Source organism: Kitasatospora sp. NPDC085895 (assembly GCF_040702125.1).
GTDB lineage: Bacteria > Actinomycetota > Actinomycetes > Streptomycetales > Streptomycetaceae > Kitasatospora > Kitasatospora arboriphila.
Genome location: NZ_JBFBJY010000046.1, coordinates 1 through 57,671, shown reverse-complemented (window position 1 = coordinate 57,671; position 57,671 = coordinate 1). Strand labels below are relative to the sequence as shown.

At 72.6% G+C, this 57,671-nt stretch carries 47 protein-coding genes, 2 tRNA genes, 1 pseudogene and 1 riboswitch (1 of these 51 running past the window's edge); of the genes and pseudogenes, 38 read left to right on the top strand and 12 right to left on the bottom strand.

The genetic code is table 11. The annotated features are described in order from the left end of the window. From AB0442_RS25785 to AB0442_RS25755, 7 genes and pseudogenes are all read left to right on the top strand, one after another. Positions 1-856: the 3' portion of a class I SAM-dependent RNA methyltransferase gene (locus AB0442_RS25785; RefSeq protein WP_366165657.1), read on the top strand. 476 nt of this gene lie to the left of the window's left edge; 856 of the gene's 1,332 nt are visible here — the last part of the coding sequence; its start codon lies off the left edge, out of view; the stop codon is at positions 854-856. A 345-nt stretch (positions 857-1,201) separates the two neighbouring features. Further along, a complete protein-coding gene (locus AB0442_RS25780) occupies positions 1,202-1,435 on the top strand; it encodes a toxin-antitoxin system HicB family antitoxin (protein WP_030270443.1) in 234 nt (77 codons plus the stop codon). Beyond that, positions 1,432-1,857, top strand: a complete 426-nt coding sequence (locus AB0442_RS25775; RefSeq protein ID WP_263105354.1) for a fic family toxin-antitoxin system, toxin component — start codon at positions 1,432-1,434, stop codon at positions 1,855-1,857. Before AB0442_RS25780 ends, AB0442_RS25775 begins: the two co-directional genes overlap by 4 nt. 69 nt (positions 1,858-1,926) lie before the next feature. Next, a complete protein-coding gene (locus tag AB0442_RS25770; RefSeq protein ID WP_366165643.1) occupies positions 1,927-2,763 on the top strand; it encodes a putative RNA methyltransferase in 837 nt (278 codons plus the stop codon). A gap of 283 nt (positions 2,764-3,046) precedes the next feature. Then, positions 3,047-4,342 carry an ATP-binding protein gene (locus tag AB0442_RS25765; protein ID WP_366165641.1) on the top strand — a complete coding sequence of 432 codons (1,296 nt, stop codon included), beginning with the start codon at positions 3,047-3,049 and terminating at the stop codon, positions 4,340-4,342. Positions 4,343-4,443: 101 nt separating this feature from the next. Continuing rightward, positions 4,444-4,752 (top strand): annotated as a pseudogene (locus tag AB0442_RS25760) (nucleotide pyrophosphohydrolase); the annotation flags it as partial. A gap of 370 nt (positions 4,753-5,122) precedes the next feature. Continuing rightward, positions 5,123-5,860, top strand: a complete 738-nt coding sequence (locus AB0442_RS25755; protein WP_366165639.1) for a DUF6099 family protein — start codon at positions 5,123-5,125, stop codon at positions 5,858-5,860. On the opposite strand, the gene AB0442_RS25750 is transcribed toward AB0442_RS25755, so the two are convergent. Next, positions 5,851-6,129, bottom strand: coding sequence for a hypothetical protein (locus AB0442_RS25750; RefSeq protein WP_366165637.1), 279 nt, complete (start codon positions 6,127-6,129; stop codon positions 5,851-5,853). The genes AB0442_RS25755 and AB0442_RS25750 overlap by 10 nt on opposite strands. A gap of 283 nt (positions 6,130-6,412) precedes the next feature. Beyond that, complete coding sequence (gene dapD / locus AB0442_RS25745; protein ID WP_344626009.1) at positions 6,413-7,411, bottom strand: 2,3,4,5-tetrahydropyridine-2,6-dicarboxylate N-succinyltransferase; 999 nt, start codon at positions 7,409-7,411, stop codon at positions 6,413-6,415. A 222-nt stretch (positions 7,412-7,633) separates the two neighbouring features. On the opposite strand from dapD, the gene AB0442_RS25740 reads away from it, so the two are divergent. The 3 genes from AB0442_RS25740 to argF all read left to right on the top strand — a co-directional run bounded on the left by AB0442_RS25740 (position 7,634) and on the right by argF (position 13,068). Next, positions 7,634-9,211 (top strand): 3' terminal RNA ribose 2'-O-methyltransferase Hen1, encoded by a 1,578-nt coding sequence (locus AB0442_RS25740; RefSeq protein ID WP_366165635.1) that lies wholly within the window; start codon positions 7,634-7,636, stop codon positions 9,209-9,211. Further along, positions 9,208-11,901 (top strand): polynucleotide kinase-phosphatase, encoded by a 2,694-nt coding sequence (locus AB0442_RS25735; RefSeq protein ID WP_366165633.1) that lies wholly within the window; start codon positions 9,208-9,210, stop codon positions 11,899-11,901. The genes AB0442_RS25740 and AB0442_RS25735 overlap by 4 nt, the downstream gene beginning before the upstream one ends. A gap of 165 nt (positions 11,902-12,066) precedes the next feature. Then, a complete protein-coding gene (argF, locus tag AB0442_RS25730; protein WP_344626006.1) occupies positions 12,067-13,068 on the top strand; it encodes an ornithine carbamoyltransferase in 1,002 nt (333 codons plus the stop codon). Positions 13,069-13,134: 66 nt separating this feature from the next. Here the strand turns inward: argF and AB0442_RS25725 are convergent, their stop codons facing one another. From AB0442_RS25725 to AB0442_RS25715, 3 genes are all read right to left on the bottom strand, one after another. Continuing rightward, a complete protein-coding gene (locus tag AB0442_RS25725) occupies positions 13,135-13,665 on the bottom strand; it encodes a superoxide dismutase family protein (RefSeq protein WP_366165632.1) in 531 nt (176 codons plus the stop codon). 101 nt (positions 13,666-13,766) lie between these two features. Beyond that, the gene (locus tag AB0442_RS25720) at positions 13,767-14,234 is read right to left on the bottom strand and encodes a type II toxin-antitoxin system VapC family toxin (protein WP_366165630.1); all 468 of its coding nucleotides are present in this window, start codon (positions 14,232-14,234) and stop codon (positions 13,767-13,769) included. A gap of 143 nt (positions 14,235-14,377) precedes the next feature. Beyond that, positions 14,378-14,770, bottom strand: coding sequence for a hypothetical protein (locus AB0442_RS25715; protein WP_366165629.1), 393 nt, complete (start codon positions 14,768-14,770; stop codon positions 14,378-14,380). Positions 14,771-14,813: 43 nt separating this feature from the next. Here AB0442_RS25715 and AB0442_RS25710 point away from each other — a divergent pair, with 43 nt between their 5' ends. The 7 genes from AB0442_RS25710 (at position 14,814) to AB0442_RS25680 (ending at position 24,373) form a co-directional block, all read left to right on the top strand. After that, positions 14,814-15,794, top strand: a complete 981-nt coding sequence (locus tag AB0442_RS25710) for a hypothetical protein (protein WP_366165627.1) — start codon at positions 14,814-14,816, stop codon at positions 15,792-15,794. Beyond that, positions 15,791-15,937 (top strand): hypothetical protein, encoded by a 147-nt coding sequence (locus AB0442_RS25705; protein WP_344626001.1) that lies wholly within the window; start codon positions 15,791-15,793, stop codon positions 15,935-15,937. Before AB0442_RS25710 ends, AB0442_RS25705 begins: the two co-directional genes overlap by 4 nt. 203 nt (positions 15,938-16,140) lie before the next feature. Beyond that, positions 16,141-18,786, top strand: coding sequence for an aconitate hydratase AcnA (gene acnA, locus AB0442_RS25700; RefSeq protein ID WP_366165625.1), 2,646 nt, complete (start codon positions 16,141-16,143; stop codon positions 18,784-18,786). A 467-nt stretch (positions 18,787-19,253) separates the two neighbouring features. Continuing rightward, positions 19,254-20,564, top strand: a complete 1,311-nt coding sequence (locus AB0442_RS25695; RefSeq protein WP_366165623.1) for a glycoside hydrolase family 18 protein — start codon at positions 19,254-19,256, stop codon at positions 20,562-20,564. 435 nt (positions 20,565-20,999) lie between these two features. After that, positions 21,000-22,409 (top strand): N-acetylglucosamine/diacetylchitobiose ABC transporter substrate-binding protein, encoded by a 1,410-nt coding sequence (ngcE, locus tag AB0442_RS25690; protein WP_366165621.1) that lies wholly within the window; start codon positions 21,000-21,002, stop codon positions 22,407-22,409. A 78-nt stretch (positions 22,410-22,487) separates the two neighbouring features. Further along, positions 22,488-23,420, top strand: coding sequence for a sugar ABC transporter permease (locus tag AB0442_RS25685; RefSeq protein WP_344627924.1), 933 nt, complete (start codon positions 22,488-22,490; stop codon positions 23,418-23,420). A 14-nt stretch (positions 23,421-23,434) separates the two neighbouring features. Beyond that, complete coding sequence (locus tag AB0442_RS25680) at positions 23,435-24,373, top strand: carbohydrate ABC transporter permease (RefSeq protein ID WP_366165619.1); 939 nt, start codon at positions 23,435-23,437, stop codon at positions 24,371-24,373. Positions 24,374-24,493: 120 nt separating this feature from the next. On the opposite strand, the gene pepN is transcribed toward AB0442_RS25680, so the two are convergent. Beyond that, the gene (gene pepN, locus AB0442_RS25675) at positions 24,494-27,058 is read right to left on the bottom strand and encodes an aminopeptidase N (protein WP_366165618.1); all 2,565 of its coding nucleotides are present in this window, start codon (positions 27,056-27,058) and stop codon (positions 24,494-24,496) included. A 205-nt stretch (positions 27,059-27,263) separates the two neighbouring features. On the opposite strand from pepN, the gene AB0442_RS25670 reads away from it, so the two are divergent. Then, positions 27,264-27,899 carry a DsbA family protein gene (locus tag AB0442_RS25670; RefSeq protein WP_030270486.1) on the top strand — a complete coding sequence of 212 codons (636 nt, stop codon included), beginning with the start codon at positions 27,264-27,266 and terminating at the stop codon, positions 27,897-27,899. A gap of 66 nt (positions 27,900-27,965) precedes the next feature. Here AB0442_RS25670 and AB0442_RS25665 read toward each other — a convergent pair whose 3' ends face one another. Beyond that, positions 27,966-29,273 (bottom strand): amino acid permease, encoded by a 1,308-nt coding sequence (locus AB0442_RS25665; RefSeq protein ID WP_363540214.1) that lies wholly within the window; start codon positions 29,271-29,273, stop codon positions 27,966-27,968. A gap of 379 nt (positions 29,274-29,652) precedes the next feature. On the opposite strand from AB0442_RS25665, the gene AB0442_RS25660 reads away from it, so the two are divergent. Further along, the gene (locus AB0442_RS25660; protein ID WP_366165617.1) at positions 29,653-30,252 is read left to right on the top strand and encodes a biotin transporter BioY; all 600 of its coding nucleotides are present in this window, start codon (positions 29,653-29,655) and stop codon (positions 30,250-30,252) included. 68 nt (positions 30,253-30,320) lie between these two features. Further along, positions 30,321-30,806 carry a ribose-5-phosphate isomerase gene (locus AB0442_RS25655; protein WP_030270489.1) on the top strand — a complete coding sequence of 162 codons (486 nt, stop codon included), beginning with the start codon at positions 30,321-30,323 and terminating at the stop codon, positions 30,804-30,806. Positions 30,807-30,841: 35 nt separating this feature from the next. Here the strand turns inward: AB0442_RS25655 and AB0442_RS25650 are convergent, their stop codons facing one another. Continuing rightward, complete coding sequence (locus AB0442_RS25650) at positions 30,842-32,101, bottom strand: GNAT family N-acetyltransferase (RefSeq protein WP_366165615.1); 1,260 nt, start codon at positions 32,099-32,101, stop codon at positions 30,842-30,844. A gap of 301 nt (positions 32,102-32,402) precedes the next feature. Between AB0442_RS25650 and AB0442_RS25645 the strand changes: the two genes are divergently transcribed. Together AB0442_RS25645 and AB0442_RS25640 are read left to right on the top strand one after the other, a co-directional pair. Beyond that, positions 32,403-33,533, top strand: a complete 1,131-nt coding sequence (locus AB0442_RS25645; RefSeq protein WP_366165655.1) for a PP2C family protein-serine/threonine phosphatase — start codon at positions 32,403-32,405, stop codon at positions 33,531-33,533. A 436-nt stretch (positions 33,534-33,969) separates the two neighbouring features. Further along, positions 33,970-34,164: a hypothetical protein gene (locus tag AB0442_RS25640; RefSeq protein ID WP_030270493.1), complete on the top strand. Its 195-nt coding sequence runs from the start codon at positions 33,970-33,972 to the stop codon at positions 34,162-34,164. Positions 34,165-34,382: 218 nt separating this feature from the next. Here the strand turns inward: AB0442_RS25640 and AB0442_RS25635 are convergent, their stop codons facing one another. Continuing rightward, positions 34,383-35,216 (bottom strand): DUF6348 family protein, encoded by an 834-nt coding sequence (locus AB0442_RS25635; protein WP_366165614.1) that lies wholly within the window; start codon positions 35,214-35,216, stop codon positions 34,383-34,385. 349 nt (positions 35,217-35,565) lie between these two features. Beyond that, a riboswitch (cyclic di-AMP (ydaO/yuaA leader) is annotated at positions 35,566-35,728 on the top strand. 5 nt (positions 35,729-35,733) lie between these two features. Here AB0442_RS25635 and AB0442_RS25630 point away from each other — a divergent pair. Beyond that, positions 35,734-36,765 (top strand): peptidoglycan DD-metalloendopeptidase family protein, encoded by a 1,032-nt coding sequence (locus AB0442_RS25630; protein WP_366165612.1) that lies wholly within the window; start codon positions 35,734-35,736, stop codon positions 36,763-36,765. Between the two features lie 738 nt (positions 36,766-37,503). On the opposite strand, the gene AB0442_RS25625 is transcribed toward AB0442_RS25630, so the two are convergent. Continuing rightward, positions 37,504-37,577: transfer RNA gene (locus AB0442_RS25625), tRNA-Gly, on the bottom strand. A 164-nt stretch (positions 37,578-37,741) separates the two neighbouring features. On the opposite strand from AB0442_RS25625, the gene AB0442_RS25620 reads away from it, so the two are divergent. The 5 genes from AB0442_RS25620 (at position 37,742) to clpX (ending at position 42,725) form a co-directional block, all read left to right on the top strand. Beyond that, a tRNA-Pro gene (locus AB0442_RS25620) sits at positions 37,742-37,815 on the top strand. Positions 37,816-38,074: 259 nt separating this feature from the next. Continuing rightward, positions 38,075-39,466: a trigger factor gene (gene tig / locus AB0442_RS25615; protein ID WP_366165610.1), complete on the top strand. Its 1,392-nt coding sequence runs from the start codon at positions 38,075-38,077 to the stop codon at positions 39,464-39,466. 285 nt (positions 39,467-39,751) lie between these two features. After that, complete coding sequence (locus tag AB0442_RS25610) at positions 39,752-40,381, top strand: ATP-dependent Clp protease proteolytic subunit (protein WP_052390707.1); 630 nt, start codon at positions 39,752-39,754, stop codon at positions 40,379-40,381. Positions 40,382-40,431: 50 nt separating this feature from the next. Next, a complete protein-coding gene (locus AB0442_RS25605; RefSeq protein ID WP_030270507.1) occupies positions 40,432-41,088 on the top strand; it encodes an ATP-dependent Clp protease proteolytic subunit in 657 nt (218 codons plus the stop codon). 350 nt (positions 41,089-41,438) lie between these two features. Next, positions 41,439-42,725, top strand: coding sequence for an ATP-dependent Clp protease ATP-binding subunit ClpX (gene clpX, locus AB0442_RS25600; RefSeq protein ID WP_263105397.1), 1,287 nt, complete (start codon positions 41,439-41,441; stop codon positions 42,723-42,725). A gap of 121 nt (positions 42,726-42,846) precedes the next feature. Here clpX and AB0442_RS25595 read toward each other — a convergent pair whose 3' ends face one another. Then, complete coding sequence (locus AB0442_RS25595) at positions 42,847-43,653, bottom strand: hypothetical protein (RefSeq protein WP_366165608.1); 807 nt, start codon at positions 43,651-43,653, stop codon at positions 42,847-42,849. A gap of 119 nt (positions 43,654-43,772) precedes the next feature. Then, complete coding sequence (locus AB0442_RS25590) at positions 43,773-44,696, bottom strand: hypothetical protein (protein ID WP_366165606.1); 924 nt, start codon at positions 44,694-44,696, stop codon at positions 43,773-43,775. 482 nt (positions 44,697-45,178) lie between these two features. Between AB0442_RS25590 and AB0442_RS25585 the strand changes: the two genes are divergently transcribed. The 10 genes from AB0442_RS25585 (at position 45,179) to AB0442_RS25540 (ending at position 57,516) form a co-directional block, all read left to right on the top strand. Next, positions 45,179-45,703: a hypothetical protein gene (locus AB0442_RS25585; protein ID WP_366165604.1), complete on the top strand. Its 525-nt coding sequence runs from the start codon at positions 45,179-45,181 to the stop codon at positions 45,701-45,703. Between the two features lie 149 nt (positions 45,704-45,852). Continuing rightward, positions 45,853-48,654 carry a penicillin acylase family protein gene (locus AB0442_RS25580; protein ID WP_366165602.1) on the top strand — a complete coding sequence of 934 codons (2,802 nt, stop codon included), beginning with the start codon at positions 45,853-45,855 and terminating at the stop codon, positions 48,652-48,654. 87 nt (positions 48,655-48,741) lie between these two features. After that, positions 48,742-50,139 (top strand): folylpolyglutamate synthase/dihydrofolate synthase family protein, encoded by a 1,398-nt coding sequence (locus AB0442_RS25575; RefSeq protein WP_366165600.1) that lies wholly within the window; start codon positions 48,742-48,744, stop codon positions 50,137-50,139. Positions 50,140-50,145: 6 nt separating this feature from the next. Continuing rightward, positions 50,146-50,490 (top strand): DUF4233 domain-containing protein, encoded by a 345-nt coding sequence (locus tag AB0442_RS25570; RefSeq protein ID WP_344627364.1) that lies wholly within the window; start codon positions 50,146-50,148, stop codon positions 50,488-50,490. A gap of 103 nt (positions 50,491-50,593) precedes the next feature. Beyond that, positions 50,594-51,007: a nucleoside-diphosphate kinase gene (ndk, locus tag AB0442_RS25565; RefSeq protein ID WP_366165598.1), complete on the top strand. Its 414-nt coding sequence runs from the start codon at positions 50,594-50,596 to the stop codon at positions 51,005-51,007. Positions 51,008-51,361: 354 nt separating this feature from the next. Then, entirely contained in the window at positions 51,362-52,387 is a 1,026-nt protein-coding gene (locus AB0442_RS25560; RefSeq protein WP_030270516.1) for a rod shape-determining protein, read from the top strand. Positions 52,388-52,475: 88 nt separating this feature from the next. Continuing rightward, positions 52,476-53,414, top strand: coding sequence for a rod shape-determining protein MreC (gene mreC, locus AB0442_RS25555; RefSeq protein ID WP_366165597.1), 939 nt, complete (start codon positions 52,476-52,478; stop codon positions 53,412-53,414). Positions 53,415-53,416: 2 nt separating this feature from the next. Continuing rightward, positions 53,417-54,058, top strand: coding sequence for a rod shape-determining protein MreD (gene mreD, locus AB0442_RS25550; protein ID WP_366165595.1), 642 nt, complete (start codon positions 53,417-53,419; stop codon positions 54,056-54,058). A gap of 33 nt (positions 54,059-54,091) precedes the next feature. Then, the gene (mrdA, locus tag AB0442_RS25545; RefSeq protein ID WP_366165593.1) at positions 54,092-56,320 is read left to right on the top strand and encodes a penicillin-binding protein 2; all 2,229 of its coding nucleotides are present in this window, start codon (positions 54,092-54,094) and stop codon (positions 56,318-56,320) included. Next, a complete protein-coding gene (locus tag AB0442_RS25540; RefSeq protein ID WP_363540120.1) occupies positions 56,317-57,516 on the top strand; it encodes an FtsW/RodA/SpoVE family cell cycle protein in 1,200 nt (399 codons plus the stop codon). Before mrdA ends, AB0442_RS25540 begins: the two co-directional genes overlap by 4 nt. Positions 57,517-57,671 lie beyond the last annotated feature (155 nt).

Below are 57,671 nucleotides of genomic sequence, written 5' to 3'. Positions count from 1 at the left end.
CGGTCTGCGCCGGCACCGTTCGCACGACGTGCAGCCGATCGACCGCTGCCTGATCGCCGCCGAGGGCGTCACCGAGCTCGGCGTCGAGGCACGGGACTGGGACGGCGTGGCCACCGTGGAGGCGGTCGCCGCGACCGGCTCCTCGGACCGCCAGGTCATCCTGCGGCCGCGCCCCGGCGAGCAGCTGCCGCTGGTCGAGCTCGACCGGCCGGTGTCCATCTCCCGCGTCGACGAGCAGGGCCTCTTCCACCGGGTGCACGGCCGGACCTTCGTCCGCGAGCGGGCGGCCGGCCGCACCTGGCGGGTCTCCGAGGGCGGCTTCTGGCAGATCCACCCGCAGGCGCCGGACACCCTGGTCGACGCGGTGCTGGAGGGCCTGGACCCGCAGTGGGGCGAGATGGCCCTCGACCTGTACTGCGGCGTCGGCCTGTTCGCCGGCGCGCTGGCCGACCGGGTCGGCGAGGACGGCGCGGTGCTCGGCATCGAGTCGTCCAAGCAGGCCGTGGCCGACGCCCGGCACAACCTGGCTGCCCTGGAGAACGTCCGGATCGAGTGCGACCGGGTCGAGACCCTGCTGCCGCGCACCGGCATCACCGCCACCGACCTGATCGTGCTCGACCCGCCGCGCTCCGGCGCAGGCCGCGAGACCGTCGCGCACCTGGTCGGCCTGGAGGCCCGCCGGATCGCGTACGTCGCCTGCGACCCGGCGGCGCTCGCCCGGGACCTGGCGTTCTTCCGCGAGGGCGGCTACCGGCCGGTCTCGCTGCGGGCCTTCGACCTGTTCCCGATGACCCATCACTTCGAGTGCGTGGCGATCCTGGAACCGGTCGGCGAGGGCCCCGGCGGGAACGGGTAGCCGCTGCCGCGGACGGAACCGCTTCGATCGGCGGGCACGGGAGGAGACTCCGGTGCCCGCCGATCGGCGTTCCGGGGCCGGAGGGTCCCGTTCCGCCGGGACGTGGCGGGAATTCGCCGTACACGCGTGTGCCGCCCGCCCGCCGACCGTGGGACGGCCGGGCGTCGGCCCCCGTTCACCGGCGGCGGTCGGCGCAGGTCGCGGGCGCTGCGGGACGGCGCCGTCCGATCGCTGCGCCGGGCTGGTTTCCGGTGGGGCGCGAACGGACATCTGAGGGGGGCGGGCACGGCGAGGCGGCCGGAATGCGCCCTTGCTGTGCTAGCACCCCGGCGCTAGCTTGAATTCATGGCCAAGAAACAACTCAACGTCCGGGTGGACGCCACCACCGCCGAGATGGCCCGGGAACGGGCCGAGCAGCAGGGGATCAGCATGAACCAGTACATCGAACGGCTCGTCCAGCAGGACATGGGCGAGGCCGGGCGCCTCTTCGTGGACACCGCGGCCCAGTTCATGAAGGAGTACGAGACGGCCTTCCTGGCCGAGTTCGGAGAGCCGGGCGCCCAGGATGTGCGCCGTTGAAGCTCGAGGTCGACCTCTCGTGGCTGCTCATGACCGCTGAGCAGTACACCCCGGGCGACCCCCAGGTCACCGACTACGGGTCGCTGCTGGCCGCGGTCGCCCGGCACCAGGCCGAGATCTTCGACATCGCCGTCTACCCCGAACCGCACGACCGGGCCGCTGCCCTGATGCACCAACTGATCCGCATCCCCTCGCTGGAGCGGAACAACGAACTGTTCGCCACCGCCGTCGCCTACGCCTACCTGGTCGCCAGCGGCTGCAGCGTCGCCACCACCGCGCGCGAGGTCCGCAGCCTCGCCCGCGGCATCCGCGAGGGCAAGATCGGCGTCAGCGGGGTCGCCGAACGGCTCTCCGCCTGGGTCGTCGACGAGCCCGAGGAGGAAGAGGTCGGCGGCGACGACGACGAGGACGACACCGACTGACGCGCCGGGCACCACCGGCCGACTCGTTAGGCTTGGGCCCCACCCCCGAGCCCGACGAGGACCGCCACGTTGCTGCAGGACATCGAGCCCCACCTGGCCTGCCCGCACTGCGCGCAGCACCTCGCCCTCGACGGCCGCACCCTGCGCTGCCCCGCCGGGCACAGCTTCGACCAGGCCCGGCAGGGCTACGTCAGCCTGCTCCCCGGCGACGCGCACACCGGCACCGGTGACACCGCGGAGATGGTCGCCGCCCGCAGCGACTTCCTCGCCGCCGGCCACTACCGGCCCGTCGCCGAGGCACTCGCCGACGCCGCCGCGGCCGCCCCCGGGGTCCTCTCCGACGGACTGGTCGCCGACCTCGGCGCCGGCACCGGCCACTACCTCGCGCACGTCCTCGACCGCCTCGACGGCCCGGCCGGCGCCGCCCTCGACATCTCCAAGTACGCCCTGCGCCGCGCCGCCAGGGCCCACCCCCGGATCGGCGCCGTGGTCTGCGACGCCTGGCGGCCGCTGCCCCTGCTCGACGACTGCGCCGACCTCGTCCTCAACGTCTTCGCCCCGCGCAACGGCCCCGAGATCCGCCGCGTGCTGCGCCCCGGCGGACGCCTGCTGCTGGTCGCGCCGACCTCCCGCCACCTGCGCGAACTCGTCTCCGGGCTCGGCCTGCTGTCGGTCGACGAGGAGAAGGAGCGCCGGATCGACGAGAAGCTGAACCCCTGGCTGCGCCCGATCGACCGCACCGAGGTGGAGTTCACCCTGCGGCTGTCGCACCGGGACGCCGCCGCCGTCGTCGGCATGGGCCCGAACGCCTGGCACACCGAACCGGACCGGCTCGCGGCCGCACTCGCCGCCCTGCCGGAGCCGGTCGAGGTCACCGGCTCCGTGCTGCTCTCGGTGTACGGCTGAGCTGCTCCCGGTGTACGGCTGAGCTGCTCCCGGTGTGCGGCTGAGCTGCCCTCGGTGTGCGGCTGACGCGTCGCCGGCCGGGACGGGGTCCGTGTCGCCGGGCGCGCTGGTGTCCGCGCCGGCGTCCTCGTCGCCGTCCGTGACGCGGCCCGTGCTGTCGGCACCGGGCCGCGTGGACCCACGGGGGAGGCGATGGGGGCGGTGTGCGAATGCTGAGCCGTTCGTGTGAACCGGCCCGAGCAGGGACGTTTCGTCCGTCCCTCCGGCCGCTAGGGTCCCCCGGGTGACCAGCGAAGCCGCCGCTCCCGCAGCCCCGATCGCCCGTCCCACCCGCCGCCCCGCGGTCGAGGAAATCCGGCTGACCTCCTTCAAGTCCTACCGCCGCACCACCCTGCCGCTCTCCCCGCTGACCGTGCTGCACGGCCCCTCCGGCGTCGGCAAGTCGAACGCGCTGGACGCCCTGGCGGTGCTCTCCCGGCTGGCGATCGGAGAGGAGATCGGCCCCTCGCTGGACGGCGTCGGCGGCACCGCGGGCCCGCTCGCCGGGCCCGTGCGCGGCGGCCTGATGGGGTGCGTCCCGCACGGCCGCAACGCGATCATCCTCGGCTGCACCGTCCGCTCCTGCGCCGGACCGATCCGGCTGGAACTGGTCGTCCGCACCGACGGCCGCGTCCGGGTGGCCCGGGAATGGCTGACCCTCGCGGGCGAGACCCTGGTGGAGACCGGCGAACAGGACATCGCCCAGGGCCGGGTCAACGTCACCTGGCACAACGACACCCGGCAGGGCGACATCCGCGCTCCGTTCCCCAGCGACAGCCTGATCACCGCTCAGATCCCGCTCCGGGTGGCCGGCTCCTCGCCCGGCGAGCGCAAGGTGCTCGCCGCCACCGAACAACTGCTCACCGCCCTGCGCGAGGTCTTCCCGCTGCACCCGGTGCCCGCCGCGATGCGCAGCTGGACCAGGCCCGAACCGCAGGCCCGGCTGGTCGGTACCGCCTCCAACATCTCCGCCGTGCTCGCCCGGCTGGAGAACGAGTGCAGCCGCCGCTACGGGCGCCTGCTCAAGGCCGTCCAGGCCGCCGCCCCGCACCCGCTGCTCGGGCTGGAGGTCGCCCGCCGCGGCGAGGACGCCCAGCAGCGGCTGATGGCGGTCTTCGACGAGGGCGTGCTCGGACGCACCGGCGCCGACCAGGCCTCCGACGGCATGCTGCGGCTGCTCGCCTTCGCCGCGGTGCTGCTCACCGGGGCCGGGGTGCTGGACGTCGACGCCGCGGCCGAGGTGCCTTCCGCCCACCGGCAGCTGACCGTCCTCGCCGAGGACCTGGGGGCCGGTCTGGGCACCGAACAGGTCGCCTCGCTGCTGCGGGTCGCCCGCGAGGTGTGCGACAAGGGGGACGTCCGGCTGCTGGCCGCACTGCAGGAGCCCGCCGCCACCGCGGAGGTGGAGGGGCTGGAGCTGGTCGAGTGCCGGCGCGACCCGGCCACCGGCCACAGCGTGCTCGTCCTGCCGGACCGGACGCCCCGGGTACCGCAGCAGGCCGGGAGGGGCGACGCCGATGGGGTAGACCTGGGGGCGTGACCGACAACGACAAGCCCTCCGGCCCCGGTGGTTCCCACCCCGGCCGGGGCGGATCCGGCCGCCCCGCGCCCGAGCCCGGACCGGCGCCGGGCGAGGACGCACTGGTGCGGCTGAGCCGCCGCCTCGACGCGTTCGCGGCGGCGCGCAGCTGGCAGCCGTACCACACGCCCAAGAACCTGGCCGCGGCGCTCAGCGTGGAGGCCGGCGAGCTCCTGGAGATCTTCCAGTGGCTGACGCCGGAACAGGCGGACGCGGTGATGGCCGACCCCGACCGGGCCCACCGGGTCCGGGACGAGGTCGCCGACGTGCTGGCCTACCTGCTGCAGTTCTGCAGCGTGGTGGGGGTGGACCCGGCCGAGGCGCTGGCGGCCAAGATCGAGCGCAACGAGGAGCGCTTCCCGGTGCCGGGACGCTCGCCGGCTCCGGGCGAGGGGGTGGCGTCGCGGCCGCCGTCCGCGGGTGGGGAGTTGCTGTCCGGGGCTTCGGAGTCGTCGTCCGGGGCTTCGCGGCCGCTTCCCGCGGGTGGGGAGTCGCCGTCCGGGGCTTCGGAGTCGCCGTCCGCGGGTGCGGGCTCCTTCGGGGATTCGTCGGACGATCGGACCGGCTGACTTCCGAGTTCGGGTGGTTCGTCGCTCGTGCGGGTGACCCCGGTTGTCCACAGGGGCGGGTTGTCCACAGGGGCGGCCCGGGCGGCCGGCCCGGGCGGGGCCGGCCAGCACGCTTGCGTCGAGACACACCGTCGGCAACGGCGGTCCCGATGCGAGCGAGGGGAGCGGCGGCATGGACGCGCTGCGACTGATCAAGACGACCCGGCACGCACTGGCCGAGGCCAGGACGGCGCAGGGCGTGCTGCTGGAGGCCCGTCAGGCCGGCCTGCTCACCGAGGCGGTCGGTGCCCGGATCGCGGAGCAGGACTCCGGCGAGATCGGCGCCCTCGGCCAGCTCCTCTGCGACGCGGGCGCCCATGCGGCAGGCTGCCTCGACGACCCGCCGGGCGCTCTCGGCACCCTCGACACGCTCGACGCCCTCGGCCCGCCCGGCACGGACTGGACCGGCGGCCGGGCCCGCCGCCTGGACGACCTCGGCGAGCTCGACCCCGTCCTGTGCGAACTCTGCTTCCTGCTGCACGAGGTGGCCGAGGCGCTCGTCGTGCTCGCCTGCGGCGCCGACGCGGAGAGCGTCTACTGGCGCTGCATCGACGGGGTGGACGCCGGTGCCGACTGCAAGGAGGTGGCGGCCGAGCTGCTCCGGGCCGTCCGCCGCGCGAACGGTCTCCCGCCGCCCGAGGAGGACGGGCCGGAGTACCTGGACGAGGGCCCGTTCGACGTCCCGGCGGGCCGGCCGGGGTGCTCCGTGGACTCCGTGGACGCCGGGGACGCCGTGGACCGGCCGGCCACCGGGTCGGAGGACCCGTCGGAGCGACTCGGCCCGCTGCTGTCCGTCCGCCTCCGCCCGCCGGTCGGTGCCGGTGCCGGTGCCCGTGCGGGGGCGGGTGCCGGAGCGGTGGGTCAGCCGTGAGCGTCCGGCCAGGAAGCCTCGTCGTCCGGCGTGCCGGCCCGGGAGGCGGAGGACCGCAGATCGGCGCCGAGACCGGCGAGGCTGGCACTCACGGTCGCCAGCAGCTCCTCCATCTGCTGCAGGAGGTCCTTCGACGCCTCGGCCGCGGACACGTCGTCCGCGAGGTTCTGGGACGCGCCGCCGCGCCCCTCGCCGACCGGAGCGGACAGCGGGTCGGACAGCGGGTCGGGCAGGGAGTCGGAGGCGGAGTCGGACAGGGGATCGGACATGGGGGTGCCCTTCCAGCTCGACGGTGCGGAGTGCGGCGTCCGATACCGGCGCCGCCCGTCCAACGACCCCCGCCCGCGGGCGGTCACCGGGGACCACCCGTTGAGGTCCAAGACCGCCGCCGGGTCAGCCCCTCGGGTGAGCGCGGCTTGCGGCCCCGGTCCGCCCTCGGCTAGGGCCCGGAGCCGGGACCGGACGTCGCCCGGCGAGCTGCGGCGGAACGGCAGCGGGTCCGGGCCGCGTACACGGAGGTACGCCGCCCGGACCCGCCCGGAACACAGGAGATCAGTTGTGCGCGTGCAGCTCCGCGTTCAGCCCGCCCCACGAGCCGGACCGCGCGATGACCTCGACGGCGCCGCTCTGCGAGTTGCGGCGGAACAGCAGGTTGTCCTGGCCGGACAGCTCGACCGCCTTGGCGATCTTGCCGTCCGGGGTGGTCACCCGGGTGCCGGCGGTCACGTACAGACCGGCCTCCACCACGCAGTCGTTGCCCAGCGCGATGCCGATGCCGGCGTTGGCACCGAGCAGGCAGCGCTCGCCGACCGAGACGACCTGCTTGCCGCCACCGGACAGCGTGCCCATGATCGAGGCGCCGCCGCCGATGTCGCTGTGGTCGCCGACCACGACACCGGCGCTGATCCGGCCCTCCACCATCGAGGTGCCCAGCGTGCCGGCGTTGAAGTTGACGAAGCCCTCGTGCATCACGGTGGTGCCCTCGGCGAGGTGCGCGCCGAGGCGGACGCGGTCCGCGTGGGCGATCCGCACGCCCGTCGGGACGACGTAGTCGGTCATCCGCGGGAACTTGTCCACGCCGTAGACGGCCAGCTGACCGCCCTGCGCGCGGACCGCCAGACGGGCCTGCTCGACGTTCGCCACCGGCACCGGGCCGACGCTCGTCCAGGCGACGTTGGCGAGCAGACCGAAGATGCCGTCCAGGTTCTGCCCGTGCGGCTTGACCAGACGGTGGCTCAGCAGGTGCAGACGCAGGTAGGCGTCGTGCGCGTCGAGCGGCTTGTCGTCCAGGGAGGAGATGGTGGTACGCACGGCGACGACCTCGACGCCGCGGCGGGCGTCGCTGCGCAGCGCCTCGGCCGCGCCGGCACCGAGCTCGGACTCGGCCTGCTCGGCGGTCAGCCGGACGGTGCCCGCCGGGCCGGGCTCGGCCGTCAGCTCGGGCGCGGGGAACCAGGTGTCCAGGACGGTGCCGTCGGCCGCGATCGTCGCCAGGCCGGCCGCGACGGCGCCGCGTGCGAGGGAGGAGGTTTCAGCAGTCACATCGTGCACGTTAACGAATCGGGGGTGGCCGTGCCGAACGCGCTCACCGTGCGGACGCCGCGACCGGGCACCCGCGCGCCCCTTCCGACGTGCGTGCCCCCGACCTCGCGGCCGACCCCGCCGGCGCGCGGACCGCCCCCGGGACGGGCCGGCACCCGGGCAGGCCCGGGACTTGCGCAGCAGCGCAAAATCCGGTGACCGGCCGATCATCCGTCGGCGATACTCGACCGGGTGTTCATCTCGATCTCCACCACGGCCACAGCCGACCGCCCGGCCACTGACCTGGGCTTCTTGCTGCACAAGCACCCGGAGAAGGTGCAGCGCTTCTCCACCTCGCACGGGGTGGCGCACGTCTTCTACCCGGAGGCCACCGAGCAGCGGTGCACGGCGGCCCTGCTCCTCGACATCGACCCCGTCGCACTCGTCCGCCAGGGCCGCGGCCGGGGCCGGTCCGGCTCGCCCGACCTCGCCCTCGCCCAGTACGTGAACGACCGGCCCTACGCCGCGTCCTCGCTGCTGGCGGTGGCGCTGCGCACGGTCTTCCGGTCGGCGATGAAGGGCGTCTGCGAGAAGCTGCCCGGCCGGGCCGAGCTGGTCATGCCGCTGCGCATCGACCTCCCCGCGGTCCCCGCGACCGGCGGCGGCGAGGGCGGCGGTCCGGCGATGGTGCGACGGCTGTTCGAGCCGCTCGGCTGGCAGGTGGATGCGGTGGCGGTCCCGCTGGACGAGACCTTCCCCGAGTGGGGCGAGTCCCGCTACGTCCGGGTGGAGCTGACCGGTGAACTGCGCCTGGCGGACGCGCTGCAGCACCTGTACGTGCTGCTGCCGGTGCTCGACGGCGCCAAGCACTACTGGGTGGCGCCCGACGAGGTCGACAAGCTGCTCGCCGCCGGCGAGGGCTGGCTGGCCGACCACCCCGAGCTCGCCGTGATCACCCGCCGCTACCTGGCCCGGCGCTGGTCGCTGACCAGGCTCGCCATGGAGCGGCTGGCCCTGGCCCGGCTCGCCGAGGCGGACGACAGCGAGGCCGAGGAGCTGGACAACGCCGTCGACGACGACCCGCCGGCCGACGACCCGGCCGCCGAGGCCCCCGGCACCGAGGCGGCCGACGCCGGCGCTTCGACCGGCTTCGCGTCGACCGCGGCCGGGCCGGACGCCGGCGACCGGCCCGTCCCGCTCGCCGTCCAGCGGCGTGCCGCGATCCTGGCCGCACTGGCCGAGACCGGCGCCGCCCGGGTGCTCGATCTCGGCTGCGGCCAGGGCGAGCTGGTGGGCGAACTGCTGAAGGACACCAGGGTGACGGAGGTGCTCGGCGTGGACGTCTCCTCGCGGGCGCTGGCCGCGGCCGGGCGCAAGCTGCGGCTCGACCGCATGAGCGAGCGCCAGGCAGCCCGGGTCCGCCTGGTCCAGGGCGCGCTCACCTACACCGACGCCCGGCTCAAGGGGTACGACGCGGCCGTGCTGTCCGAGGTGATCGAGCACCTCGACCTGCCCCGGCTGCCCGCCCTGGAGTACGCGGTCTTCGGCGCGGCCCGTCCGCAGGCCGTCGTCGTCACCACCCCGAACGTCGAGTACAACGTCCGCTGGGAGACCCTCCCGGCCGGCCACGTCCGGCACTCCGACCACCGGTTCGAATGGAGCCGGGCCGAGTTCGCCGCCTGGGCCGAGCGGGTCGCCGGCACCTACGGCTACACCGTCGCCCTCCGGCCGGTCGGACCGTTGGACGAGGAGGTCGGCGCGCCGACCCAGCTCGCCCTGTTCCGCACGGCCACCACCGACAATGCCCCTGAAGGGAGCGTGACCCGATGACCTCCGACGTCCTGCCCACCGGCGGCTCCGCCGACGACGGCCTGCCGGCCGGCCCCGCGGACACCGGCCCGGACACCGAGGCGGACACCGGCGGCATCATCGGCGCGGCTGCCGACGCAGCCGCGGCCGAGGCCGCGCAGCCCGTCCGCCGACTGCCCGTCACCGACGTGTCCCTGGTCGTCCTGATCGGCACCAGCGGCTCCGGCAAGTCCACCTTCGCGCGCCGGCACTTCCAGCCGACCCAGGTCGTCTCCTCCGACTACTGCCGGGGTCTGGTCGCCGACGACGAGAACGACCAGTCGGCGTCCACCGACGCCTTCGACGTGCTCCACTACATCGTCGGCAAGCGCCTCGCGGCCGGCCGGCTCACCGTCGTCGACGCGACCAACGTGCAGCCGGAGTCCCGCAAGGCGCTGATCAGGCTCGCCCGCGAGCACGACGTGCTGCCCATCGCGATCGTGCTGGACGTGCCGACCTCGGTCTGCGCCGAGCGCAACAGCCACCGCCCGGACCGCCGGCTGCCCGCGCACGTCCTGCCGCGCCAGCAGCGCGAGCTGCGCCGCTCGATGAAGGGGCTGGAGCGCGAGGGCTTCCGCAAGGTGCACGTCCTGCGCGGCGAGGCCGAGGTCGCCGCCGCCGAGATCGTGCCGGAGAAGCGGTTCAACGACCTGCGGCACCTCACCGGCCCGTTCGACATCGTCGGCGACATCCACGGCTGTCGTTCCGAGCTGGAGACGCTGCTCGTCCGCCTCGGTTACCGGATCGACCGCGACGACCGCGGCCGCGCCGTCGACGCCGCCCACCCCGAGGGCCGCACCGCGGTCTTCGTCGGCGACCTGGTCGACCGCGGCCCGGACACCCCGGGCGTGCTGCGCCTGGTGATGGGCATGGTCGCGGCCGGCCACGCCCTCTGCGTGCCCGGCAACCACGAGAACAAGCTCGGCCGGCACATGGACGGCCGCAAGGTCACCGTCTCGCACGGCCTGAAGGAGTCGATCGACCAGCTCGCCGCCGAGCCGGAGGAGTTCCGGGCCGAGGTCCGGGCGTTCATGCGCGGCCTGGTCAGCCACTACCTGCTGGACGGCGGTGCCCTGGTGGTCTGCCACGCCGGCCTGCCCGAGAAGTACCACGGCCGCAACTCCGGCCGGGTCCGCTCGCACGCGCTCTACGGCGACACCACCGGCGAGACCGACGAGTACGGTCTGCCGGTCCGCTACCCGTGGGCCGAGGAGTACCGCGGCCGGGCACTCGTCGTGTACGGCCACACCCCGACGCCCACGGCGAGCTTCGTCAACAACACCATCTGCCTGGACACCGGCTGCGTCTTCGGCGGCCACCTCACCGCCCTGCGCTACCCGGAGCGCGAGCTCGTCACCGTCCCGGCCGAGCAGGAGTGGTACGCCCCGCGGCGCCCGCTGCACACCGACGCGCCCGGCGGCCGCGAGGGCCGTCCGCTGGACCTGGCCGACGTGGCCGGCCGGCGGATCGTCGAGACGGCGTACCACGGGCGGGTCTCCGTCCGCGAGGAGAACGCCGCCGCGGCGCTGGAGGTGATGAGCCGCTTCGCCCTCGACCCACGGCTGCTCGCCTACCTGCCGCCGACCATGGCGCCCTCCGCCACCTCCCGGCGCGAGGGCTACCTGGAGCACCCGGAGGAGGCGTTCTTCGCCTACCGCCACGACGGCGTGCAGCAGGTGGTCTGCGAGGAGAAGCACATGGGCTCCCGCGCGGTCGTCCTGGTCGCCCGGGACGGGTCGGCGCTGGAGAAGCGGTTCGGTCTTGCCGGCCCGGGGGCGATCTGGACGCGCACCGGCCGCGCCTTCCTCGGCGACGAGGAGCTGACCGGCGCCGTCCTCGCCCGTCTGCGGGCCGCCGCAGAGCGGGCCGGGCTCTTCGACGAGCTGGGCACCGGCTGGCTGCTGCTGGACGCCGAGCTGATGCCGTGGTCGCTGAAGGCGGCCGAGCTGCTGCGCCGCCAGTACGCGGCTGTCGGCGCTGCGGCCGGCGCCGCCCTGCCGCAGGTGCTGGCCGCGCTCGACCGGGCCGCCGAGCGCGGCCTGGACGTCGCCGACCTGACGGCCCGGCAGCGGCAGCGCGCGCTCGACGCCGACGCCTTCACCGCGGCGTACCGGCGCTACTGCTGGCCGACCGAGGGCCTCAGCGGGATCAGGCTCGCCCCGTTCCAGCTGCTGGCCGCCGAGGGCGCCAACCTCGCCGTGCTGCCGCACGACCGGCACTTCGGGTGGCTCGACCGGCTGGTCGGGGCCGACGATCCCGACGAGCCGATCCTGCAGCGCACCGGCCGCCTGGTCGTGGACACCGCGGACGAGGCCTCCGTCGCGGCCGGCATCGCCTGGTGGGAGGAGCTCACCGCGGCCGGCGGCGAGGGCATGGTGGTCAAGCCGCTCGCCTCGCTGGTCCGCGACGCCGGCGGGCGCCTGGTGCAGCCGGGCGTGAAGGTGCGCGGCCGGGAGTACCTGCGGATCATCTACGGCCCGGACTACACCGAGTACCTGGACCAGCTGCGCCAGCGCTTCCTGGGGCACAAGCGCTCGCTGGCGCTGCGCGAGTACGCCCTCGGCCTGGAGGCGCTGGACCGGCTGGCCGCCGGCGAGCCGCTGTGGCGGGTGCACGAGCCGGTCTTCGCGGTGCTCGCCCTGGAGTCCGAGCCGGTCGACCCGCGGCTGTGACCTGCCCGTGCGTGCGACCGCCGTCCCCGTGACGCCGTCCGGCCCGCCCCCGCGCGACCTGCAGGGGCGGGCCGGGTCGCCCGCATCACAGCGCCATCCCTGCATACAAATTCCGACAGTCGTATACACTTCCCGTCTCGACATCGGACGACCCAGGAGCCCGGCATGGCGTTCAACCTCCGGAACAGGCACTTCCTCAAGGAGCTCGACTTCACTCCCCAGGAGTTCCGCTTCCTGGTGGACCTCGCCGCGCAGCTGAAGGCCGCCAAGTACGCCGGCACCGAGCAGCCCCGGCTGCGGGGCAAGAACATCGCCCTGATCTTCGAGAAGACCTCCACCCGGACGCGCTGCGCCTTCGAGGTGGCCGCCCACGACCAGGGCGCCGCCACCACCTACCTCGATCCGGCGGGTTCCCAGATCGGCCACAAGGAGTCCATCCGGGACTCGGCCCGGGTGCTCGGCCGGATGTTCGACGGCATCGAGTACCGCGGCCACGGCCAGGAGATCGTGGAGGAGCTGGCCGCGCACGCCGGTGTCCCGGTGTGGAACGGGCTGACCGACGAGTGGCACCCGACCCAGATGCTCGCGGACGTGCTCACCGTCCGCGAGCACTGCGCCAAGCCGCTCGGCGACGTCGCCCTCGCCTACCTCGGCGACGCCCGCAACAACATGGGCAACTCGCTGCTCGTGACGGGCGCCCTGCTCGGCATGGACGTGCGGATCGTGGCCCCGCGGGAGCTCTGGCCGGCCGACGACGTGCAGAAGGCCGCCCAGGACCTCGCCGCGACGACCGGCGCCCGGATCACCGTCACCGAGTCGGTGGAGGAGGGCGTGGCGGGCGCCGACTTCCTCTACACCGACGTCTGGGTCTCCATGGGTGAGCCCAAGGAGGTGTGGGCCGAGCGGATCGCCCTGCTGAAGCCGTACCAGGTCTCCATGGACACCGTCCGGCTGACCGGCAACCCCGCCGTCAAGTTCCTGCACTGCCTGCCCGCGTACCACGACCTCGGCACCGAGATCGGCCGCCAGATGCACGAGGAGACCGGCATGACCGAGCTGGAGTGCACCGACGAGCTCTTCGAGTCCGCGCACTCGGTGGTCTTCGACCAGGCGGAGAACCGGCTGCACACCATCAAGGCCGTGCTGGTCGCCACCCTCGGGGACTGACCGCACCCCGGGGCCGGGCCGGGCCGGGTCGTGCCGCCGCCGGCGGTCCGGCCCGCCCCGGGGCGCTCAGAAGTCGACGTTCACGCACGCCACCCGGGCGCCCGCCGGGTGGGCGCCCTCGGCGTGCACGGTGTGCAGCACCAGCGACCGCGCCCCGCCCGGCCGGAACCGCCAGTGCACCGCGGTCCGCGCCGTCCCGTCCCCGGCCGCGTCGGTGCGCAGGGCGAGCCGGACCTCGTTGCGGTCGTTGGCGTAGGCCGGGTCGGTGGGGGGCTGCACCGGGTCCACGGCGTCCTGGTAGTGCGGGCCGGAGGCGGCCGGGTCCGCCCCGCACTGCCCGGTGTGCACGTGGGCGGTCAGTTCGGTGGCGGGGACGATCCCGGTGAGTTCCAGCCCGACGGCCGTCCCGGTGCCGCTCCGGGCCTCGGTGACCCGGACGCGGGAGCCGTACGGCACGACGTCCGGGGCGTGGCTGATCGCGGCCGGCGGGACGAAGGCCGTGGCCGGCGCGAAGTCCGCCTCGACCACCGTGCCGGGCCCGCCGAGCGCGGGCAGCAGCAGGAGGGCGGGCAGCGCGGTGGTGAACGGGACGGGCATCGGCGCACCTCTCGACGGGCCGCGGCGCTCGGGCGCCGGGCGGGGCCAGCACCCCACGGTGGCGGCCCGCGGCGGCCGGTGCACGGCGCCGTGCCGCCGGGTCACCCGGACGAGCGGTCGCCCCCGGACGGACGGCCGCCGGCCCCGGTGCCGTCACCGCCGCCGGGGGTGGCGACCGGGCCCGGCCGGATGCCGCGGATCTCGCAGCGCGGCCCGCTGGCCCGCATCAGCCGCAGGTCAGCGGTGACCAGCGGGGCACCGAGCTGCTCGGCGAGGGCGACGTAGGCGGCGTCGTCCGGGGTGAGGTTGTCCTTGAGCGCCCAGATCCGCCCCAGCAGCGGCCTCACGTCGACCCGCCGGACGGTCAGGGACGGCAGCCGGTCGGCGATCTCGGAGACCTGCTCGGCGGTGAGTTCACGGGCGAGGTAGAGGCCGCGCAGCGACTGCATCACCTCGATCAGCACGTGGTCGGGCGCGGCCCACTCGTCGTCCCGGGCGAGTTCGGCCCGGGCGGCGCGGCCGCGGTCCCCCTCGTCGGCCAGTGCCAGCACCAGTGCGGACGCGTCCACCACGATCATCTTCGACTGCCCCCGGACTCTCGCTCCGGCCGGTCGTCCCGTCGTGCCGCCGGCTCGGCTCCACCGTAGCCGTCCCCGTCCCGGGGCAGTCCCGCCTGCTGCCGCGCCCCGGAGCTGCGGTGCTCCGCTCCCTCTCAGCGGGCCGCCAGCATCCCCACCAGCACCGAACTCGCGTTGGCGGTGAGCGAGGCGGCCGCGAGCAGCGGCCCGGGCAGCCGGACGGTGCCGGTGCGGGCGTTCGTGCCGACGGCCGGTGCGGCCCGGCCCGCCGTCAGCAGCCCGGCCAGCACGGCCTCGACCGCGCACACCGAAGCCTCGGCGAGCGCGAAGGCCGTCCAGTAGGCTGCGGCGGGCCCGGCGGCGGCATGCCGGAGCGACCACCAGAGCACCGGGTGGGTCAGTCCGTTCACCGCGGCTCCCGCCAGGGCGGCCCGGGCCGGACGGACGCGGCCGAGGCCGGCGAGCGCCGCGGTGTACAGCGGCACTTCGACGAGCATGGTGAGCGCGAGGGCCAGGGGATACGGCACGGGCGTGATGGTGCCACGGGCGGAACGGCCGGGAGGGATCGGCATGGCGGTCGGCGCGGTGCCGGCGGTGCGGACGGCGGGCGCGGCCCTGCCGACGGCCGGGTTCGTGCTGGCGGCCGCGATCGCCCTGGCGTTCGCGCTGCGCGCCCCCGCCGGCCTGGCGGTGCTCGGTCTCGCGACCTTCGGCATCCTGCACAACGTGCTCGAACTGCGCTACGTCGCGGGGCGCTTCGGGGAGGTGCTGGCCGGCCGGTTCCTGCGGCTGCTGCTGGTGCTGATCACCGGGATCGTGGTCTGCCGGCTGCTGCCACCGGGGCCGGTCCCGCACGCCGCCGAGATCCTGCTCGCGTACGGGCTGCTGGCGGCGGCCTGTCTGCAGGCGCTGCGCGGGCGTCCGGTCGCGCTGGCCGGGGCCGCGGTGGTGCTCTCGGCCGCGGCAGCGCTGTCGCTGTCCTTCCCGGCGTACCACTTCGTGGTGCTGGCGCACCTGCACAACCTGGTGCCGCTGGTCTTCCTGTGGGAGTGGTCGAGGCGGCTGCCGCGCGGCCGGGCGGTGTTCCTGGCGGTGCAGTGCGGCTGGGTGCTGGCCGTGCCGGCACTGCTGCTGCTCGGGGCGCTGGACGGGGTGCTGGCCCCGGCCGACGGGGGAGTGGCGCGGCTGGCGGCCGCGTACACGCCGCCGGCCTGGCTGCACACCGCGGCGGGGCTGCGCTTCGTGGCGGTGTTCGCCTTCCTGCAGACCATGCACTACGTGGTGTGGGTGTGGTTCCTGCCGCGGCACGCGCCGGACGCCGCGGTGGCCTTCGAACGGCGGGTGCCGCTGCTGCGGGGCGGCCGGGCCTGGCTGCTCGGCGCCGGCGCGGGGGCGGCGCTCGCCGTGCTCTTCGCCACCGACTGGGCACAGGGCAAGACGCTGTACGCGGCGGTGGCGAGCTACCACGCCTACCTGGAGTTCCCCGTCCTGTTGCTGCTGGTGGCGAGGCTCGCCCCGGCGGCGCCGTCCGACCGAAAGGACCTCTCGTGAACGCAACGGCCGTGCTGCTGGCGGACATCGCCCCGGAGCCCGCGGACTCCGCGGGGCCGCTGGTGATCGTCGTGGTGGGGGCTCTGGTGGTGGCCGGGGTGCTGGCCCTGCTGTGGTTCGCGCGGTCGCGCCGCAGGGGCTGACCTGCTGCGGTTGCGCAGGGGCATCGCCGGGTGAAGTTTGGACGCAGCCATGCACTATGGTTTATCTCGACATCGAGATAACTTCGCACTATCATTTATCTTGACGTCAAGATAGTTGCCGAGAGCCGCACGCCTTCCACATCGGCGGGGTGGGCTTAGCTAAGGCTTACCTTACCATCGGGTGGACCCAGAAGGAGTCAGTCGTGTCCGCGAACAGCTTCGACGCCCGCAGCTCGCTGCAGGTGGGCGACGAGTCGTACGAGATCTTCAAGCTCTCCGCCGTCGAGGGTTCCGAGCGGCTGCCGTACAGCCTCAAGGTCCTGCTGGAGAACCTGCTCCGCACCGAGGACGGCGCGAACATCACCGCCGACCACATCCGCGCGCTGGGCAACTGGGACGCGACGGCCGAGCCGTCCGAGGAGATCCAGTTCACCCCGGCCCGCGTGATCATGCAGGACTTCACCGGTGTGCCGTGCGTCGTCGACCTCGCCACCATGCGCGAGGCCGTGAAGGAGCTGGGCGGCGACCCCTCCAAGATCAACCCGCTGGCCCCGGCCGAGCTGGTCATCGACCACTCCGTCATCGCCGACAAGTTCGGCACCCCGGACGCCTTCGTCCAGAACGTCGAGATCGAGTACGGCCGCAACAAGGAGCGCTACCAGTTCCTGCGCTGGGGCCAGACCGCCTTCGACGAGTTCAAGGTCGTCCCGCCCGGCACCGGCATCGTGCACCAGGTCAACATCGAGCACCTGGCCCGCACCGTGATGGTCCGCAACGGCCAGGCGTACCCCGACACCTGCGTCGGCACCGACTCGCACACCACCATGGTCAACGGCCTCGGCGTGCTCGGCTGGGGCGTCGGCGGCATCGAGGCCGAGGCCGCGATGCTCGGCCAGCCGGTCTCCATGCTGATCCCGCGCGTGGTCGGCTTCAAGCTCAACGGCCAGCTCCCGGCCGGCACCACCGCCACCGACCTGGTGCTCACCATCACCGAGATGCTGCGCAAGCACGGTGTGGTCGGCAAGTTCGTCGAGTTCTACGGCGAGGGCGTCACCTCGATCCCGCTGGCGAACCGCGCCACCATCGGCAACATGTCGCCGGAGTTCGGCTCGACCTGTGCGATCTTCCCGATCGACGCCGAGACCATCAACTACCTCAAGCTCACCGGCCGCGACGAGCAGCAGCTCGCCCTGGTCGAGGCGTACGCCAAGGAGCAGGGCCTCTGGCACGACCCGTCGGTCGAGCCGGTCTACTCCGAGTACCTGGAGCTGGACGTCTCCACCGTCGTCCCGTCGATCTCCGGCCCGAAGCGCCCGCAGGACCGCGTGATCCTGGCCGAGGCCGCGCAGAAGTTCGCCGAGGCGCTGCCGACCTACTCCGCCGAGGCCTCGAAGCCGACCGCCGTCACCGCCCCCGACGGCTCGTCCTACGAGATCGACAACGGCGCGGTCGTGATCGCCTCGATCACCTCCTGCACCAACACCTCCAACCCCTCCGTCATGCTGGGCGCCGCCCTGCTGGCGAAGAAGGCCGTGGAGAAGGGCCTGCACGTCAAGCCCTGGGTCAAGACCACCCTGGCGCCCGGCTCCAAGGTCGTCATGGACTACTACGAGAAGGCCGGCCTGCTCCCGTACATGGAGAAGCTGGGCTTCAACCTGGTCGGCTACGGCTGCGTCACCTGCATCGGCAACTCGGGCCCGCTGCCCGAGGAGGTCTCGGCCGCCGTCAACGAGTCCGACCTGGCGGTCGTCTCGGTGCTCTCCGGCAACCGCAACTTCGAGGGCCGGATCAACCCCGACGTCAAGATGAACTACCTGGCCTCCCCGCCGCTGGTGGTCGCCTACGCCCTCGCCGGCAACATGAACGTCGACATCACCCGTGACGCGCTCGGCCAGGACGCCGACGGCAACGACGTCTTCCTCGCCGACATCTGGCCCTCCGAGCAGGAGGTCGCCGACGTCGTCGCCGGCTCCATCGACCAGGACATGTTCGACAAGGGCTACCAGGACGTCTTCGCCGGCGACCACCGCTGGCAGTCGCTCCCCGTCCCGACCGGCAACACCTTCGAGTGGGACGCCGAGTCCACCTACGTCCGCAAGCCCCCGTACTTCGAGGGCATGGCCAAGACCCCGAGCCCGGTGACCGACATCGCCGGCGCCCGCGTCCTGGCCAAGCTGGGCGACTCGGTCACCACCGACCACATCTCCCCGGCCGGCAACATCAAGCCGGGCACCCCGGCGGCGCAGTACCTCACCGAGCACGGTGTGGAGAAGCGTGACTTCAACTCCTACGGCTCGCGCCGTGGCAACCACGAGGTCATGATCCGCGGCACCTTCGCCAACATCCGCCTGCGCAACCAGATCGCGCCGGGCACCGAGGGCGGCTACACCCGCGACTTCACCCAGGCCGACGGCCCGGTGTCGTTCATCTACGACGCCTCGCAGAACTACCAGGCCGCCGGCACCCCGCTGGTCGTCCTGGCCGGCAAGGAGTACGGCTCCGGCTCGTCCCGCGACTGGGCCGCGAAGGGCACCGCGCTGCTCGGCGTGAAGGCCGTCGTCGCCGAGTCCTACGAGCGCATCCACCGCTCCAACCTGATCGGCATGGGCGTCCTGCCGCTGCAGTTCCCCGAGGGCCAGACCGCCGACACGCTGGGCCTGACCGGCGAGGAGACCTTCTCCATCACCGGCGTCACCGAGCTCAACGAGGGCCGCACCCCCAAGACCGTCAAGGTCAAGGCGGGGGACGTGGAGTTCGACGCGGTCGTCCGCATCGACACCCCCGGTGAGGCGGACTACTACCGCAACGGCGGCATCCTGCAGTACGTGCTGCGCAGCCTGATCGGCTGAGTCCCGCAGTAGAACGCGAGCGGCCGGGCCGCACCCCCCGTGCGGGGGGGTGCGGCCCGGCCGTCGCCGTGGTGGCCCGGAAGCGCGACGACGCGGTCGGACGTGCGGGACCTCGTCCACACCGAGCGGCGGGCCCTGCCGGCGGACGTCCGGGCACCGGGCCACCGGGCTGCGGCTGCGGGCCGCCGACACCTCCTGGGCCGCCGGGGACGGGCCGGAGGTGGTCGGCCCGATGCTCCCCTCACCGCCGGCCGTCACGGGCCGTCCGGCTGGCCTCGCCGGGCTTTTCGGGGACGGCCTGCCGGCGCTCGCCTCCCGGCTCCGGGAGGCGTTCCGGCGCGCGGTGGCGGCGCACCGCGCCAACACCCGTCCGTGGCCGCCCCCTTGTGCGTACCGACCCCAGTGGACTAAACCTCTGTCTCGGCTTGGTTCAGACCAATTGACGCCGATTCAGAGAAGGCCACGGCATGCCCAGACGCACCTCCGCAGTCCTCGCGATGGCGGTCGCCGCCGCACTTGCCGCACCCACCGCGGCCCGGGCCCACGACCACGGCCCCCGCCTCAAGGGCGAGCGGGTCGGCTACTTCACCCAGTGGGGCATCTACGGCGGCTACTCCGCCAAGAAGGTGCAGGACTCCGGCCAGGCCGGAAAGCTCACCGTCCTCAACTACGCCTTCGGCAACGTCTCCGCCGACGGCACCTGCTTCGAGGCCAACGCCGCCGGTGTCGGCGACGCCTGGGCCGACTACCAGCGCCCGGTCGGCGCCGAGGAGTCGGTGGACGGCGTCGCCGACACCGCCGAGCAGCCGCTGAAGGGCAACTTCAACCAGCTGCGCAAGCTCAAGGCGAAGAACCCGCAGCTGCGCGCGGTGATCTCGCTCGGCGGCTGGACCTGGTCCAAGTACTTCTCGGACGCCGCCGCCACGGACGCCGCCCGCAAGAAGTTCGTCTCCTCCTGCATCGACCTCTACCTCAGGGGCGACCTGCCGCAGCTCGGCTCCGCCGAGGGCGGCGCGGGTGCGGGCGTCGGCGTCTTCGACGGCATCGACATCGACTGGGAGTACCCCGGCGGCGGGGGCGACGCCGGCAACGTCGTCCGCCCGGAGGACGGCCGGAACCACGCCCTGCTGATGCAGGAGTTCCGCCGCCAGCTGGACGCGCTCGGCCGGCAGCGGCACGCGCACTACCTGCTGACCGCCGCCGTCCCGGCCGGCGAGGAGAAGGCCGACCGGCTGGAGGTCCGCAAGGTCGCCGAGTCGGTGGACTGGCTCAACCTCATGACCTACGACCTGCACGGCCCCTGGGAGGCCCAGGGCCCGACCGACCACCAGGCCAACCTCTACTCGGACCCGGCCGACCCGTCCCCGGCGAACGCCGGCTACAGCGCGGACCGGGTGGTGCGGCACTACCTCGCCAAGGGCCTGCCCGCGGCCAAGGCGGTGCTCGGCGTGCCGTTCTACGGCTACGGCTGGACGGGCGTGCCGGACGGCGGCCGGGCCGGCTTGTACCAGAGCGCCACCGGTCTCGCCCAGGGCGGCAACCTGCCCTGGAACCGGATCAAGGACCTGCCGGGCACCGTCCACGAGGACCGGCGGCACGGCGCGACCTGGAAGTACGACGGCACCGAGTTCTGGACGTACGACACACCCGATCTGCTGACCCGCAAGGCGCGCTACGTCGCCGTGAACGGCCTCGGTGGTGTGATGGCGTGGTCGCTGGACAACGACGACAGCCAGGGGACGCTGGTCGCCGCCCTGGACGCCGGCCTGCGGAGGTGACGGGCGGCAGGTGACGGTGGGGAGGTAGCTGCCGGGGGCGACGGCCGGGGGTGACGGCCGGCATCCGGCCGTGCCGGACGCGCAGTTTCGGGCATCACGATTTCGGTTCGTTGATGCGCGAAGCTGCGCGTTTCCATGTTCAAACGCGCAAGAACGCGCTACCTTCTCGGTACCGGTCGGGCGGCCGCAATGGGCAGGCTCCCTGCGCATTGCACATGCTGCACCGCCCGCAACGCTTTGACTCCCAACCTGACCCATCCAGCGGCCCGACTATTGCCGGAGGGTGAACAGTGGACTATACCTGTGCGCATCGACCGCACGCCTCTGACCGGCGCAGTTGCCGCTAGGCGGGCCTGAAAGACCGGGAATTGACATCTCGTCATACCCCGCGGCATCACCATCTTCTTGGACATCGAGGGGCTAGGGGCACACTTCATGGGCTCTGCAACCGAGTACAACCGCCGGGACATCTTCAAGCGCGCCGCCGGCATCGCCGTGCTCGCTGCGACCGGCGGCTCCCTGCTCACCGCGTGTGCCGGCGGCACCGGCGGCAGCAGCGACAAGGGCGCCAAGGGCGCCGCGGGCTACAACCTGACCGACGCGAAGAACCCGTTCGGCGTCAAGGACGGCGAGGGCCTCGAGGTCTTCATCTTCGACGGAGGCTACGGCAACGAGTACGCCAAGCGGTTCGAGGAGATCTACTCCAAGAGCTACCCCGGCGCGAAGATCAACCACCAGGCCGACAAGGACGTCACCGGCAAGCTCCAGCCGCGCTTCAACGCCGGCTCCCCGCCGGACGTCATCGACGACTCGGGCGCCAAGCAGATGAAGCTCGACGTCCTCGCCGACTCCGGCCAGCTCACCGACCTCGCCCCGCTGCTGGACGCGCCCTACATCGACGACCCGTCGAAGAAGATCCGTGACGTCCTGATGCCCGGCACCATCGAGTCCGGCACCGTCAAGGGCAAGGTCTACAACCTGTCCTACGTCTACACCGTCTGGGGCTTCTGGTACTCCGGCAAGCTCTTCAAGGACAACGGCTGGACGGCGCCGAAGACCTGGGCCGAGTTCATCGACCTCTGCGGCAAGATCAAGGCCAAGGGCATCGCCCCGCTCGCCCACCAGGGCAAGTACCCGTACTACATCAACGTCGTCATGATGGACATGATCGCCAAGCAGGGCGGCCTGGACCTCATGAAGCGGATCGACAGCCTCGACGCCGCCGCCTGGGACGACCCGGCCGTGAAGACCGCCGTCGAGTCGTTCTTCCAGGTCGTCGACAAGGACTTCCTGCTGCCCGGCACCAACGGCATGACCCACACCGAGTCGCAGACCGCCTGGAACCAGTACAAGGCCGCGTTCATCCCCTCCGGCTCCTGGCTGGAGAACGAGCAGCTGCCGACCACCCCGGCCGACTTCGACATGAAGTTCCTGCCGATCCCGTCGCTGCCCGGCGACAAGCTGCCCTTCGAGGCCATCCGCGCCGGCGCCGGCGAGCCCTTCATCGTCCCGGCCAAGGCCAAGAACGTGGCCGGCGGCCTGGAGCTGCTGCGCATCATGCTGACCAAGGAGGCCTCGGGCAAGTTCGCCCAGACCGCCAACAGCCTCACCTGCCTCAAGGACGGCGTCGGCCCCGAGGTGCAGCTGAAGCCCGGCACGGCCTCGACCGTGGTCGCACTGAAGGCGGCCGCCACCAACACCTTCAACTTCCAGTACCCGAACACCGCCTCCAAGTTCGACGAGGACCTGCAGAACGCCTCGGGCGAGCTCATGGCCAAGCGCATCACTCCCGCGGAGTGGATCAAGCGCGCCAAGGAGTCGGCCGCCAAGAACAAGACCGCCTGACCGGTCGGACTCGAACAGCGCACCGGGGGCCCGAACCGCCCCCGGTGCGCCCGCCTGACGGACAGGAGAAGTGACCGCATGCGTCACGGCAAGTACCCCTTCATCGTGGGGTTCCTCTTCCTCCCGATCGTGCTGTACGTCGGCCTGGTGCTCTGGCCGTACGCACAGACCTTCGGATACTCCCTGACCGACTGGTCCGGGGCGAGCCAGGAGATGAATTTCATCGGCCTGGACAACTACACGAGACTCCTCGATGACGAGGTCTTCGGCGGGGCGCTGTGGCACAACCTGCTGCTGCTGGTCCTGCTGCCGATCGTGACGATACTGATCGCGCTCTTCTTCGCCTTCATGCTCAACGTCGGCGGGAAGACCGGCACCGGCGGCGTCCAGGGCGTCCGCGGCGCCGGCTTCTACAAGGTGGTCTTCTTCTTCCCGCAGGTCCTGTCGATCGCGATCCTCGCCGTGTTGTGGGGCGCCGTCTACCGCACCGACGGCAGCGGCCTCGCCAACGGCATCCTGATCAAGCTCGGCCTGGCCTCGGCGAACGACCCGGTGCAGTTCCTGTCCAACCCGGACATGGTGCTCTGGTGCGTGCTCGCCGTCCTCGTCTGGTCCGGCGTCGGCTTCTACCTGGTGCTGTTCTCCGCGGCGATGCAGTCCATCCCCAAGGACATCTACGAGGCCGCCCTGCTGGACGGCGCCAAGCGCGCCCAGACCTTCTTCCGGATCACCCTGCCGCTGCTCTGGGAGACCGTGCAGACCGCCTGGGTGTACCTGGCGATCGTCGCGATGGACGCCTTCGCCCTCGTCTCCAGCATCACCCCGGGCGCCTACTTCGGCGGCGGTCCCGACCACCACAGCGAGCTGATCTCCACGTACCTGATGCGCAGCTTCCTGCGCAACGGCGAGGCGGGCTACGCCTGCGCCATGGGCGTGGTGATCTTCTTCTTCACGCTGATCCTGACCATCGTCTCGCTCTGGGTCACCAAGCGCGACAAGATCGAGTACTGAGCGGGGACGGCGACATGAGCACTCTCGACAAGGCCGCGAGCCTCCCCGGCCAGCGCACCGGCGGCCGGCCCACCGACCGCCCGCAGCGCTTCGCCGAAGGCGGCGGCGTGCTGAACGTCTTCTCGCACGGCTTCCTCGCCCTGTGGGCCGTGATGATCGTCCTGCCGCTGGCCTGGGTCGTCCTCGGCTCCTTCAAGACCGACGCCCAGATCAACGGCTCCGCCTGGAGCTGGCCCGACACCTTCAAGTTCGACGCCTTCGGGCGCGCCTGGGAGAAGGGCATCGGCGGATTCTTCGTCAACACCCTGATCGTCCTGTCGGGCTCGCTGACGCTGACGATGCTGCTGGGCTCGATGGCCGCCTACGTGCTGGCCCGCTACGAGTTCAGGGGCAACAAGGTCATCTACTACCTGTTCGTCGCCGGCGCGATGTTCCCGGTGTACCTGGCCCTGGTGCCGCTGTTCTTCATGGTCCGCAACCTGGGCGAGGTCAGCCCGCTGCTCGGCCTCAACAGCTACCTCGGCCTGATCCTGGTGTACGTCGCGTTCTCGCTGCCGTTCACCGTCTTCTTCATGTACTCGTTCTTCCGCACCCTGCCGACCGCCGTGCACGAGGCGGCCATGCTGGACGGCTGCTCGCACACCCGGGCGTTCTTCCGGATCATGGTGCCGATGGCCAAGCCCGGCCTGATCAGCGTCGGCATCTTCAACGTGCTCGGCCAGTGGAACCAGTACATCCTGCCGGTGACCCTGATGCAGCCCACCACCGCCGGCGAGGCCGACCACTCGATGCTCGCCCAGGGCCTGGTCAACCTCGCCTTCCAGTCCGGCTACAAGAGCGACGCCCCGGCCCTGTTCGCCGGCATGACGATCGCCATGCTGCCCGTGCTGGTGGTCTACCTCTCCTTCCAGCGCCAGGTCCAGGCAGGCCTCACCTCGGCCACGCTCAAGTAGCGGCGGCGCCCGGGGCACAGGGGCGGCGACAACAGGGGCGCGGGGAACCGCGCGGGTCGGAAGGGCACCGCATGTGCCGTCCCGCCGCGCGGATCCCCGCGCCCCTCGTCGTCCCCCGGGTCAGCCCCGGTCGCAGGCCTGCGCCCGCAGGGCCCGGGCCAGGTCGTCACGGCACTCGACCACCAGGCGCCGCAGCGCCGGCGCCGCCCCCTCGTGCTCGGACAGCCAGGCGTCCGCCGCGTCCAGGGTCTTCCGCCCGGTCTGGTACTTCGGGAAGAAGCCGCCGACGATCCGCATCGCGATCTCGATCGACCGCTGCTTCCAGACGTCCTCCAGCATCGCGAAGTACGGCTCGGTGTACGGCGCCGTCAGCTCCCGCTGACCGGCCTGCGCGAAGCCCGCGATCTGGGCCTCCACCAGGGCGTTCGGCAGCTCGTCGGAGTCCACGACGGCCGTCCAGGCGGCGGCCTTGGCGCCGGGCGTGGGCAGCGCTGCGAGGCACTGGGTGAGCTGGCGGCGGCCGCTCGCGGTGTTGTCCCGTTGCAGCTCCTGCTCCATCTCCTCGCCGGTCGCGGCGCCGGCCGCGGCGAGCGCCAGCCAGAGCGACCACCGCAGCTCCTGGTCGACGTCCAGACCGTCGATCCGGGCGGTGCCCTCCAGCAGGCCGCGGACCAGCCGCAGCTGCTCGGGGCCGTGCGCCGCCGCGGCGGTGAAGCGCGCCCAGGCCAGCTGGTGGTCGCTGCCCGGCACGGCCGCGCGCAGCTCGCGGACGGCGCACTCGGCGAGCAGCCGGCCGCCCTCCTCGCGCCACTCGGGGTCGGCGTACAGGTCGAGCGCGGTCTGCGCCTGCAGGTGCAGCGACTGCAGCACCCCGATCTCGGACTCCCGGCCGGCGAAGTCCAGCACCAGCGCCAGGTAGTCGCGGGCAGGCATCAGCCCGTCGCGGGTCAGGTTCCACACCGCGGACCAGGCCAGCGCCCGGGCCAGGTCGTCCCGGACGTCACCGAGGGCGGCGCGCAGCGTCGCCAGCGAGCCCTCGTCGAAGCGGACCTTGCAGTACGTCAGGTCGTCGTCGTTGACCAGCACCAGGGCCGGCCGGTGCAGCCCGACGGCGTCGGCGACCACCGTGCGGCCGCCGGTCACGTCGAGTTCGATCCGCGCGGTGCGCACCAGCGCCCCGGTCTCGTCCCGGTCGTACAGGCCGACGGCGATCCGGTGCGGGCGCAGCACGCCGCCGTCCTGGACGACGGCGAGCTCGGTGATCCGGCCGTCGGCGTCCACGGTGAGCTGCGGGGCCAGGGTGTTCACCCCGGAGGTCTGCAGCCAGGCGGCCGACCAGGCGGTCAGGTCGCGGCCGCTGGTCTCCTCCAGGGCATCCAGCAGGTCGGTGAGCACGGTGTTGCCGTACGCGTGCCGCTTGAAGTAGGCGCGGGCGCCGGCCAGGAAGGGCTCGCGGCCGACGTACGCCACCAGCTGCTTGAGCACCGAGGCGCCCTTGGCGTAGGTGATGCCGTCGAAGTTGAGCTTGGCGTCCTCCAGGTCCCGGATGTCCGCCGTGATCGGGTGGGTCGTCGGGAACTGGTCCTGCCGGTACGCCCAGGCCTTGCGGCGGTTCGCGAAGGTGATCCACACCGCCCGGTACCGGGTCGCCTCGACCTGCGAGAACGAGCCCATGAAGTCCGCGAAGGACTCCTTCAGCCACAGGTCGTCCCACCACTTCATGGTGACCAGGTCGCCGAACCACATGTGGGCCATCTCGTGCAGCACCACGTTGGCCCGGCCCTCGTACGCCGCCTCGGTCACCTTCGAGCGGAAGACGAACTCCTCGCGGAAGGTCACGCAGCCCGGGTTCTCCATCGCGCCGATGTTGTACTCCGGGACGAAGCACTGGTCGTACTTGCCGAAGGGGTAGGGGTAGTCGAACTCGTCGTGGAAGAAGTCCAGGCCCTGCTTGGTGACGGTGAAGATCTCGTCCGAGTCGAAGTACGGCGCCAGCGAGCGGCGGCAGGTCGCGGCGAGCGGGATCTCCAGCCGGGTGCCGTCCGGCAGGGTGCGGGAATAGTGGTCGCGCGCCACGTGGTACGGCCCGGCGACCACCGCCGTCAGGTACGTCGAGATCGGCTTCGTCGGGACGAACCGCCACGTCCGGCTGCCGCTGCCGTCCGCGGTGACCTCCTCGTGCACCGCGTTGGCGTACACGTCCCAGGCCGCCGGAGCGGTCACGGTGAAGGAGAACGGGGCCTTGAGGTCCGGCTGCTCGAAGTTCGCGAACACCCGGCGGGCGTCGGCCGGCTCGAAGTGGGTGTACAGGTAGGTCTCGCCGTCCGCCGGGTCGACGAACCGGTGCAGGCCCTCGCCGGTGCGGCTGTACGCGCAGTCCGCCTCCACGACCAGCTCGTTCTGCGCGGCCAGGCCCGGCAGCGCCACCCGGGCGCCGTCGAACACCTCGGCCGGGTCCAGCGCCCGGCCGTTCAGCACCACCGAGCGGACGGCCGGCGCCAGCAGGTCCACGAAGGTGTCCGAGCCCGGCGCGGAGCAGCGGAACGCCAGGGTCGTGGTGGAGCGGAAGACGTCGACCGCCGGGTCGGGCGCGGAGGTGACGTCCAGCTGGACGCGGTAGCCCTCCACCTGGATCAACTCGGCCCGCTGCTGGGCTTCTTCGCGGCTCAGGTTCTTGCCCGGCACGGCGGTACTCCTTTGTCCGGATCGCACGCTGTGAGGAAAACTGCACGGCCGCGCCGGTGGGCCCGGCCGGGGGCATCCTTTCACGCGCCGCCCGCGCCGCCCCGGCACAGCACCGGGCGGTGCGCACGGAATCAACCGGGCCGCCGCGCGGTTGGCACCGCGGGACACACCCATGCACCCGAACGCCGACCGAAGGACGCCGTCCGTGACGACTGCCGACTCCCGCAAGATCGCCGACTTCTGGTTCGACCCGATCTGCCCCTGGGCCTGGATGACCTCCCGCTGGATGCTGGAGGTCGAGCAGCTGCGCCCGGTGGACACCCGCTGGCACGTGATGAGCCTGTCCGTGCTCAACGAGGGCCGGGACGAGCTGCCCGAGAAGTACAAGGAACTGCTCGCGAAGGGCTGGGGCCCGGTGCGCGTGCTGATCGCCGCAGCCCAGGCGCACGGCGACAAGGTGCTCGGCCCGCTCTACACCGAGCTCGGCCTGCGCTTCCACAACCAGGGCCTGCCGAACGAGCGGGCCACCATCGAGGCCGCCCTGGAGGCCGCCGGCCTGCCGGTCGAGCTCGCCGACGCCGCCGACACCGACGCCCACGACGACGCCCTGCGCGCCTCGCACCGCGAGGGCATCTCGCTGGTCGGCGAGGACGTCGGCACCCCGGTGATCGCCGTCGACGGACCGGACGGCGACCGGATCGCCTTCTTCGGCCCGGTGGTCACCCCCACCCCGCGCGGCGAGGCCGCCGCCCGACTGTGGGACGGCACCCTGCTCGTCGCCGCCACCCCGGGCTTCTACGAGATCAAGCGCACCCGCACCGCCGGCCCGTCCTTCGAGTAAGGACCCCGGCGGGGAGCACGACGGAGGGGCGCGGGTTCTCCCGCGCCCCTCCGCCGTATCCGTGCCCTAGGCCGTCACGGCCCGCTTCTGCTTCAGCCAGCCGGCCACGGCCAGCACGACCGCCAGACCGCCGGTGAAGTACAGCTGGATCCGGTTGCTCTCGTCCAGCAGCATCAGCGCCAGCACGCCCAGGATGCCGGCCAGCGCCACCCAGGTCAGGTACGGGAAGGCCCACATCCGCACCGACAGCTGCTCCGGCGCCTCGCGCTCCAGCCGCCGCCGCATCCGCAGCTGCGCCACCGCGATGAACGCCCAGACCACCAGCACCGAGGCGCCGACCATGTTCAGCAGCCAGGTGAAGACGGTCTCCGGCCACCAGTAGCTCAGCAGCACCGCCAGGAAGCCGAAGCCGGAGGAGGCCAGCACGGCCCGGCGCGGCACCCCGCCGCCGATCTTCGCCAGCGCCTTCGGGCCCTGGCCGCGCTGCACCAGCGAGTACGCCATGCGGGAGGAGCCGTAGATGTTGGCGTTCATCGCGGACAGCAGCGCGATCAGCACGACGACGTTCATGACCTGGCCGGCGCCCGGGATGCCCAGGCTGTTCAGCACCGCCACGTACGGGCCGGGGCTCAGCATCGAGGAGTCGTTCCACGGGACGAGGGTGACGATCACGACCATCGACCCGACGTAGAACAGCGCGATCCGCCACATCGCGGTGCGCACCGCGCCCGCCACGCTGCGCCGGGGGTCCTTGGACTCGGCGGCGGCGATGGTCACGGTCTCCAGGCCGCCGTACGCGAAGACGGAGGCCAGCAGGCCGGTGACCAGGCCGGTGGTGCCGTTCGGCAGGAAGCCGCCGTGGCCGGTCAGGTTGGCGGCGCCGGGGGAGTCGGTGCCGGGCAGCACACCGGCGATGGCCAGGACGCCGATCACCAGGAACGCGGCGATCGCGGTGACCTTGATCGCGGCGAACCAGAACTCGAACTCGCCGAAGTTCTTCACCGCCGCCAGGTTGCTGGCGCAGAAGAAGGCCATGAAGACGGCCACCCACACCCACAGCGGCACCCCGGGGAACCAGCCCTGCATCACGTGCGAGGCGCCGATCGCCTCCGCCGCGACACCGACGCACAGCAGCGTCCAGAACATCCAGCCGACGGTCAGGCCGGCCCACGGCCCGATCTCCCGTTCCGCGTGCACCGAGAAGGAACCGCTGGACGGGCGGGCGGCGGACATCTCGCCGAGCATCCGCATCACCAGCATGACGAGGACGCCGGAGATGGCGAACGCCAGGATGATCGCCGGGCCGGCGGCCGCGATGCCGGCGCCGGAGCCGACGAAGAGGCCGGCACCGATCACGCCGCCGAGCGCGATCATGGACAGATGGCGAGGCTTGAGGCCCGCGGCCAGCGTGCCCTCGGCGGCGGGCTCGGTGGCCGGCCGCTCCAGGGTGGGCGTGGGGGTGGTCGTCATCGGCGCATCCAGAGTTCGTCGGATATCGGAACGAGTTGTCCACTATTCGGCAGGCCGGATGGACGCGCCAAGAAATCCCGGCGAGAGACCGCAATTCGGACACTCCCGTGACGCTGCGTGCCCGACGTCTCACCGTAGCGCCGGAGCGCCGGCGCAGTGCCGCAGGCGGGACCCCACAAAACCCGGGCCTGACGCTTTGTCGGGGACGGCGCCGTCGGTTCGCACACCTGCGCGTAGGTTCACAACTGTTCACTGATCATCGAGCAGATGCGGAGCCCTCCCGATGGCCACGGCCGCGCCGATCACCGGCACCCCCGTTCTCGCCGACCTGCTGCCCCGCGCCACCACCCGCCTCGGCGGCCAGGTGCGCGAACTCGCCCTCGTCGCCGGTGGCGCCGCCCTCACCGGCCTCGCCGCCCAGCTGTCCGTCCCGGTGCCCGGCTCGCCCGTCCCCGTCACCGGCCAGACCTTCGCCGCCCTGCTCGTCGGCACCGCCCTCGGCGCCCGCCGCGGCACGGCCTCCCTCGGCCTCTACCTGCTCGCCGGCACGGCCGGCCTGCCCTGGTTCGCCGAGGGCGCCTCCGGCTGGACGATGCCCAGCCTCGGCTACGTCCTCGGATTCGTCCTCGCCGCCGGCCTCACCGGCGCGCTCGCCCGCCGCGGCGCCGACCGCAGCCCGCTGCGCACCGCCGGCGCCATGGTCCTCGGCAACCTCGCGATCTACGCCGTCGGCGTGCCCTACCTCGCCGCCGCCCTGCACGTCCCGCTCGCGAAGGCGGCCGACCTCGGCCTCTACCCCTACCTGGTCGGCGACGCCCTCAAGGCCGTCCTCGCCATGGGCGCCCTGCCGCTCGCCTGGAAGCTCCTCGGCCGCACCCGCTGACCGGGGCGCGGGGGCCCGCGCCCGCCCCCTCCCGCGGGCCGGTGCACGCGCATGCCACACTCATGGTCATGCGCGTGTACCTGGGCTCCGACCATGCCGGATACGAACTGAAGAACCACCTCGTCGAGTGGCTGAAGGGGGCCGGCCACGAGCCGGTCGACTGCGGCCCGCACATCTACGACGCCGAGGACGACTACCCGCCGTTCTGCCTGCGCGCCGCCGAGCGCACCGCCGCCGACCCCGAGGCCCTCGGCGTCGTCATCGGCGGCTCCGGCAACGGCGAGGCGATCGCCGCCAACAAGGTCAAGGGCGTCCGCGCCGCGCTCGCCTGGAGCGAGCAGACCGCCGCCCTCGGCCGCGAGCACAACAACGCCAACGTCATCTCCGTCGGCGGCCGCATGCACACCCTCGACGAGGCCACCAAGTTCGTCGAGATCTTCCTCAACACCCCGTACAGCGGCGAGGCCCGGCACACCCGCCGGATCGAGATGCTGAGCGAGTACGAGACCACCGGCGAGCTCCCGCCGATCCCGGCCCACCACCCCCAGGGCTGACCGACCCCTCCGAGACGCCTGGGCCGCACGGGCCGTCAGAACCCGTGCGGCAGCCAGGGCGCCACGTCCGAGGCGAACGCCCGCGACGCCTGCGCCAGCGCCCCCTCCCGCAGCTCGGTGACCAGACCCGCCCGGGCCAGCGCCGCCAGCGTCTCCCCGCCGAGGTAGGCGCACCCCAGCTCCCGGACGTCCAGCGCCAGATCGGCCGGCGCCCCGGTGCGGACACAGCTCGTCGCCCGGCCAGGACCGGCACTGCGCAGCCGCCAGCGGCCCGCGTTCCACGGACAGAAGCCGTCCGCCACCTCCAGCACCACGTCCAGCGGCTGCGCGTAGCCCCGCGACTCCAGCGCCGCCCCGACGTCCACCAGCCGCAGGTGCAGCGCGTCGCTCAGCCGCGGCTCCAGCCGGCGCACGTCCGACACCAGGTGCAGCAGCGGATCGTCCACCGGCAGGTTCCCCGCCTCCACCGTGTCCACCAGGTCCAGGTCCAGCAGGAAGCGCCACAGCCGCGCGTACACCGCCGGCGTCAGCGCCTCGACGTCCCGCACCTTCACCCGGCCCGCCGCGTTGTCCGCCGCCGACCAGTCCACCTTCGCCGAGTAGCGGGCGTAGCCGAGCAGCCGGCCGCTCCCGGCGTCCTCCGCGAGCACGCACTGCCGCGGCGAGAAGCCGCCCCGCGAGGACGGCACGTCCAGCAGCGGGTGCCGCTCCCAGCCGGGGCTCCGCTCCAGCCGGCCCGGACGCCCCGGCACCAGCGCGGCGTACAGCTCCTCGCAGGCCGGCGAGGCCTCCACCGGGTCGGCCAGCCGCAACCGCAGCGCCGGGTTCTCCGCCACCGGCAGCGACACCCGGTGGCAGGGCACCTTCACCGCCATCCGCCAGGTGGCCCGCCCGAACCCGAACCGGCCGTAGATGCCCGGCTCCGAGGCGGTCAGCGCCGCCAGCGGCTCCCGTGCGGCCCGCACGTCGTCCAGCAGCCTCCGCATCAGCGCCGTCAGCCCGCCCCGCCGGCGGTGGGTGGGCAGCACGCCGACCATGGTGACGCCCGCCACCGGCAGCACCGCCCCGCCGGGCACCGCCATCCGGAAACTGAACGCACCGCCGCCGCCGACCGGCTCCGCACCGTCGCACACCACCAGGGAACGCCCGACCTCGGTCAGCGAGCGGTACAGCTCCCGCTCCTCGGCCGACTCCTCCTCACCGCCGAACGCGACCTCCAACCGGCGGTACCAGCCGTCCCACTCCTCCGCGGCGAGCGGACGGACCGTCAGCGCGCCGGTGTCACCTGTCGTCATGCCGCCCACCCTCGCACCCGGCGCCGGCCGTGTGCGACCGACTTACCGTCGCGCCGTCACCACCGGCGCCCGGACGACGGCATGCGCCCCCGGAGTGCGGACGACGGCGCACTCCCGCCACCCGGCCGAAACCCGCCGCAGAACACCCGGGCGCCCGCGCAGCCCCGGCGCAGGCGTCGACGCCGACCCGCAACCGTGGATAAGGTCGGACCCCATGGCTGGCAGCACGCAGGGCACCCCGCCCCGGACGACTGCGACGGGCCCCACCGCGAGCGCGGCCAGGGAGCCCGTGACGGCCCGGTTGCGCACGAGGCTCCGCCGGGCCCGACGCACCGTGCGCCGAACCGGCGTCGACTACTTCCGCGGCGCCGCCCCCGACTGGCTCGCCTTCGCGCTCTTCCTCGCCGCCGTCCCGCTGCTCGTCGTCCTCAACCTCTGGATCCCGGCCTGGGTGCCGCCCACCTCCCTGGTGCTCCCCGTCCTCGCCGGCTCCCTGCTGCTGCGCCCCGGCACCCTCGTCCTGCTCTACGCCGCCGCCGCGGTCGGCCTCTCCACCGAATCTCTCATCCACACCGGCGAACGCGTCGCCAGCGACAACCCCGACGCCTACGTCTACGGCGTCACCCCCGGCGCCGCCCTGGTCGTCGGCGCGGTCGGCGTCGCCGGCCTGCTGCTCGCCCAGTTCCGCAGCCGGGTCGGCGTGCCCTGGCGGGGCGGCGGCACCATGCTCTTCGACCTCCGCGAACGGCTCCGGGTGCAGAGCCAGCTGCCCCGGCTGCCCGAGGGTTGGTCCGCGGACATGGCGCTGCGCCCCGCCGGCGGCCAGTCCTTCTCCGGCGACTTCGTGGTCGCCGCCCGCACCGGCCCCGGCGGCCGCACCCTGGAGGTCGTCCTCGCCGACGTCTCCGGCAAGGGCATGGACGCCGGCAGCCGCGCCCTGCTGCTCTCCGGCGCCTTCGGCGGACTGCTCGGCTCGCTGCCCGCGCACGACTTCCTGCCCGCCGCCAACGGCTACCTGCTGCGCCAGGAGTGGGAGGAGGGCTTCGCCACCGCCGTCCACCTGGTGCTCGACCTCGACACCGGCCAGTACGAACTGCTCTCCGCCGGCCACCTGCCCGGCATGCAGCGGCACGGCGGCACCGGCGCCTGGGAGGCCAAGGAGTCCGAGGAGGGCCCGCTGCTCGGCATCTACGACGGCGCCAAGTTCGAGGGCCTGCGCGGCCGGCTCGACAGCGGGGACGTGCTGATGCTGTGCACCGACGGCATGGTCGAGATCCCCGGCCGCGACCTCGCCGAGGGCATGGACCGGCTGATGGGCGAGGCCGACCGACTCGTCGTCAACGGCTTCCGCGGCGCCGCGGGCCGCCTCATCGAGACCGTCGCCAAGGACGTCAACGACGACCGCGCCGTGCTGCTGGTGGGGCGGCAGTAGCGCCTGTCAACCCCCGGGAGTGATCTTCGGCCAATCCTGACAACCTCTTCACCTGCGGACCGCGGGCCCCGGGCCTGTCGATCGGCCGTTCCGGCGCGTTCCACCCCGCCCCCGCCGACGGTTCGTCAGGAGACATCGGCTATCGTCTCGGTCGGCGGAAATTCGTCTCACATGGCAGGATCTTCGCTCCGGGCTCCCGGCTAGTCCTTTACGCAGGCAGCACGAACGACCACACTGAGTCCGGGTGGGCTGGTCGATGCTCGGGGGACGGGGGGCGAGAGGTGCGGCAGACAGCAGGCGTCACCGGCGCCGCGGACGCCTCCACGGCGGCGGGATCGGTCGACTCGTGCCAGGGACGGTCGGCGCAGGCCGCGGTCCGGTTCCGACACGGGGTTCCAGCACGAACCCCCGCCACAGATTGAGGAAGTGAGTCCGGGTGGCCTTCTCCGTCTCCGCGCTGTTCCTGTTCGGCGTCATCGTCGTCATCTTCATCCGCAACAAGCAGCTGAAGACCAGCCACGCCATCATCGCGGCACTCTTCGGCTTCATGGTGAGCCAGTCCACGGCCGCCCGGCCGATCCAGGACTTCCTCAACCAGCTGGCGAAGACCATCTCCTCCGTCGCGAGCTGACCCCTCCCGCGGGCCGGACTCCGCCCCCGGCGGGCGAACTCCGCTCCGGTGGTCCGTTCCGATGGGCCGAAGTCCCCTTCGCGGGACGGACTCCGCCCTCGCGGGCCGGGTTCCGACTCCGGTCCGGCCGTGGCGTCCGAGCCGGTCGTGCCCGTCCGCCCCGGGGGTGTCGCCAGACCCGGGCCGACCGCCGTCGTGAGCCGTCCGGCCGTCCGGACCTACCGCCCGGCCCGGGCCCGCCGCCAGCGGGCCAGCACCCCCGGCCGCGCGGCGGGCGCGGCGATCCCGGTGTTCCCCACGGCCCCGGCGGGCCGGGCGCCGCCGGCGTCCACGGGGGCGGAGCGGACTGCCGCGGGGGCCTCCCCGACGGGCCGGCCCTCCGGCACCATCAGCACGAACAGCCGTGCCCAGCACAGCCGTTCGCCGCGCGGCCAGCCGAGCGCGCGCAGCGCCGCCGAGGCGGACTCGGACACCGCGCCGTTGACCCGGACCTCGGCGACGTCCTCGCCCGCCCGGCCGCCCAGGAACAGCTTCACACCTGTCACGGCCGGCTCCGCACCGTCCGGAGCCAGCTCCGGGGCCAGCACCCCGGCGAGCTCCGGCAACAACCGGTGGCCGGCGAGCCACTCCGACAGCCGTTCGCTGTCGAAGCCGAAGACGGCGGCCGGCCCCTGCACGGCCCGCCAGCCCGGCAACCGCGCCGCGCGGACGTGGTCGCCGTGCGCCCCGCGGCCCTCCTGCAGCTCGACCACCGCGGCCGCGGTGGTGGTCGCCCACATCCGCACCGCGCTCTCCAGCCGCTCCTCCTCCGTCCGGCCGAGGCCCGCCGTGCAGTCCCACACCACCGGGCCGTCCGCCCGCCCCACGTCGAAGGCGAAACCGAGGTCGACGTGCCCCGCGCCGCCGCCCTCGCCCGGGTGCTCCCGCACCGCCACGGCCGTCGTCCCGGGCCCGCGGACCACACTGCCCTCGACCGTGAACCGCTGACCGAACCGGGCCATCTCCCGGACGACGCTGCGCTGGATCACATCCAGCCTGGACTGCGCGCGCACCCGGGGCTCCTCGCTCGAAAAGGGGTCGAACACCGTTCGGGAGCGAGGCTATCGGCCCCCCGGGTGACCAGCGTCACCGGGCGGGCCATGATCCGTGCCGGGCCGCGAGCGGGCAGCCACGCGGGGTGTCCGATTTGCCTGACTGCTGATGGTCCGGACACGTACGGTCACTGCGGCGACTGCGCTCCGCCCACCGACGGCGGGCGGAGAGTGACCCCCGCGAGGGCCCCGGGGGGCCGTTGGGGACGGGGAGCTTGCCTCCGGAGGGGCCCATCGGTTTTCCTCGGAGCCTGCCCGGCCACACCGGCCGGGCGGGCCACCGGGCGGAACGCCGAGTCCTGCCGCCGTCCGGGGTCACGCACCCTTCCGTGCACGGCAGGAGCGGGGGACCCAAGGTAAGTGCCGCACCCGGTGATCCGGGACGGCTTGGGGTGAAGTCGCGTCATTTCCGCGACCGGGCGAACTCCCCGCCCGAACCCGACAGCTCACCTCGCAGGCGTCGGAGAGGAACACCCCCATGTCCGTTCTGGGCACCCGTCTGTCCCGCGTCGCCGTCGCCACCGGTGTGGCCGCCGCCGCCATCGCCATCCCCGTCACCGCCGCCTCCGCCGCGAGCGCCCACGGCGCCGTCCCGGCCGCCGCTCCGGCCGCCGCCGCTCCGGCCGCCGCGCACGCCGAGGCCCCCGCCGCCGCTCCGGCCGCCGACGCCGCTCAGGCCGCCGACGCCAGCTACAAGGTCGTCCGTGGCGACACCCTGTCCAAGATCGCCAACGCGCAGCACGTCGACGGCGGCTGGAAGAAGCTCTACCAGGACAACCGGCAGGTCATCGGCGGCAACCCGAACCTGATCTTCCCGGGCCAGAAGCTGACCGTCGGCGGCCACGCCGTTCAGGCCGCCGCCCCGCAGGCCGAGACGAAGAAGTCCGACGCCGCCGCCTCGCGTTCCGAGAAGCGCACCCCGGTCCAGGCCGCGCCGAAGCCGGCCGCCCCCCAGACCGAGGCCGCCAAGCCCGCCGCGCCGAAGACCGAGGCCGCCAAGCCGGCCGCGCCGAAGACCGAGGCCGCCAAGCCGGCCGCGCCGAAGACCGAGGCCGCCAAGCCGGCCGCGCCGAAGACCGAGGCCGCCAAGCCCGCCGCCGCTGCCTCCGGCTACGTCGCGCCGGTCGCCGCCTCCCTGGGCACCCCGTACCACAAGGCCGGCTCCAACTGGTCCAGCGGCTACCACACCGGTGTCGACTTCGCCGTCAGCACCGGCACCTCGATCCACGCGATCGCCGCCGGCACCGTCGTCGAGGCCGGCTGGGGCGGCGCCTACGGCAACAACGTCGTCATCAAGCACGCCGACGGCAAGTACTCGCAGTACGCCCACTTCTCGGCCCTGAAGGTCTCGGTCGGCCAGACCGTCACCGCCGGCCAGATCATCGGCCTCTCCGGCGCGACCGGCAACGTCACCGGCCCGCACCTGCACTTCGAGGTCCGCACCACCCCGTCGTACGGCTCCGACATCGACCCGGTGGCGTACCTCGCCGCCCACGGTGTCCGCGTCTGACGCACACCGCTGACGCGCTCCGCTGACGCGAACCCTGCCGAGGCAGCGCCGCCGAGGCACACCGCGCGGCATCCGAAGGCCCGGCCCGGGGATCCTGTGATCCCGGGCCGGGCCTCGGCCGTTCCCAACCTCCCGTGCCGCACGGGCACTTCACCGCTCCCGCGCCGCGCCGGCGCGGCTCCCCGGTACGGCGGGCAACACGCCCCCGACCGGCAGAACGTTCCCGAACGGCCGACCGGGGCGAAGCGCGCCGCCGTCCTGCTCGCCGTCGCCACCGCCGTCACCCGCCACCACCTGGGCTGACCGGCCAAACCCCATCGACGACGACCCCGGAGACCGGCGCCACGAACGCCACCCGGGTCGTCCTCGCGACGTCCGGTTCCGCGGACCCGGTGCGAAGAGCGTCTTCGCGGCTGTGCGTACGACCGCTCTCTGGCATGTGCCCGTCGGCAGGTTGCCGCGGAGTGCGGCAACCGTTGCACCACCTTGCGCACCTCGTGCGCCGAGACCTCTCCCAAGGATCCGTGCACGTTCGCCGAACGGGAGGTCGGGCCCTCTTCGTGCGGTCACCGCCCGTGGCGCCGAATGAGCTGCGCGCCGGGGGAGCAGTCCGTACGGTGCGGCAGTCGCGTCGCCTTCGAGCCATGGACCCGAGCCCGCGGCGCGGTGCTCCGGGAGTGCCACGGACGACGAAGGCCCCAGCTCCGCGATCATGTCGCTGAGCTGGGGCCTTCGTGTTGGAGCGGGCGACGGGAATCGAACCCGCGTGGCCAGTTTGGAAGACTGGGGCTCTACCATTGAGCTACGCCCGCGTACGTGCGTTGACGGCACGTCGCCCCTCAGCCGGTGCGGGCCTCGGGGACGGGGGTCAGCCTACCTGGTCGGGTCGGCCGAATGCACACCGCTTTCGCTCCTGTGCCTGCTGATATTACGGCGAGGGGGCCCGGACCGGCGTGTACTCTCTCTTTCGGCACTACGGGGTGTGGCGCAGTTTGGTAGCGCGTCCGCTTTGGGAGCGGAAGGCCGTCGGTTCGAATCCGGTCACCCCGACGCTTTCGGCAGGGTCTCGTCAGGCGGGCGGGGCCCTGTTGCTTTCGTGGTACCGGTAGGATGGGCCGATGGCGGTGGTACCTGTGGCATGCACACAGGCGGCAGCCGCCCGAGGGCGAGGAGTCACGCTCACCGTCCACCCCCGTACGGGAGATGCAGCCCCAATCGCCCATCGCCCGTCTCGCCCGACCGACCGGCCGTTCCGGCCGCGGACGTCTGGCGGAGACAACCTGACCGCAAGCCCATAGGAGACCAAACCGTGAAGAGCGCCGTCGAGACTCTGAACCCGACCCGGGTTCGACTCACCGTCGAGGTGCCCTTCGAGGAGCTCAAGCCCAGCCTCGACGCGGCGTACAAGAAGATCAACCAGCAGGTCACGGTTCCGGGCTTCCGCAAGGGCAAGATCCCGGCTCGCGTCATCGACCAGCGTTTCGGCCGTGCCGCGGTGCTGGAGGAGGCCGTCAACGACGCCCTGCCGCGCTTCTACACGCAGGCCGTCGACGAGGGCAAGATCGAGGTCCTCGGCCAGCCCGAGATCACCGACATCGAGGGCGTGGAGCGGATCGCCGACGGCGGCGACCTGAAGTTCACCGCCGAGGTGGACGTCCGCCCGGAGATCGCCCTTCCGGACTTCTCGGAGATCTCGGTCACCGTCGACGCCGTCTCGGTCGCCGACGAGGACGTCGAGAAGTCGCTGGAGCAGCTCCGCGAGCGCTTCTCCTCCGTGAAGGACGTCGAGCGCGCCGCCGCGGCCGGCGACGTCGTGGTCGTGGACCTCGAGGCCAAGGTCGACGGCGAGGTGCCGGAGGACGGCACCGCCGCCGGCGTCAGCTACGAGATCGGCTCCGGCCGCCTGCTGGACGGCATCGACGACGCCGTGATCGGCCTGTCCGCCGGTGAGTCCAAGACCTTCACCACCGAGCTCAAGGGCGGCACCCAGGCCGGCAAGAGCTCCGAGGTCACCGTCACCGTGACCGCCGTCCAGGAGAAGGAGCTCCCCGAGCTCGACGACGAGTTCGCCCAGCTGGCGAGCGAGTTCGACACCCTGGACGAGCTGAAGGAGGACTCCCGCAAGCGCCTCGAGCGCATGAAGGAGTTCGACCAGGCCACCCAGGCCCAGGAGAAGGTCCTGGACGAGCTGCTGACCCGGGTCGAGATGGAGTACCCGGAGAAGCTCCTCAAGGACGAGGTCGAGACCCGCAAGCACAACCTCGAGCACCACCAGCTCGAGCCGATGGGCATGAACCTCGAGACCTACCTCGCGACCCAGGACAAGTCCGTCGAGGACTACGAGAAGGAGACCGAGGAGCAGGCGAAGAAGGGCATCAAGACCCAGTTCGTCCTGGACGAGATCGTCGCGAAGGAGGAGCTCAACGTCAGCCAGGAGGAGCTGACCGAGCACCTCATCCGTCGCGCCGCCGGCTCGGGCCTCACCCCGGACCAGTTCGCCCAGCAGATCGTCCAGGGCGGCCAGGTTCCGCTGCTGGTCGGCGAGGTCGCCCGCGGCAAGGCGCTGGCCCTGGTCGTCGAGGCCGCCACCGTCACCGACAGCAACGGTGAGACCGTCTCCTTCGAGGACGACGAGGACGAGACCGAGGCCACCGACGCCGTCGAGACCGTCGAGGTCGAGGACGAGGCCACCGAGGCCTGATCCTCACACCCGTACGACCCCGGCCCGGACACCCCAGGTGTCCGGGCCGGGGTCGTGTCGTGGGGGTTCCCGCCCGCCGCCCGCCCGCCCCATCCGGTCTCCACCCGCCCGGTCGCCACCCGCCCACCCACCCGGTCTCCCGTATTTCCGCGCGCACCCTGCGCTCACAGCGAACAGTTCTGCGTGGGGGATTCTGAGCCGCGGCCTGCGCGTTAGGGTCGGTGGACAGCGACACACACGCAGATCGACTGAGCAGGTGGCTAAGTGACGTTCCCGCAGATGCAGATGGATGGCCTGACGGCGCCGCGCGCCGCCGCCGGTGACGTGCTCGGCGGCCTGGGCGACCAGGTCTACAACCGGCTGCTCAACGAGCGCATCATCTTCCTCGGCCAGCAGGTCGACGACGACATCGCCAACAAGATCACCGCGCAGCTCCTCCTCCTGGCGGCCGACCCGGAGAAGGACATCTTCCTGTACATCAACTCCCCGGGCGGTTCGATCTCGGCGGGCATGGCGATCTACGACACCATGCAGTACATCAAGAACGACGTGGTGACCATCGCGATGGGCATGGCGGCCTCGATGGGCCAGTTCCTGCTCACCGCGGGCGCCAAGGGCAAGCGCTTCTCGCTGCCCAACGCCAACATCCTGATGCACCAGCCCTCCGCCGGTCTGGGCGGTTCCGCCTCCGACATCCGGATCCAGGCCGAGCAGCTGCTGCGCACCAAGAAGCGCATGTCCGAGCTGATCGCCTTCCACAGCGGCCAGAGCTTCGACCAGATCACCGCTGACTCCGACCGCGACCGCTGGTTCACCCCGGAGGAGGCCAAGGCGTACGGCCTCATCGACGAGATCATGCACAGCGCCGCGGACGTCCCCGGTGGCGGCGGCACCGGCGCAGGCTTCACCGCCTGACGGCCGGCCCCAGACTTCCAGACCGCACGCTTCGGAGGACCGAACACCCCATGAACACTCCCTACACGCCGCGCGGCGAGTTCCAGGGCCCCCGCGCCGAGGGCCGCTACATCGTGCCGCGCTTCGTCGAGCGCACCTCCCAGGGCATCCGCGAGTACGACCCGTACGCCAAGCTGTTCGAGGAGCGCATCATCTTCCTCGGCTCGCAGGTGGACGACGTCTCGGCCAACGACATCATGGCCCAGCTGCTGTGCCTGGAGTCGATGGACCCGGACCGCGAGATCCAGATGTACATCAACTCGCCCGGCGGCTCGTTCACGGCCCTCACGGCCATCTACGACACCATGCAGTACGTGAAGCCGGACATCACCACCGTCTGCATGGGCCAGGCGGCCTCCGCCGCGGCCGTGCTGCTGGCGGCCGGCACCCCGGGCAAGCGGATGGCGCTGCCGAACGCCCGCATCCTGATCCACCAGCCGTACACCGAGACCGGCCGCGGCCAGGTGTCCGACCTGGAGATCCAGGCCAAGGAGATCTTCCGGATGCGCGAGCAGCTGGAGGAGATGCTGGCCAAGCACTCCAACAAGCCGGTCGAGACGGTGCGCGACGACATCGAGCGCGACAAGATCCTGACCGCCGAGGAGGCGCTGGAGTACGGGCTGATCGACCAGATCATCTCGACCCGCAAGTCCTCGCTGACGGGCTGAGCCCTTCGCGGCTTCGGGGGCGGGGCCGTGCGCGGCTGTCGGTTCCTCACGAACCACCGGTGCAGGAGCGCCGGACGGTACGGGGGCGCGCGACAGTGACGTACGCCCCGCCCCGACCCGTTCCGGTCGAGGCGCTCGGACGGGCACAATGCAGTATGGGCGCATGCCCGTGAGACGGCTTCTGTTCGGTATCAATTCGCCCAGGGCGTAGGGCAGAGCTGTCGAAGTCGGCGGAATCACCGGCTCGGCAGAGTACCGTCGGATAGCGAGACCGACCGCCGACGGCGCAGCCGGTCCACAGCACCAGGCCCCGGAGAGCTGCGGGGCCCCTGGCGAAGGGGAAGCACCTCGTGGCACGCATCGGAGACGGTGGCGACCTGCTCAAGTGCTCGTTCTGCGGCAAGTCGCAGAAGCAGGTGAAGAAGCTGATCGCCGGGCCTGGCGTCTACATCTGCGACGAGTGCATCGACCTCTGCAACGAGATCATCGAGGAGGAGCTCGCGGAGTCCTCGGAGGTCCGTTTCGAGGAGCTGCCGAAGCCCCGTGAGATCTACGAGTTCCTCGACCAGTACGTGGTCGGCCAGGACCTCGCGAAGAAGGCGCTGTCCGTCGCGGTCTACAACCACTACAAGCGCGTCCAGGCCGGTGAGAACGGCCGCGCCGGCAACGGCCGCGAGGACGCCATCGAGCTGGCGAAGTCGAACATCCTGCTGCTCGGCCCGACCGGTTCCGGCAAGACGCTGCTGGCGCAGACGCTGGCCCGGATGCTGAACGTGCCGTTCGCCATCGCGGACGCCACCGCACTGACCGAGGCCGGCTACGTCGGCGAGGACGTCGAGAACATCCTGCTCAAGCTGATCCAGGCGGCGGACTACGACGTCAAGAAGGCCGAGACCGGGATCATCTACATCGACGAGATCGACAAGGTCGCCCGCAAGAGCGAGAACCCGTCGATCACCCGCGACGTCTCCGGCGAGGGCGTGCAGCAGGCGCTGCTGAAGATCCTGGAGGGCACCACCGCCTCGGTGCCGCCGCAGGGCGGGCGCAAGCACCCGCACCAGGAGTTCATCCAGATCGACACCACCAACGTGCTGTTCATCGTGGGCGGTGCCTTCGCGGGCCTGGAGCGGATCATCGAGGGCCGGGCCGGCGCCAAGGGCATCGGCTTCGGCGCGACCATCCGCTCCAAGCGGGAGTCGGACGCGAGCGACCACTTCCGCCAGGTCATGCCGGAGGACCTGGTGAAGTTCGGCATGATCCCCGAGTTCATCGGCCGTCTGCCCGTGATCACCAGCGTGCACAACCTGGACCGCGAGGCGCTGCTGCAGATCCTCACCGAGCCGAAGAACGCGCTGGTCAAGCAGTACCGCAAGCTCTTCGAGCTGGACGGCGTGGAGCTGGAGTTCACCCGGGACGCGCTGGAGGCCATCGCCGACCAGGCGATCCTGCGCGGCACCGGCGCCCGCGGCCTGCGCGCGATCATGGAGGAGGTGCTGATGTCCGTGATGTACGAGGTCCCCTCCCGCCAGGACGTCGCCCGCGTGGTCGTGACCGGGGACGTCGTCTCCAAGCACGCCATTCCCACCCTCGTGCCGCGCGACATGATCAAGCGCGAGCGCCGGGAGAAGAGCGCCTGACGTTCGGCCCCACGACACACGGCGAAGGCCCTGCACCCGGAAGCGGTGCAGGGCCTTCGCCGTTTCGGTCTTCGCCGTGTCGGTCTTCGCCCTCCCCGGCCCCGGCGGGGCCGGGCGGGTGCTACTTCGGCACCTCGGCGATCTGCCGCAGCTCGCGGGCGGCAGCCGCGGCGACGTCCAGGTCCACCTCGGAGTCCTGGTCGACCTCGCCGGTGAGCACGGCGACGAAGGTGGAACCGTCCGCCCAGGCGCACAGACTGTCGTCCTCGGTCGGGGCGCGCATGACCTCGCAGCTCAGCCGGCCGCCGAGCGGGCCCGGGTCGAAGTCCCGGCGGCCGCTGAAGGTGGTGCCCTGGCTGCTCGCGCCCTTCTCGAAGTTGGTGTAGAAGTCGTCGACCTGGCTGCGGGGGGAGAGGACGGTGCCGTAGCCGCCGAAGACCGCGACCACCTTCTTCCGGTCGGTGTACACGGTGCTGACCGGGGTCGGCGACCAGGCGTTGTCGCCCTTGCCGAGCGAGTCGTCGAGTCCGGACTCCAGCTTCTGCGCGAGCGGGTTGGAGTCCTCCCGCGGCAGGCCCTGGAAGGTGCCCGGCAGCGAGATCCGGTAGTTGTCGGTCTTTGAGGTCACGTCATAGACGAAGTAGCCGGCCAGGCCGCCGCCGAGCAGGATGGCACCGCCGACGCAGCCGAGCACCACCCACAGCGTCTTGCGGGACTTCGGCGGCTGCGGGACGACGCCGCCGCCCCACGGCTGCTGGGCCGGCACCCCGTAGCCGCCCGGCTGTCCGTACGGCGGTGCGGGCTGCTGCGGGTAGCCGTAGCCGGGCTGCGGCGGCGGGCCGAAACCGGGCTGGGCGGGCGGCGGGGGAGGGGCCCCGTACGGCTGGGGGGACGGCGGTGGGCCGCCGTACGGATTCTGCTCGGACACCGGAGGTCCTTTCGACGGGTCGGCCCTGGCTGCTCCCCGACCGGCCGGTCCTGCCGGCCGGTCGGGACCGGCTGCTGCCGGCCGGTGCTCCCGGTCGGCCGCCTCGCCGGATGCTTCGGCTACTTCTTCACTTCGACGGCGCCGCGGACGGCGGCGGCCTTCACCGCGGCCTCGGCGGGCGTGATCGGCGCCTTGCCGGTGAAGCTCAGGTCGGCGAAGACCACCTCGGCAGCCGTCCAGCGGTCCGCCCAGAAGCAGACGGTGTTGCCGGCGGCGGTCTTGGTGGCGTTGGTGGTCAGCACCCCGCACTTGAGCTTGGCGCCGGGCGCGCCCGCGCTGCCCGCCGGGTACTCGGTCGGCCGGGTCTTCCAGGTGCTGGTGACGGTCGTGCCGGCGAAGGTCTTCGGCTTGACCGCCTCGGCCTCCAGCGCGAGCAGCACGAGCTCGGGGGTCGCCACCGAGCCGTAGCAGCCGATGACCTGCACCATGTCCGTCTGGCCCTTGGTGTAGTTGCCGGCCACGGCGGTGCCGTCCGAGCAGGCCGGCTTCTGGCCGTCCGGGCCGGGCGTGGCCGGGGCGGAGGTGGCCTTCTGCTGGGTGTGGCCGTCCGGCAGGGACATCGGCAGGTCGAGCTTGTACGCGGCGGAGGCGACCGTGCCGCCGCCGCCCGTGCTGCCGGTACCGCCCGTACCGCCGGTGCCGCCGCCGTCGCCGCCGGACAGGCCCCAGATCGCGAGGCCGCCGCCGATCAGCACCACGGCGCCGATCACCAGACCGATCACCAGACCGGTGTTGCTCTTCGGCGGGGTCGGCGGCGGGTAGCCGCCCGGTGCGCCGTAGGGCTGCGGCTGGCCGGGCACGGGGGCCTGCGGGTAGCCGGGCTGGGCGCCGTACGGCGGGGCCGGAGGCTGCTGCGGGTAGCCGTAGGACGGCGGCTGCGGCGCGCCGTACGCCGGCTGCTGCGGGGCGCCCCCGTACTGCGGCGGCTGGCCGTACGGCTGCTGCGGCTGCCCCTGCGGATACTGCTGGCCCTGGCCGTACATCGAAAATCGATCTCCCCCGCCACGGCGCTCCGCGGCCTGAACTTGGCGTACTCCCCGTCAGTGCCCGCACGGTCGCCCGCGCGAGTATCCGGGCACGCTACCGCACGGCCGTCCGAGCCCGCCGGGGTGGTCCGGGCGGCGGGCGGCGACGGCCGTCCCCCTCGCCCTCCCCCTACCCAGGGGACGGGCGGGCCACCCGCGGACGCCCCGGGCGGCCGGTCCACGCCGGTCCGCGCCCCGCCCGTGCGCGGCGCGGACCGGCGCGGAATCCGCCATTCGGTATATCTCCGGCCGTTCTTGATAGTCCGTTCGGCGGTATTTCATCGTGCGCGTCCGGCATTCGGTCGATGATTCCCGCTGACCGTTTGAACCGTGCATTCTCTCCGTTTGTGCGTGCGCGCGTTCCACCGGTGTTCGGAGTTGGGATGTGTACGGTGTGCAGACGTCCCCATGTGGGTTTGCGACTGACGGGAGGGCACGTCATGGCGGCGACCACGGAGTTGGCCGACGAACTGCCGCAGCACGAGGTCGAGACGGCGAAGGCCCGAGCGGCGTCCTTGCTGCTGGCATTCCGGCACGGGAACCAGCTGTCCTTCGACGCGCAATTGGACCGGCTCCTCGCCGACCACGTGGAGCGCGAGGTGACCACCCTGCTGGTGTGGATCGCGGCCGAGGCGGTCCGCAAGGCGTACGCGCCCGAGGCCGCCGACCGGGTGCTGCGCTCGCTCGCCCGCCGCGCCCCCGCCGACACCTCCGGCGTGCTGCTCGACGAGGACGCCGCCGACCCCGCCCGGCTGGTCGAGGCCGTCGACACCGGGGACGTCGCGGCCGTCCGCGCACTGGTCGCCGCCACCCCGGACACCACCTACCTGCTCGGCGGCCTGCTGCAGGCCGTCGCCATGATGCTGCCGCTGCTGCCGGAGGGCGAGGGCGCCGAGATCGCGGCCGAGCTGCGCCGCCGGCACGGCGGCCCGGCCGTGCAGGTGCCGGAGGCCCGGCACGGCTGATCCGGCCACCGCCGGTCCGTCCCCGCCAAGGGCGGGCAGAACCGCACGCCCGCAGGCGAGTTGTGGCATGCACGCTACTAGGCAGAATGTCAGCAAGGCCCCTACCGTCGAGTACCGCAACGCATCCGCAACTCGACCGAGGAGCCGGTGTGCAACGACGCCCCCACCCGCGCAGATTCGCCGCCGCCACCCTCGCGGCGGCCCTGCTGGCCGTATTCGCCCCCACCGCGTCCCCCACCGCCGCGGCAGCCGCCGGAGAAACCCCGGTCGCCGCCGGCGACTACTGCGCAGGGAAATGCCTCGACATCCTGCCGCCCGGCGAGAACGGCAACGCCACCCTCGCCGAGATCCTGCTCAACAAGGTCTTCGGCTCCCGCCCCGCCCACACCGACGACCAGCTCGGCCCCTACGCCAACCTCGCCGGCGCCTACCCGCAACTGACCGAGGCCCAGCTGCGCAGCTTCTTCAACGACGCCTCCTTCGGCGTCCCCGCCGACCAGGTCGCCTCCACCACCCGTCCGCGCAGCGACGTCGCCATCGTCCGCGACAAGGCCACCGGCGTCCCGCACATCACCGGCACCACCCGCTACGGCACCGAGTTCGGCGCCGGCTACGCCGCGGCCCAGGACAGGCTCTGGGTGATGGACCTCTTCCGGCACGTCGGCCGCGGCCAGCTCTCCGGCTTCGCCGGCGGCGCCGCCGCCAACCGGCAGCTGGAACAGAGCTTCTGGCAGGCCGCCCCCTACACCGAGGACGAGCTCCAGCAGCAGATCGACGCCATCGCGAACGAGGGCGACCGCGCCCGGCAGGCCCTCGCCGACGCCGGCGCCTACCTCGACGGCATCAACCAGTACGTCCGCGAGTCCTACGACGGCCGCTACTTCCCCGGCGAGTACGACCTCACCGGCCACATCGACGCGATGACCAACGCCGGCGGCATCGAACCCTTCAAGCTCACCGACCTGGTCGCGCTCGCCTCCGTGGTCGGCGCCCTGTTCGGCTCCGGAGGCGGCGGGGAACTCGCCTCCGCCCAGGTCAAGCTCGCCGCCGAGGCCCGCTACGGCACCGCCGAGGGCGACCGCCTCTGGTCCTCGCTCCGCGAGGCCGACGACCCCGAGGCCGTGCTCACCCTGCACGACGGCCGGCGCTTCCCGTACGCCCTGCCGCCCGACTCCCCGCAGGGCGCCGTGCTGCCCGACCCGGGCTCGGTCGTCCCCGAGAAGACGGTCCACGACGCCACCGGCACCGGCACCCAGGGCGCCACCACCGCCCCCGGCCTGCTGCCCGGCAACCTGCTCACCGCCAAGCACGGCATGTCCAACGCCCTGCTGGTCTCCGGCGCCCACACCGACGACGGCCACCCCGTCGCCGTGTTCGGCCCGCAGACCGGCTACTTCGCCCCCCAGCTGCTCATGCTGGAGGAGATCCAGGGCCCCGGCATCAGCGCCCGCGGTGCCGCCTTCGCCGGGCTGAGCTTCTACGTGCAGCTCGGACGCGGCCAGGACTACGCCTGGAGCGCCACCTCCGCCGGACAGGACATCACCGACACCTACGCCGTCCCGCTCTGCACCACCGACGGCAGCCCGGTCGGGCTGACGGCCGACCACTACCGGTGGCACGGCCAGTGCCTGCCGATGGAACGGCTGGAGCGGAAGAACTCCTGGAAGCCCACCACCGCGGACCCCACCGCGGCCGGCTCCTACACCCTGGTGATGAACCGCACGAACTACGGCCTGGTCACCGCCCGCGGCACGGTCGGCGGCGCACCCGTCGCCTTCACCTCGCTGCGCTCCACCTACCGCCACGAGGCCGACTCCATCATCGGCTTCCAGATGCTCAACGACCCCGGTGCGGTGCACGACGCGGCGGGCTTCCAGCAGGCCGCGCAGAACATCAACTACACCTTCAACTGGTTCTACGCGGACTCCCGGGACATCGCGTACTACAACTCCGGCGACAACCCGGTGCGCGCCCCGGGCGTCGACGCCGGCCTGCCCGTCCGCGCCGAGCCCGCCTACGAGTGGCGCGACTTCGACCCCGCCGCGAACACCGCCCGGTACACGCCGCCCGCCGAGCACCCGAACTCCGTCGACCAGGACTACTACGTCTCCTGGAACAACAAGCAGGCCGCCGGCTTCGCCGCCGCGGGCTTCGGCAACGGCTCGGTGCACCGCGGCAACCTGCTCGACGACCGGGTGAAGGCGCTGCTCGCCGGCGGCGGGAAGGCGAGCCGGGTCTCGCTCACCAAGGCCATGGAGTCCGCCGCCCTCGCCGACCTGCGCGCCGAGGACGTGCTGCCCGAACTGCTCCGGGTCGTCCGCAGCGCCCCCGTCACCGACCCGTCCCTCGCCGCCGCCGTGCAGAAGCTGGAGACCTGGCGGGCGGCCGGCGGGCAACGCCGGGAGACCTCCCCGGGCAGCCACGCCTACGCCGACGCCGAGGCGATCCGCACCCTGGACGCCTGGTGGCCGCTGCTCGCCGACGCGGTCTTCCGGCCCGGCCTCGGCGACGCCCTGTTCGGCGCCCTGACCGGAGCCGTCCAGATCAACGAGTCGCCCTCCGGCGGGCAGAGCGGCCCCACCAGCGGCACCGCCAGCGCCAACGAGTCCGTCCCGCACAAGGGCTCGGCCTTCCAGTACGGCTGGTGGAGCTACGTCGACAAGGACCTGCGGGGCGTCCTCGGCGACCCGGTGGCCGGGCCGCTGGCCCGCCCGTTCTGCGGCGGCGGCGACCTCGCGGCCTGCCGCACCGCCCTGCTCGACAGCCTGAGGAAGGCCGTGGCGCAGACCCCGGCCCAGGTCTACCCGGCCGACGCGGACTGCCCGGCCGGCGACCAGTGGTGCGCCGACTCGATCGTCCAGCGCCCGCTCGGCGGCGTCACCGACCCCAAGTCCACCTGGCAGAACCGCCCGACCTACCAGCAGGTCGTCCAGTTCCCGGCGCACCGCTGAGCACCCCGGCGCACGGCTCCCCGGCCCCGCCCCACCGGGCCGGGGAGCCTGCGCCGGGCGGCCCCGGACGCTACGTAGACTGGGCCCGTGAGCGACAAGGCCGAGCAGAACCCGTACACCACCCGCCCCTCCGACGCCGGGGCCTCCGGCCCCGAGGCCGAGCTGCGGGCCGTGGAGACCGAGCTCTCCGGCCGCTGGCCGGAGAACAAGCTGGAGCCCTCGCTCGACCGCATCGCGGCGCTGATGGACATCCTCGGCCAGCCGCAGCGCTCCTACCCCTCGATCCACATCACCGGCACCAACGGCAAGACCTCCACCGCCCGGATGATCGAGCAGCTGCTCGGCACCTTCGAGCTGCGCACCGGCCGCTACACCAGCCCGCACGTGGAGTCGGTCACCGAGCGGATCAGCCTGGACGGCGCCCCGATCGGCACCGAGAAGTTCGTCGAGACCTACCGCGACATCGAGCCCTACGTGCGGATGGTCGACGAGACGCAGCCGGTCGCGATGTCCTTCTTCGAGGTGCTGACCGGCATGGCGTACGCCGCATTCGCCGACGCCCCGGTGGACGTCGCCGTGGTCGAGGTCGGCATGGGCGGTTCCTGGGACGCCACCAACGTCATCGACGCCGCCGTCGCCGTGATCACCCCGATCGGCCTGGACCACACCGACAAGCTCGGCGGCACGACCGGCGAGATCGCGGTGGAGAAGTCCGGCATCATCAAACCCGGTGCGCTCGCCGTCGTCGCCCAGCAGCAGCTGGACGCCGCGCAGACCATCCTCAAGCGGGCCGTCGAGGTGGACGCCACCGTCGCCCGGGAGGGCATGGAGTTCGGCGTGATCCGCCGCGAGGTCGCGATCGGAGGCCAGCTCGTCACCCTGCGCGGCCTCGGCGGCGCGGAGTACGAGGACGTCTTCATCCCGCTGCACGGCGCCCACCAGGCGCACAACGCCGCCCTCGCGCTGGCCGCCGTCGAGGCGTTCTTCGGCGTCGGCGCGGCCGCCGGCGGCCAGCTGGACACCGAGAAGGTCCGCCGGGCGTTCTCCGGCGTCTCCTCGCCGGGCCGCCTGGAGATCGTCCGCCGCAGCCCCACCGTCATCCTGGACGCCGCGCACAACCCGCACGGCGCCGAGGCCACCGTCGCCGCGATCGGCGAGGCCTTCGGCTTCACCAAGCTGGTCGGCGTGATCGGCACCAGCGGTGACAAGGACGTCTCCGGCCTGCTGGAGGTCTTCGAGCCGATCCTCGCCGAGGTCGTCATCACCCAGAACTCCACCCACCGGGCGATGCCCGTCGACGAGCTGGCCGCGCTCGCCGTGGAGATCTTCGGTGAGGATCGTGTGCAGGTCGAACCCCGGCTGGACGACGCCATCGACGCGGCCGTCACGCTCGCCGAGGAGGAGGACCTCGGCGGCGCCGGCGTCCTGGTCACCGGCTCGGTCATCACGGTGGGCGAGGCGCGCCTGCTGTTCGGAAGGAAGTAGCACCCGATGCGGACCCTCTGCTCCTCGACCCTCATCGGCGAGGCCCTGCTCATCATGTTCGCCGGCCTGGTCGCCATGCCGCTGTCGGACGTGCCGACCGGCACGATCTGGGCCGTCAGCGGCACCGCCATGGTGCTGTGCGTGCTGCTCTGCGGCATGATCGAGCGCCCCGGCGCGGTGGCGGTCGGCTGGGTGCTGCAGATCGGCCTGATCGCCAGCGGCCTGGTGCTGCCGACCATGTTCGGGCTCGGCGCCGTCTTCGCCGCCCTGTGGTGGTGCTCGGTGCACTACGGCCGCAAGATCGACGTGATCAGGGCGGCCCGCGCCGCCGCGGCCTCGCAGACCGCCTGAACCCCCGCTGAGCGGCCCGTTCGCGTCGGCGGGCCGCACCCGCAGGGTAGTGTCTGCGGTGGCCGAACCCACCGTGCCGAACCCGATCCCCTGGAGCTGCACCGTGTCCCAGCGCACTCTCGTCCTGCTCAAGCCCGACGCCGTCAAGCGCGGCCTGGCCGGCGAGATCATCAGCCGCATCGAGCGCAAGGCGAACTGGCGGCTCGCCGCCCTCGAACTGCGCACCTTCGACCGGGCGACGCTGGAGCTGCACTACGCCGAGCACGTCGGCCGCCCGTTCTACGAGCCGCTGCTGGAGTTCATGACCTCCGGCCCGTCGATCGCGCTGATCGTCGAGGGCGAGAACGTCATCCCCGGCATCCGCGCGCTGGCCGGCGCCACCGACCCGCTGCAGGCCGGCCCGGGCACCATCCGCGGCGACTACGCCACGATCACCCGTGAGAACCTGATCCACGCCTCGGACTCGGAGGTCTCCGCCGAGCGCGAGATCAAGATCTTCTTCCCCGCCCGCGCCTGACCCCGTCTCGCCTGACGAAGGCCTGACACAGCCTGACGTACGCCCAGGTCGGGCCGGGTGCAACCGCCCCGGTCCGACCGGGTGCAACCACCGGAACCCGCCCCGAAAAGGCGGAACCCCGATCGCCGACACGGCGTCCCAATCCCGGGAAGAGCACATCGGCCGCCGGAGAATGGCCAGCATGCCGTACCTCGCCGTACGCGGTGAACGGGCCTGGCTACGATGGACGCAACTCATGGGCCCGGTACGGCTGCTCAGCTGATGTCAGCCCTGTCGTGGGCGCGCGCGATCGGCCCACTCCCCGCACATGCACACCGAGCTCGGGAAGGCACTGCACACCCCATGGCCAACAATCTGTCGTTCATCGGCCGTGACATGGCGATCGACCTCGGCACTGCCAACACGCTGGTGTACGTCAGGGGCAAGGGGATCGTCCTCAACGAGCCGTCGGTCGTCGCCGTGAACACCAACACCGGCGGCATCCTCGCGGTCGGCGCCGAGGCGAAGAAGATGATCGGGCGCACGCCCGGCAACATCGTCGCCATCCGCCCGCTCAAGGACGGCGTGATCGCCGACTTCGAGATCACCGAGCGGATGCTCCGCTACTTCATCCTCAAGATCCACCGCCGCCGCTACCTGGCCCGCCCGCGCGTCGTGGTCTGCGTGCCCTCCGGCATCACCGGGGTCGAGCGCCGCGCCGTCATCGAGGCCAGCGCCCAGGCCGGCGCACGCCAGGTGCACATCATCGAGGAGCCGATGGCCGCGGCGATCGGCGCCGGCCTGCCGGTGCACGAGCCCACCGGCAACATGGTCGTCGACATCGGCGGCGGCACCACCGAGGTCGCCGTCATCTCCCTCGGAGGGATCGTCACCGCGCAGTCCCTGCGGGTCGCCGGCGACGAGCTGGACAACGCCATCGTCCAGCACATCAAGAAGGAGTACAGCCTCCTCCTCGGCGAGCGCAGCGCCGAGCAGATCAAGATGTCGATCGGCTCCGCCTTCGCGCTCGAGGGCGAGAAGGACGAGCACGCCGAGATCCGCGGCCGCGACCTCGTCAGCGGCCTGCCCAAGACCGTCGTCATCTCCGCCGCCGAGGTCCGCGAGGCCATCGACGAGCCGGTGAACTCCATCATCGACTCGGTCAAGACCACCCTCGACCAGTGCCCGCCGGAGCTCGCCGGCGACGTCATGGACCGCGGCATCGTGCTCACCGGCGGCGGCGCGCTGCTGCGCGGCCTCGACGAGCGGCTCCGCCGGGAGACCGGCATGCCCATCCACATCGCGGAGAACCCGCTGGACTCGGTCGCCCTCGGCGCCGGCAAGTGCGTCGAGGAGTTCGAGGCGCTCCAGCAGGTCCTGGACGCCCAGCCGCGCCGCTGACCCTCCCCGCGGGGGCAGCACGGCGCACACGGCGTCACATCTCCAACTGAACAACCGGTACCAGGGAACGAAGGGGCGCTCCAGCACCGTGAGGGACACACGAGAGAGCCGACTACTGCTCATCCTGCTGGTCGCGGTCGCCTTCGCCCTGATCACCGTCGACATCAAGGGCGGCGAGGACTCCCCGCTCGGCGGGGCCCGCCGGGCGGCCGCCGGCCTGCTCGGCCCGGTCGAGCGCGGCGCCTCCGGCCTCGTCGACCCGGTGGCCGGCACCATCCGCGCCGTCCGCGACGCCTCCACGCACCAGCAGCGCCTCGACCAGATCACCCGGGAGAACACCGAGCTGCGCCAGCGGCTCGCCTCCTCCGACACCGCGGCCGGCCGCACCAAGCAGCTCGACGACCTGCTGCGGACGGCCGGCAACGGCGGATACACCATCAAGGCCGCCCAGGTCATCGCGATCGGCGCCGCCCAGGGCTTCTCCTGGACGATCACCATCGACGCCGGCAGCGACGACGGCCTCACCCGCGACATGACCGTCATCAACGGCCAGGGCCTGGTCGGCCGGGTCACCACCGTCGCCCCGACCACCGCCACCGTGCTGCTCGCCTCCGACCCCGGCTTCACCGCCGGCACCCGGCTGGAGGGCAGCGACGAGATCGGCTTCGCCGCCGGCCAGGGCAGCAGCCCGATGCGGGTCCAGCTGCTCAACGGCCGCGCCCAGGTCAAGGCCGGCGACCGGGTCGTCACCTTCGGCTCGCAGAGCGGCCGTCCCTTCGTCCCCGGCGTTCCGATCGGCCGGGTCGTCGAGGTCCAGGCCACCCCCGGCGAGCTCACCAAGACGATCCTGGTCGAGCCCTACGTCCAGTTCACCCGCCTCGACCTGATCGGCGTCGTCGTCGTCCCGCCGCGCAGCGACCCGCGCGACGGCGTCCTGCCGCCCAAGCCGTCCGCCGCCGCGGCGAACCCGCCGGCCGCCGCACCCGCGAAGCCGACCGCCGCCTCCACACCCGCAGGGGGGAACTGACCGTGCGTCCGAACCGCATCCTGCTCTCCGCCGTCCTGCTGATGCTCGGCCTGGTCGTCCAGGTCAGCGTGCTCGGCCGGCTCCAGCTGCCCGGGGCCACCCCCGACCTGCTGATGCTCGTCGTCGTCGGCCTCGCCCTGGTGTACGGCCCGACCGGCGGCTGCCTGGCCGGCTTCACCGCCGGCCTGCTCGCCGACCTCGCGCCGCCCTCCGACCACGCCATCGGCCGCTACGCCCTGGTGCTCTGCCTGGTCGGCTACGCCGCCGGCCTGCTCCGCCCCGAGGCCGGCCGGCAGCGCTCCGCGATCAGCGCCCTGATGGTCGTCGCCGTCGCGGCCGTCGTCTCCACCGGCCTGTACGCCTCCGTCGGCGCCCTGGTCGGCGACACCGCCGCCCGCCACGTCGGCCTCGCCGGCCTGGTGTTCAGCGCCCTGCTGTACGACGTGCTGCTCGCGCCGTTCGTGGTGCCCGCCGTCATGCTGCTCGCCCGCCGCTTCGACGGCGGCCGCTCCGGCGCCGAGACCGAGGACCCGGGCGGCTCCGGCCTCGGCAGCCTCGCCCGCTACAAGACCACCCGGGAGTCCTCGCCGATGCCGACGAGCCCGCGCAAGAAGCGGTCGCTCGGCCTCGCCCGCCGTCCCTGACGCCCCGCAGAACCCCCAGGAGGAGTCCCCCCAGTGAGCAACATCCCGGAGACCGGACGCACCCAACGGGTGACGATCCGTCTGGTGGTGCTGCAGATCCTGGTGCTGTCGCTGCTCGCCACCCTCGGCGGGCGGCTGTGGTACCTGCAGATCCGGACCGGCAGCCAGTACGCCGCCCAGGCGCAAGGGAACCACATCCGGGAGGTCGTGGAGCCCGCCGTCCGCGGCGAGATCCTCGACGCCTCCGGGCGGGTGCTCGTCGGCAACGAGACCAAGCTCGTCGTCTCCGTCAGCCGCACCTCCCTGCTCCAGCAGAAGGACCACGGCAAGGCCGTGCTGACCCGGCTCGCCGGCGTCCTCGGGCTGCAGCCCAAGGACGTCCAGGACAAGGTGCGGCTCTGCGACGCCAAGACGCCCAAGCCCTGCTGGAACGGCTCGCCCTACCAGCCGATCCCGGTCACCCAGCAGGCCACCACCCAGCAGGCCATGCAGATCATGGAACGCCGCGAGGACTTCCCCGGCGTCACCGCCCAGCCCACCGCCGTCCGCCGCTACACCGGCGTCGAGGGCGCCAGCGCCGCCCAGGTGCTCGGCTACCTCTCCCCGGTGACGGACGACGAGGTCACCAAGACCGCCGACAAGACCGGCCGCGAACGCCGCCTGCCGAGCGACCAGATCGGCCGCGCCGGCCTGGAGTCCGTCTACGACGACGACCTGCGCGGCACCACCGGCGTCGACAAGCTGGAGGTCGACAACCTCGGCAAGGTCATCGGCAGCGCCGGCACCGTCCCCGCGCAGTCCGGCAACAACCTCGTCACCAGCATCGACGCCCGGGTCCAGAAGGTCGTCGAGGACCAGCTGGCGCAGGCCATGACCGACGCCCGCAAGGTCTACGACAAGGAGACCCACAAGAACTACGAGGCGGATTCCGGCGCCGCCGTCGTCATGGACGTGCACACCGGCCGGATCATCGCCATGGCCAGCGCCCCCACCTTCGACCCCAACCTGTGGGTCGGCGGCATCACCGCCAAGGACTACCAGGCGCTGACCGACAAGGGCTCCAACTACCCGCTGATCAACCGGGCCATCCAGGGCCTGTCCGCCCCCGGCTCCACCTTCAAGGTCATCTCCACCACCGCCGCCGTCCAGGCCGGCTACTCCCTCGACGGCCACTACCCGTGCCCGCCGAGCATGACCATCGGCGGCCGCGAGTTCAAGAACTTCGAGGGCGAGAGCTTCGGCGACATCTCGCTGGAGAAGGCCCTGGAGATCTCCTGCGACACCGTCTTCTACTACCTGTCCTACGACCAGTGGCTGAAGGACGGCGGCATCAAGCCGAAGAACCCCGCCGACTGGTTCACCAAGACCGCCCACCAGTACGGCCTCGGCGCCAAGACCGGCGTCGACCTCCCCAGCGAGGTCGCCGGCCGGGTGCCGGACCGCCAGTGGAAGCAGTCCTTCTACGACGCCAACAAGGACGCCTGGTGCGCCCAGGCGGCCAAGGGCGGCCACGAGTACGCCGATGAGATCGCCCGCGAGAACTGCCAGGACGGCAACGTCATGCGCGCCGGTGACGCCGTCAACTTCGCCATCGGCCAGGGCGACACCCTCGTCACCCCGCTCCAGATGGCCCGGATCTACTCCGCGCTGGCCAACGGCGGCACCCTCTACCGCCCCACCATCGGCAAGGCGATCATGAGCCCGGACGGCAAGCTCGTCCGCGACATCGCCCCCCACGAGGACGGCAAGATCCCCGCCCAGGGCAAGCTGCTCGACTACATCGACCAGGCCACCGCGGGCGTCGTCACCAGCGGCACCGCCGCCTGGAAGTTCGTCGGCGCCGGCTGGCCCCAGGGCAAGATCGAACTGCACGCCAAGACCGGCACCGCGGAGGTCGCCGGCAAGCAGACCACCTCGTGGCTGACCACCTACAGCGGCGACTACGCGGTCGTGATGACGATAAGCCAGGGCGGCACCGGCTCCGGCGGTTCCGGTGACTCGGTACGCCGCATCTACCAGGCGCTCTACGGCGTCGACGACAAGGGCGCCATCGACAACGGCAAGGCCCTGCTGCCCAAGCCGCAGAGCGAACTGCCCAAGTTCAACCCCGACGGCACCGCCATCATCAAGCAGGCCTCCTACGACGCCCCCGGCGACCGCGCCTTCCTCGACCCGGCGCCCGCCACCGGCACCGGCGCCCCCACGGTCCTCGCGCTCGCCGCCCTGGAACCCGCCCGCGCCACCGGAAGGAGCCGCGGATGACCTCCTACGGCTCGTACCGCACCGTCCGGCTCGCCCCGCAGCGCGGCTCCATCGCCAGGGCCCTGGCCAAGGACTCGCCGCTGCGCCGGATGGACTGGATCATGATCCTCTCCGCGCTGGCGCTCTCCCTCGGCAGCTCGCTGCTCGTCTGGTCCGCCACCCGCGGCCGCGACAACCTCACCCACGGCGACCCGCAGTACTTCCTGTACCGGCACCTCACCAACACCCTGGTCGGCGTGGTGCTCTGCGCGGTCACCGTCGGGATAGGGACACGCCGGCTGCGCACCGCGGTGCCGTTCGTCTACCTCGGCGTCCTGCTGCTGCTCGCCGCCACCCTCACCCCGCTCGGCTCCACCATCAACGGCCAGCACTCCTGGATCCAGTTCGGCGGCGGCTTCTCGCTGCAGCCCGCCGAGTTCGCCAAGCTCTCCATCGTGATGGGCATGGCCGTGGTGCTCTCCGCCCGGGTCGACGCCGGCGAACGGGAGTTCCCCTCCTCGCGCAGCGTCATCCAGGCACTGGTGATCGCCGCGGTGCCGATGGGCGTCATCATGCTGATGCCCGACCTCGGCTCGGTCATGGTGATGGGCATCGTCATCATGGGCGTCCTGCTCGCCTCCGGCGCCGCCCGCCGCTGGGTGTTCGGCCTCATCGGCGCCGGCACCGTCGGCGCGTTGGCCATCTGGAAGCTCGGCGTGCTGAGCAAGTACCAGATCGACCGCTTCGCCGCCTTCGCCAACCCCTCGCTCGACCCGGCCGGCGTCGGCTACAACACCGCCCAGGCCCGGATCGCCATCGGCTCCGGCGGCCTCACCGGCATGGGCCTGTTCCACGGCTTCCAGACCACCGGCCAGTTCGTCCCCGAGCAGCAGACCGACTTCGTGTTCAGCGTGGCCGGCGAGGAACTCGGCTTCGTCGGCGGCCTCGGCCTGATCGCCCTGCTCGGCGTCATCCTCTGGCGGGCCTGCAAGATCGCCCGCCAGGCCACCGACCTGTACGGCACCGTCCTCGCCGCCGGCGTGATCACCTGGCTCGCCTTCCAGGCCTTCGAGAACATCGGGATGAACCTCGGCATCATGCCGGTCGCCGGCATCCCGCTGCCGTTCGTCTCCTACGGCGGCTCCTCGATGTTCGCGGTCTGGGTCGCCGTCGGACTGCTCCAGTCCGTCCGCTCCCAGCGGCCGATAGGGATCTGACCGGGCGGCCGCCGCCGCCCACCGGACCGGCGCCCCGACGGCCCCCCCCCGCGCCGGCGCCGCCCCCCCACACCCCCCGCCCGCGGCCGCGCCCGGGTCCGGGTCCGGGCGGGTGGGTGTCCAGGGCGAGGGTGAGTGCGGCGGGGGCGATGGCG

Bases quoted from the DNA above. Each gene is read 5' to 3' on its own strand.
- AB0442_RS25735 (WP_366165633.1), top strand. From the start codon at position 9,208: ATGACCTCCGACGTCCTGCCCACCGGCGGCTCCGCCGACGACGGCCTG.
- AB0442_RS25540 (WP_363540120.1), top strand. From the start codon at position 56,317: ATGACCTCCTACGGCTCGTACCGCACCGTCCGGCTCGCCCCGCAGCGC.
- AB0442_RS25750 (WP_366165637.1), bottom strand. From the start codon at position 6,129: ATGTCCGATCCCCTGTCCGACTCCGCCTCCGACTCCCTGCCCGACCCG.
- AB0442_RS25610 (WP_052390707.1), top strand. From the start codon at position 39,752: ATGGATGGCCTGACGGCGCCGCGCGCCGCCGCCGGTGACGTGCTCGGC.
- AB0442_RS25780 (WP_030270443.1), top strand. From the start codon at position 1,202: ATGGCCAAGAAACAACTCAACGTCCGGGTGGACGCCACCACCGCCGAG.
- argF (WP_344626006.1), top strand. From the start codon at position 12,067: ATGGCGTTCAACCTCCGGAACAGGCACTTCCTCAAGGAGCTCGACTTC.
- AB0442_RS25585 (WP_366165604.1), top strand. From the start codon at position 45,179: ATGGCGGCGACCACGGAGTTGGCCGACGAACTGCCGCAGCACGAGGTC.
- AB0442_RS25570 (WP_344627364.1), top strand. From the start codon at position 50,146: ATGCGGACCCTCTGCTCCTCGACCCTCATCGGCGAGGCCCTGCTCATC.
- ngcE (WP_366165621.1), top strand. From the start codon at position 21,000: ATGGGCTCTGCAACCGAGTACAACCGCCGGGACATCTTCAAGCGCGCC.
- AB0442_RS25685 (WP_344627924.1), top strand. From the start codon at position 22,488: ATGCGTCACGGCAAGTACCCCTTCATCGTGGGGTTCCTCTTCCTCCCG.
- AB0442_RS25650 (WP_366165615.1), bottom strand. From the start codon at position 32,101: ATGACGACAGGTGACACCGGCGCGCTGACGGTCCGTCCGCTCGCCGCG.
- AB0442_RS25695 (WP_366165623.1), top strand. From the start codon at position 19,254: ATGCCCAGACGCACCTCCGCAGTCCTCGCGATGGCGGTCGCCGCCGCA.
- AB0442_RS25680 (WP_366165619.1), top strand. From the start codon at position 23,435: ATGAGCACTCTCGACAAGGCCGCGAGCCTCCCCGGCCAGCGCACCGGC.
- AB0442_RS25725 (WP_366165632.1), bottom strand. From the start codon at position 13,665: ATGCCCGTCCCGTTCACCACCGCGCTGCCCGCCCTCCTGCTGCTGCCC.
- AB0442_RS25655 (WP_030270489.1), top strand. From the start codon at position 30,321: ATGCGCGTGTACCTGGGCTCCGACCATGCCGGATACGAACTGAAGAAC.
- AB0442_RS25755 (WP_366165639.1), top strand. From the start codon at position 5,123: ATGGACGCGCTGCGACTGATCAAGACGACCCGGCACGCACTGGCCGAG.
- AB0442_RS25630 (WP_366165612.1), top strand. From the start codon at position 35,734: ATGTCCGTTCTGGGCACCCGTCTGTCCCGCGTCGCCGTCGCCACCGGT.
- AB0442_RS25665 (WP_363540214.1), bottom strand. From the start codon at position 29,273: ATGATCGCGCTCGGCGGCGTGATCGGTGCCGGCCTCTTCGTCGGCTCC.
- AB0442_RS25605 (WP_030270507.1), top strand. From the start codon at position 40,432: ATGAACACTCCCTACACGCCGCGCGGCGAGTTCCAGGGCCCCCGCGCC.
- AB0442_RS25590 (WP_366165606.1), bottom strand. From the start codon at position 44,696: ATGTACGGCCAGGGCCAGCAGTATCCGCAGGGGCAGCCGCAGCAGCCG.
- AB0442_RS25710 (WP_366165627.1), top strand. From the start codon at position 14,814: ATGGCGGTCGGCGCGGTGCCGGCGGTGCGGACGGCGGGCGCGGCCCTG.
- AB0442_RS25660 (WP_366165617.1), top strand. From the start codon at position 29,653: ATGGCCACGGCCGCGCCGATCACCGGCACCCCCGTTCTCGCCGACCTG.